This window comes from Streptosporangium sp. NPDC023615 (assembly GCF_040640155.1).
GTDB lineage: Bacteria > Actinomycetota > Actinomycetes > Streptosporangiales > Streptosporangiaceae > Streptosporangium.
The window spans coordinates 1-55111 of sequence record NZ_JBFABE010000028.1; the positions used below are offsets into that span (position 1 = coordinate 1).

Sequence of the window (55111 nt, forward strand, 5' to 3'; positions counted from 1 at the left end):
TCCCTCTCCGACGAACTGCTCGCGGGTCGTGAGCGGTGGAACGGCCCCGACGTGGCCCCCGGGGGTTCACCGCCGCCCCCGCCCGGATCAGGACATCGTCCACTTCTGGTTCGCGGCGCCGGTGCAGTCCCACAGCTGCAGGCGGGTGCCGTCGGCCGAGGTGTTGCCGGTGGCGTCCACGCACCTGTTCGCGACGGGGTTGACCAGGTCCCTGGTCGTCGCGTTGTAGGCCCACTGCTGGTTGGCGCCGCCGGAGCACGACCACAGTTGCAGGCGGCTGCCGTTGGCGGTGCCCCGGTCGGCCACGTCCAGGCACTTGCCGAGCGCGCGGACGGTGCCGTCGCCGGGACGGGTCCACCGCTGGGCGGCGGTGCCGTTGCAGGTGTGGAGCTGGACGGCGGTGCCGTCGGCGCCGCTCGCGCCCGCGACGTCCATGCACTTGCCGTCCAGGCCGGTGACGGTGCCGGCGGGGTCGCCCGGGTTGCCGGGGTTGCCGGGGTTGCCGCTCTGCGTGCCGGACCAGGTGAAGGTGGCGGTGGTACGGCCCGGCAGGGAGTAGACGAAGGACTGGCCGCCCCAGTCGACCCGGACCGACTGCGCCGAGGTGCCGCGGTTGTGCGCGATCAGCGCCTTGGAGCCGTCGGTGTTGCGCCAGGCGACGTTCTGGATCGTGCCGTTGGCGGTGGAGTCGATCCGCTGCGCCCCTGGCCTGACGAACTTCGTCAGGTGGCCGGTCGTGTAGTACTCGACGGTGTAGTCGACCTGTCCGGCCCGGGGGCCGCCCTCCTGCACGGTGATCAGGCCGGTGCAGGTGCCGCAGCCGCCGTTGTGCGGGCCCATGTTCTGGTTGAGCGCGAGGCTCCACTTGACCAGGCTGCCGCTCCAGTTGCGGGCGTAGGTGACGATGTCGGAGAGGTCCTCGTCGTGCTGGTTGCCGATCCAGGTGCCGCCGGAGTGCTCGGTGCTGAACTGGGGCACCGACGGGTACTGGTCGTGCACCTGCGTGCCGATCACGGGTTCGCCGCCGTAGCCGTGCCAGGCGATGCCGCCGAACAGCGGGTCGTTGCGCACGCCCGGGTCGTTCAGCACCCCGGCGCCCATGCCGGCGTAGTCACCGTAGTTCCAGTCGTGGACCAGGACCTTGGTGGTGATGTTCGCCGCCCGGAAGGCCGGGTAGACGTGGTTCTTGGTGAACTCGGCCAGGCCGGAGGAGTTCCAGCTCATGCCGGGGTAGTCCATCTCAGGCGGGTTGTGCGCCTTGCAGCAGTTGGGCTCGTTCTGCACGGAGATGTAGTTCACCGGGATCCCGGCGTTCTGGTAGCTCTGGATGTACTTGACCAGGTACTGGGCGTAGGTGGGGTAGTGCTCCCACTTGAGCCAGCCCATCTGGTCCATCCGGCCGTTGTCCTTCATCCAGCCGGGGGCGCTCCACGGCACGCCCTTGACGCGCAGGGCCGGGTTGAGCGCCTTGGCCTGCCCGGTGAGCAGGCGCACGTTGGTGTCGTACCCGTTCGCGCCGAAGTCGCCGAGATCGCAGCAGGTGTCGTCGAGGGAGACGTGGCCCGGCCGGGAGAGGTCGGAGGCGCCGATGGGGTTGCGCACGAACGACAGGCCGATGCCGTCGACGGGGTGGAAGAGCCTGCGCATCACGGTGTCGCGGGTGGCCGCGCTCACGGCGCCGCCGCGCAGCAGGTGGGCGGTGGTGTCGGTGATCGAGGCCCCACCGCCCTCGAACCGCTGGTAGGTGACGTTCTCGTTGACCGTGACGGTGTGGGCGGCGCTGCCGCCGGCCGGGCCGAACGCGATCGGGGACTGCTGCTGCAGGCCGCGCGTGACGTTCCGGCCGCCCGCGTCGGAGGTGGTGGTGAGCCAGATGTTCACCGGCTCGCCGGCGGCGAGGGCGGGCGTGGCGGCCAGGGGCCCGCTCGCCCACAGGGCGGCGGCACAGGCCAGGGCCAGGGTGAGGGCCCGGCGGGGGGATCGGGACACGGCGGGGTCCTTTCGGGGGGTGCGACTGGGCCCGCGACTTCCGGGCCGTCCGTGCCGGGGCACGCGCGTTCCCGGGAGCCGTCGCTGTAACTAATGTAACAAGTAAGAAACTTGCCCGTTACAGCTCAGAACAACACACCCTGAAATCACTTGTCAAGGCCCGAATGTACGAATTTCGACGTCGCATGAGAGGGTGATCCCTTATGAAACAAATGAAACAAACGTTCAGCGCGGAACCGGTCCCGTGGAGTCGCGCACGACCACGTCGGTCCCCAGGGAGACGTGCAGCGCCTCCAGCGTGTGCCGGTTCAGCAACCGCATCAGCAGCGTGACCGCCATCCGGCCCATCTCCTGCAGGGGCTGGCGCACCGTGGTCAGCATCGGCAGGGTCGCCCGGCTGAGGTCGATGTCGTCGAAACCGGCGACCGACAGGTCCCCGGGGACGCGCAGCCCGCGCTCGGCCGCCGCCCGCAGCACCCCGACCGCCATCTTGTCGTTGAACGCGACCAGCGCCGTGGGCCGCTCCGGCAGGTCCAGCAGCTCGCGGGCCGCGCGGTAACCGTGCTCGGTGGTCGGCTCGGGCACGTGGCGCTGGAGGTCGGACGAGGGCAGGACGCCGACGTCGGCCAGCGACGCGGTGTAGCCGGCCAGCCTGGCCTCGCTGGGCAGCCACCTCACCGGACCGCCGATGATGCCGACCCGGCGGTGCCCCAGCCCGACCACGTGCGCCATCAGCCCGCGGGCCCCCGCGAAGTGCGCGGCCGACACCGCCACGATGTCCCTGGGCAGCGGCGTCCTGGGATCGATCACCACGAAGGGGAACCCCCGGTCACGCAGCCGCATGAGCTCCTCGCCCGGTTCGGGGGGGAGGATCAGGATCGCCCCCGCGACGCCGGGACGGTCGGGCAGCGTGGCGAGCACGGGGGCGCGCTGGGCCGCCTCGCCGGTGCCCAGGATCACCTGCCCGCCGTGCAGGTCGACGGTCTCGCCGATGGAGGAGACGATGAGCCCGAAGTAGTCGGTCAGCAGGTAGGGGCAGCGCACGTAGATCGTGGCACCGGAGGACACCGTCTCCTGCGCGGCGCGCGGCCGGGGCGCCTGGCCCCCCAGGCGGGCGACGGCCTGCAACACCAGGTCCCGGGTGTGCGGGGCGACGTTGGAGTGCCCGTTCAGCACCCGCGAGACCGTGGCGATCGACAGGCCCGTCTCCGCCGCGACGTCGCGCACGGTCGCGCGCGCCCGGGGCCTGACCATGCGCTCCCCCCGGGTAGCCGTATCCGTGCGGCCAGCATAACCACCGGCGGCGGGCGGCGACTTGTGGGAAACCCGGACCGGCTGGTCTGATGTCTGAAGTGTGAGGTGAGAGCGGTGAGGGAGGGTCGGGCGCCGGTCGTGGAGGCATCTGTCGAGCAACTGGTGTACGTCCGCGAGGACGAGTACACGATCGCGCGGATGAGCGCCGAGGGGCTCCCCGGCTTCGTCGCCTCCGGCCGCGCCCTGGGCGGGGTCCAGCCGGGGGAGACGCTCAGGCTCGCCGGCGAGTGGGGCGAGCACCCGCGTCACGGCAGGCGCTTCGAGGTCGTCGCGTGCGAGCGGCTGGTGCCGGCCACGGTCAGGGCCATCCGGATCTACCTGGGCTCGGGCCTGATCCGGGGGATCGGGCCGCGCCTCGCGCACGCCATCGTCAGCCACTTCGGCGAGGACACGCTCACGGTCATCGACACCGACCCGGCCCGCCTCACCGAGGTCGTCAACATCGGCCCTGCCCGGCAGGCCCAGATCACCGACGCCTGGGAGGAGCAGAAGGCGATCGCCGCGCTGATGGTCGTCCTCCAGGGCTTCGGGATCAGCCCGCTGCTGGCGGCGAAGATCTACCAGGTCTTCGGCGCCGAGTCCGAGGAGGTCCTCACCTCCGACCCGTACCGCCTCATCGGCAAGGTCAGGGGCATCGCGTTCGCCACGGCCGACAGGATCGCGCTGCGCTCCGGGCTCGCCGAGGAGAGCCCGGAGCGGGTCAAGGCGGCGATCCTGGACCGGCTGGAGACGGCGGCCGTCCGCGACGGGCACTGCTACACGAGGCTGGTCGCGCTGGTCGCCCAGACCGTGGAGATGATCGGCCAGGACCACGACCTCGTCCGGCGGATGGTGGACGTCCTGGTCGCCGACCGCAGGGTGGTCGTCGAGGCCTCCCCCGACGGCCGGGGACCGGCCGTGGTGTACCCGAAGGAGCTGCACGGCCGCGAGCTGCGGCTGACCGCCAACCTGACCCGGCTCTGCCGGGCGCCCTCGACGCTGCCCATGCGCGCCTTCCAGGAGGACCCCGGGCTGGACGAGGACCAGCGGGTGGCCGTGAACATGGCGCTGACCAGCACCGTGTCGATCCTCACCGGCGGCCCGGGGTGCGGCAAGAGCCACACCGTCAGGGTCATCGCCGCGACGGTCAGGGCCATGGGCGGCACGGTGACGCTCACCGCGCCGACCGGCAAGGCGGCCAAGCGCCTGTCGGAGCTGACCGGCATGCCCGCGATGACCGTGCACCGCATGCTGGCCCACCAGCCGGAACCCGACAGCGGCACGCTGTTCGAGCAGACCCCCGTACGGGCCGACCTGATCGTGGTCGACGAGGCGTCCATGCTGGACCTGCACCTGGCCACCCGGCTCACCTCGGCGGTCCCCTCGGGCAGCCACCTGCTGATCGTGGGCGACAGCGACCAGCTCCCGAGCATCGGCCCCGGCAGCGTGCTGGCCGACCTGCTGCGCGTCGAGACGATCGCGCGGATCCGGCTGACGCGCGTCTTCCGCCAGGCCGAGGAGAGCGGGATCATCCGGGCCGCCCACCGGATCCTGGCCGGAGAGGTGCCCGGCGTCCCCGGAGGGGGAGGCTTCTGGTTCGAGGAGATCGACGACCCCGTGAAGGTCGCCGACCGTGTGATGCACCTGGCGACCGAGGCGATCCCGCGCAAGCAGGGGGTGGACCCCGAGCAGGTCCAGGTGCTCTGCCCGATGCGCAGGGGTCCCACCGGGACGGTCGAGCTCGGCCGGCTCATCCAGGAGCGGCTCAACCCGGCGCGCGACGGGGTGGCCGAGCACTGGTCGGGCGCCTCGGTCTTCCGGGTGGGTGACCGTGTCATGCCGATCCGCAACAACTACGACAAGGGCGTCTTCAACGGCGACACCGCCACGGTCACCTCGGTCGTGGCCGAGGAGCGGGCCGTCGAGGTGCGCACCGACGACGGCCGGACCGTGCGCTACGGCTTCGGCGAGCTCGACGAGCTGACGCACGCGTACGCCGTCAGCGTGCACCGCTCCCAGGGCAGCGAGTACCCCTTCGTGGTCGCGCCGCTCGTCGGCGAGGCCGGGGGCGTCATGCTGCGCCGCAAGCTGCTCTACACGCTGGTCACCAGGGCGCGGTCCTGGGTGGTCGTCGTCGGGCAGCGCGAGGCCCTGGAGACGGCGGTCCGCAGGCTCGACCACCGCCGCAACACCGGGCTGGCCCGGCGGCTCGCGCTGAGCCTCGGGGGCGAGCTCCGCTACGAGCCCCTCCCGGCCGCGGACCCGTACGATCACGAGCCCTTCCCGGCCGCGGACCCGTAGGACGCGGCACCGGCCGGACCGCGCGGCTCCGCGCCGCCGGGCCCGGACGGGTTCCCGTGGGCGCCGGGAGCGTGGTGGAGACCCGGGCCGGTGTGGCCGGCCCGGGTCTCGTCAGGCCGTCAGGCCGTGACGTGCCGTCCGGGGCTCCGGGTTCAGGAGGCGTACACCTCGAACTCGGAGAGCTGCGCGGCGGGCCAGCCGGTGTTGGCGGTGACGTTGACGCGCAGGTAGCGCTGGGTGGTGGCGGGGAAGGTGATCGTCACGGTGTTGCCGGTCGCGGGGTCGAAGACGCGGGGAGCGGACGCGGCCAGCGTGGTGAAGGCCGAACCGTTGACGCTTCCCTGGACGGAGAGGGTCTGGGTGCGGGTGGCCCAGGCCGCCGACGGCGGCAGCTTCAGGGTCACCCTGCGGACACCGGCGGCGCCGCCGAGGTCGACGGTGGCCCACTGCGGGAAGGCGTTGTTCGCGCTCTCCCAGTAGGTCCCGGCGTTGCCGTCGACGACGTTGCCCGAGCCGTAGACGTCGGCGTGGCCGCTCTCGGTGGTGGTCCTGCCCCGCGCCAGGTTGCCGGCCGGGGGCGTGACGGTCGGGGTCGGGGTCGGGGTGACGGTCGGGGTGGGGGTGGCGCCGGGCGTGCCGTACACCTCGACGGAGGACAGTTGCGCGGCCGGCCAGCCGGTGTTGGCGGTGACGGTCAGCCGCAGGTGGCGGACGTTCGCGGCGGCGAACGGGATGCTCACCCTGTTGCCGGTGGCGGGGTCGAACGTGCGGGGCGCCGCGGCCGACAGGGTGGTGAAGTCGGTGCCGTTGGCGGAGCCCTGCACGGCGACGGTCTGGACGCGGGTGTTCCAGGCCGCCGAGGGGGGCAGCCTCAGGTCGACGCGCTGGACCGGGACGACGCCGCACAGGTCGACGGTGATCGACTGCGGGAAGGTGGCGCCGGCGCTCTCCCAGTAGGTGTCGGCGTTGCCGTCGACCGCGTTCCCGGGGGCGAAGCCCTGGTTCTGACTGCTCGCGGCGACCCGCTTGCCGCGGGCGAGGTCACCGGTGCCGGGGTTGCACGGCGGGGTGACGGTCGGCGTCGGGGTGGGGGTGACGGTCGGGGTGGGAGTGGGGGTGGGGTTTCCGCCGCCGCCGGGGTAGATGTAGTTCGGCGCGGGCCAGGTACCGGTGCAGACCTTGTCGGACGGGCTCCAGCCGGTGTTCCCGGCCCCCGCGGCGATCGCGAAGCCGGTGCCGACGCAGTTGTGGATCGCGACGCCCGCGCCGAGGTGGGCGGCGCTGACGCCCGTGAACGTCGTGTTCGCCGGTGACTGCGCCTGGATCATGTACGTGCCGGTGCCGTCGACCTTCACGTTCCTGAAGTTGACGGTGCTCGTGCTGCCCTCGATGAAGTGGATGGCGGCGTACGAGCTGTCCAGGATGTCGGTGTCGGTGACGTTCACGGTGGCGTTGACCGGCTCGTTGAGCCCGCTGAACCAGAGGGCGCCGACGCCGAAGTTCCAGTTGTAGTCGGAGTTGCCGGCACGGATCAGGGTGTTGCGGGCGACGGTGTGGGTGCCGGAGACCGCGGTGCCCTGGCCGGAGTTGACGCCCGGGTAGCGGTTGGCGATGTGGATGCCGCCGCCGTTGCTGACGCTGTCGGCCACCACGTTGTCGGTGATCTGGATGTCCCTGCCGCCGTAGGTGACCAGGTGGTTGGCCAGCAGCGTGACGCCGATGGTGTTGAAGGTGAACCTGTTGTTGACGTTCGGCACCCGCTCGGCCCACATGGCCAGCGCGTCGTCACCGGTGTTGCGGACGAAGGTGTTCGTCACCGTGGAGTTGGTGACGCCGATGTGGAAGTTCACGCCGTCGGCGGTCTGGTCGAGGATGCGGCTGTTCTTGATGGTGAAGTTGTTCATCGGGCCGTCCATCCAGGCGCCGACCTTGGTGTGCTGCATCCACACGTTGTCGACCACGGAGTCGCTCATCGCGCCGCCGATGGCGTTGACCTGGTCGTCGTCGACGCGCTCGGTGATCTCGCCGATGACGGCGAAGTCCCGCAGGGTGACGTTGCGGCTCGGGCCGCCCTCGCCGACGTACTTGCCGTAGACGCCGACGGCCTTGTTGCGCTGCGTGGGGTGGCGCCCGCCGAGCACGCTGTACCAGGGGCCGGCCCCGCGCAGGGTCACGCCGTCGACGATCACGTGGTCGTGGAGGTTGTACGTGCCCTGGGGGATGTAGACCTCCTTGCCCTGCGCCCTGCCGGCGTCGACCGCGGCCTGGAAGGCGGCCGTGTTGTCGACGCCCGTGTTGTTCTTGACCGCGCCGAAGTCGTCGACCGACAGCGATCCCGAGGGGCGGGCGATCGGGGCGCCGACGAGCTCGAAGTCGGCCAGGTCCACCGTGATGGAGTCGGTGACGGCGGTCGTGGAGACCTGGATGCGGACCTTGGTGCCGGCGGCGAGGGTGGAGCCGAACATGGTCCGGGTCTCGTCGTAGAAGTGGTGCGGGTTGCTGCCGCCGGGGGTGTTGTTGAAGGGGTAGCCGCCGTAGTACCAGCCGTACTTGGAGGTGAAGGTCAGGTCCTTGAGGTGGGAGCCGTTGACGCGGAGGCTGACCGGGGTGCTGAGGCCGGTCCCCGCGGCGTTGTCCGGCACGCTGTAGCGGACGGTGACGGCGTTCGCGGGCTTGGTCAGCGTGAACTCGACGTACTCGCCGACGGCGTCCAGGGTCACGGCCCTGCGGCCCGACGCCTCGGCGGGGAGGCGGCCGTAGGTGCGGTCCGGCCCGATGACCTGGCCGTTCGTGGTGGCGTGCGCCGGGTCCTCGGCCTCGAGCTCGGTGAACGGGACGGTCGCTCCGCGCCCGGGGACGTCGAAGATCGAGTCGACCGCCACGGCGGCCGAGGCACCCGACGACGTGGCGCCGGGGATCACCAGCGCTCCCGCCGCGAGCGCCAGGGCGGTGGCCGTCGTCCAGCCGCGTGGTCTGCCGGTTTTCCTCATCGGATGACCCTTCATGGGGGGAGAGCCGGACATCGCCCCGGTCGGGGGCGCGCCGACCGCTGCCTGTCCGGCAGAACTGCCCACACCATAAGATGACGGACAAGTGACCGCAATGTTCCGACAAAAACATGCAAGGTAACGACTTTGCACGGGGGTGGATCAGTCCCCGGCCCGGCCGAACCGGGCGCCCCACTCGCGGACCCGTTCGAGCAGTTCGGGCGGGCCGAGGACGCGGAAGTCGGCGCCGAGCACGCCCAGCGCCATGGTCGGCCAGTCCAGGGAGTCGGAGGTCATGCGCACCCGGCAGTGCTCGTCGTCGACCTCCTCGACCGTGCACCACCTGCCGATCCGCTCACGCGCGACCGCCGCCGGGACGTCGGCCAGCACCTCCACCCGGTACGGGCGGGGCAGGCCGCCCAGGCCGCCGGCGCGGACGAACGCGGCGGCGTCGGCGGCGGGCAGGTCGCGGGGGAGGAACCGGGAGCCGTCGCCCCGCGGCGCGGCGAGCCGGTCGACCCGGAAGCTGCGCCAGTCGTGCCGGGTGAGGTCGTAGGCGACCAGATACCAGCGGCGGCCCAGGCAGACCAGCCGGTGCGGTTCGGTGTGCCGGTCGGTGCGCCGCCCGTCGGCGGCGGTGTAGGAGAAGCGGAGCCGTTCACCGTCCCGGCAGGCCAGCGCGATCGCGGTGAGCACGCCCGGGTCCACGCCCGCCCCGGTCCGGTCGTCCCAGCCGGCGGGCACGGTCATCGCGCGGAGCGCCTCGACCTGGCGCCGCAGCCGGGCCGGCATCACCCGTGCCACCTTGGCCAGCGCCCGCACCGAGGACTCGGCGATGCCCTCCACCGCGCTCTGCGTGGCGGCCTGCAACCCCACGACCAGGGCGACCGCCTCCTCGTCGTCGATCACCAGCGGCGGCAGCGACGCGCCCGCGGCGAGCTCGTAGCCGCCGTCCACGCCGCGCCGCGCCTCGACCGGGTAGCCCAGCTCGCGCAGCCGGTCGACGTCCCGGCGCAGGGTGCGGGGCGAGACCCCCAGCCGTCCGGCCAGTTCGGTGCCCGGCCAGTAGCGGTGGGTCTGCAGCAGGGACAGCAGTCGCAGCGTCCGGGTGCTGGTGTTGGCCATGTTCCGATTCTTCCGTGATTCAGGTCAGGAAGTGACCGCTATGCGGCCTAGCGTGGAACCTGACCGCGAAACAGGACAACGGAAGGCGGAGACAGACCATGAGCGAGGCCACGATCGCCGGCGAGACGGCCACCCGTGACACCATCGACGCGCCCGTCACCACCGACGTGCCCGCCACCACCGACGTGCCCGCCACCACCGGCGTGCCCGCCACCGACGCGTCCGGCGGCGCGTCCCCCGTCACCGGCGAGCGCGCCGACCTGCTGGCGATGCTGGCCAAGCACCGGCACTTCCTGCGGCTCACCACCCGTGACCTCACCGACGAGCAGGCCGGGCGGCGGAGCACCGTCAGCGAGCTGTGCCTGGGCGGGCTGATCAAGCACGTCGCGTCGGTCGAGCGCGGCTGGGCCGACTTCATCCTGAACGGCCCGTCGGCGATGGGCGACGCCTCCTCCATGACCGAGGCCGACTGGGCCCGGCGGGACGAGGAGTTCCGCCTGCTCCCCGGCGAGACGCTGGCCGGGGTGCTGGCCGCCTACGACGAGGTCGCCCGCCGGACCGACGAGCTGGTCGCCACGCTGCCCGATCTGGACGCCGCCTGGCCGCTGCCGGAGGCCCCGTGGTTCGAGCCCGGCGCGCGGTGGACGGCCCGCAGGACGCTGATGCACATCATGACCGAGACCGCCCAGCACGCCGGCCACGCCGACATCATCCGCGAGTCCCTCGACGGCGCCAAGAGCATGGGCTGACAGCCCCGAACCGCGGCGGGGCTGAGGCGCCGCGCACTCTCAGCTGCCAGGCGAGGGGGCAGGGGCGTGACGCGGATGCGGAACGGTGAAGGCGGGGGAACCGGCAGGTGCGAAGGTAGGCTGCCTTCTCGTGACGACGTTCCGGATCGGCGAGGCCGCCGCGCTGCTGGGGGTCAGCCCCGACACCGTCCGCCGCTGGGTGGACGCCGACCGGCTCCCCGCCCGGCGGGACGAGCACGGCCACCGGACGGTGGCCGGTGAGGACCTCGCCGCGTTCGCCCGCGCGCGGATCGAGGCCGAGAGCGGATCGGGCCGTTCGTCGGCGCGGAACCGCTTCCGCGGGATCGTGACCGAGGTCGTCAGGGACGCGGTCATGGCCCAGGTGGAGATCGCCGCGGGACCGTACCGGGTGGTGTCGCTGATGAGCCGCCAGGCCGCCGACGAACTGGGCCTGGAGGTGGGGGTGATGGCGGTCGCCGTGATCAAGTCCACCAACGTGGTCGTGGAGATCGCCGACGACGTCCGCACGACGGGATGACGGCGCCGTGAGCGGTCCGTCCGGCGGGGTGGCGGGGGAGCCGTCCGGTGGCGCGCCGGGGCGGCGGTCCGGTGGCGCGCCGGGCGGACCGCCCGAGGGTCCGCCCGGCGGGGTGGCGGTGACGGGGCGCCTGCCCTGGGTGCTGGTGCTGCCCGCCGTGGCGGGCATCGCCTTCCTGACGCTGCCGCTGGCCGGGCTGCTGGTACGCGCCCCCTGGTCCACGCTGGCCGGAAGGCTCGGCGAGCCGCAGGTGCTGGAGGCGCTGCGCCTGTCGCTGGTGACCGCGACCGCGGCCACGCTGGTGTGCCTGCTGCTCGGCGTACCGCTGGCGTGGTTGCTGGCCCGCGTCGCCTTTCCCGGCCGCCGCCTGGTGCGGGCGCTGGTCACGGTCCCCCTCGTGCTGCCCCCGGTGGTCGGCGGGGTCGCCCTGCTGCTCGTCCTGGGGCGGCGCGGCCTGGTCGGCCAGTGGCTCGACACCACCTTCGGCGTCACCCTGCCGTTCACCACGGCCGGAGTCGTCGTCGCCGAGACGTTCGTCGCCATGCCGTTCCTGGTCATCAGCGTCGAGGGCGCGCTGCGCGCCGCCGACCCGCGCTTCGAGGAGGCCGCCGCGACGCTGGGCGCCTCCCGCTGGACCGTCTTCCGCCGCGTCACCCTGCCGCTGATCGCCCCCGGCGTCGTGGCCGGCGCCGTGCTCTGCTGGGCTCGCGCGCTGGGCGAGTTCGGGGCCACCATCACCTTCGCCGGCAACTTCCCCGGCCGGACCCAGACCATGCCGCTGGCCGTGTACCTCGCCCTGGAGACCGAACCGGAGGCCGCGATCGTGCTCAGCCTCGTCCTGCTCGCCGTCTCGGTGATCATCCTGGCCGGCCTGCGCGACCGGTGGGTGAGCGGCCCATGACCCTGAACGCCCACCTCGTCGTCACCCGCCCCCGGTTCCGCCTGGACGTCGAGATCGAGGTGGCCGCCGGCCAGGTCGTGGCCCTGCTCGGTCCCAACGGCGCGGGCAAGACCACCGCGCTGCGCGCCCTGGCGGGGCTCACCGGCCTGTCGGGCGGGCGGATCGTCCTGGACGGCGAGCCGCTGCACCCCCTGGCGGCCGAACACCGCCCGATCGGCATGGTCTTCCAGGACTACCTGCTCTTCCCCCACCTGTCGGCCCTGGACAACGTCGCCTTCGGGCCCCGCTGCCACGGCCTCTCCAGGGCGGAGGCACGGCGCGTCGCCGCGGAATGGCTGGAGCGCGTCGGCCTGGCCGCGTACGCGGGGACGAGGCCGCGGCGGCTCTCGGGCGGGCAGGCCCAGCGCGTCGCCCTGGCCCGCGCCCTCGCCGTCAGGCCCCGCCTGCTGCTGATGGACGAGCCGCTGGCCGCCCTGGACGCCCACACCCGCCTGGAGATCCGCTCCCGGCTCCGCCGGCACCTGGCCGACTTCGACGGCGCGACCGTCCTGGTCACCCACGACCCGCTGGACGCCATGGTGCTCGCCGACCACCTGGTCGTCATCGAGAACGGCGCCGTCGTGCAGCACGGCACCCCGGCCGAGGTCGCCCGCCGCCCGCGTACCGACTACGTCGCCCGCCTGGTCGGTCTCAACCTCTACCGGGGCACGGCCACCGGGCGGCGGGTCACCGTCGGGGAGGTGGGCCTCAGCGTCGCCGAACACGTGGAAGGACCGGCGTTCGTCGCCTTCGCGCCCAGCGCGGTCGCGCTCTACAGGACCCGCCCCGACGGCAGCCCGCGCAACCTCTGGGAGGCGACGATCGAGGGCGTCGAGCGGCACGGCGACAACGTCCGCATCCACCTGGAGGGACCGATCGAGGTCTCGGCCGACGTCACCCCGGCGGCGGTCGCCGACCTCGACCTCACCCCGGGCCGGCGGATCTGGGCCTCGGTCAAGGCCACGGAGACCCACGCGTACCCGTTCTGACCCGCCGGCTCCCCGTCACGGAATCGGCGCGGGGGCGGTGCCAGGGGGGCGCGGAGGCGTGACGGGCACCGCGTGGCGCCGGGGCGTGCCGGTCACCTGCGGGCACAATGGCGGGAAGGGGGGATGATCTATGCGCGTCGCCGTGCTCGGCATGGGCGTGATGGGACGGGCGATGGCCCGCCGGTTGCTGGCGCTCGGTTTCCCGGTGACGGTGTGGAACCGCACGCCGGGCAGGGCGGCCGAGCCGGTCGGCCTCGGCGCCGTGGAGGCGGGCTCGCCCGCCGACGCCGCGCGGGACGCCGAGGCGGTGCTGCTGTCGCTCGCCGACGACAGGGCGGTCCGGGAGGTGATGGCCCACCTGCCCGCGACCGGTTCCGAGGGACCGGTCGTGGCGGACATGAGCACCGTGGCCCCCGCCACGACCCGCGCGTTGCGCGATCTGGCTCCCGGGCGCAGGTTCGTGGCCGCGCCCGTCCTCGGCGGGCCGCAGGCCGTCGCCGAGGGCCGGGCGACGGTCCTGGTGGGCGGGGAGCGCGACCTCGTCGACACGCTGAAACCGGTCTGGACGCGGGCGTTCGCCTCCTACTCCTACTGCGGCGCCGACCCCGGTGACGCGCTCGGGTTCAAGCTGCTGAACAACTACCTGCTCATGTCCGGGCTGGCCGTACTGGCCGAGGCGACGGTCGCGGCCAGGGAGGCCGGTCTCGACGAGACGTTGCTGCACGACTTCCTCCTCCGGTGGCCCACCGTCGCACCCGCCCTGCACAACCGGGTCGACGACGTGCTGGGAGGCGACCACCGTGGGTGGTTCACGACGAGCCTGGCCGCCAAGGACCTGCGACTCGCCGCGGAGCTGGCGGAACCGGGCGGCGTGGATCTCCCGATCGTCCGCCTGGTCGGGCGGCGCTACGAGGAGGCGGCCGAGGAGGGCTGGGGCGACGCCGACATCGGCGCGATCGTCGAGCCGCTGCGCGCGCGGCGATCTCACTGACCTCGGCGACCGCGGCGACCTCGCTGACCGCGGTCGCCCCGCCGCACGTGGCCTGCCCGTCCCGGCAGGCCACGGCCCCCGGAGGGGCTCGGTCCCGTCCGCTCAGACCGGCGGGCAGCTTCGCGGGACGCCGCCGGTCAGAGCGGTGAGCGGGCAGACCGAGATCTTCGGGTGGTACGGGCCCATGACGGCCGCCGCGGACCGCCGGGGCCGCCGGGGCCGCCGGGGCCGCCGGGGCCGCCGGGGTCGTCGAGCGGGCCGAAGCCGCCGGGGTCGCCGGCGGACTCCACCGGAGCGCTTCCGGCAGGTTCGCCTCGCCCGGGGCGGGGGTGGCGCCGCGCTCGCAGGCGGGCACCGGCCGGGAGACGCCGTCGCGTTCGAACACCACCGACGGCAGCGGCACCCGCGAGAAGTCACCGTCCGCGGGCAGGTACGCCCTCAGCACCACGTGGCCGCGGTCGCCCTCGGAGGCTTCCTGCGGGGCGAGGGGAAGGACATTGGCCTGCCCCGGGGCCGCATCGGGGCGGACGGTCACGGTGTAACGCCCGCCCGGGGCGGCCGGTTGCCGCCAGGGGTTGACGCTGCCCGGATCCGGGTCGACGAGGTGGTCGGGCAGCGACGAGCCGACACCGTCGTGGGTGAACGAGCCCCCGCCGTCCTTGTACACGTTGAACGAGGTGTACCGGCTGTCGGCGTACCGGCCCGAGAGCGTGATGCGCAGGCCGTCCTGAACGGTGAACGGCAACACCCAGTACGACGCGGCGGTGTCCGGGAAGAAGATGTTGTTCGTGTCCGCCGTCACCTGGAGGCCCCAGGCGCAGTCCGGGGTCACCGGCGGCGTGACGGCCGCCGCGTCGGCGGCCCGCGGGAGCGGCGAGACGACGAGCGCGGCGGCCGTGAGCGTGGCGAGCGGTCCTCCTCGGAGGCGGTGGTGGTGAAGGCGGGGGCGCCCGCCGGATCTCGTGCTGGTCATGCGATTACCTCCTGGTCGCGACAGGTCCATGCGGGAACGTGCGAGCCGGGTCCGCCCTCAGCGGGTCCTGGCCACCTCGGCGGCCACGGCGCGGAACGCGGCCAGCGCCTCGCGCCGGTCGTCGGCCGACGGGGCGGAGGTGGCCGACTTCACGACGACCACGCCGTGCTCGGGCGAGACGTAGACGTACTGGCCGCCGAACCCGGCGGCCATGAAGTCACCCTCGTCGCCGTCGCCCAGCCACCAGTGCAGCCCGTAGCCGGGGTTGAAGGAGGATGACGGCCTGGTCGAGGCGTCGACCCAGGAGCGCGGCACCACCTGGCGTCCCTTCGCCCTCCCGCCGTTGAGGTAGAGCAGGCCGAACCGGGCGAGGTCGCGGTCCGTGGCATGGAGGCAGCAGTAGCCGAGGTTGTCGCCGTTGCCGTCGTTGCCGACGCCCAGCGTGGACTCCATGCCCGCGGGCTTCCAGATCTTCTTCTCCACGTACCGGTGGAACGGGGTGCGGGTGGCGCGGCCGACGAGCCTGGCGAGCACGAAGGAGTTCATGCTCGTGTACTCGAACCTGCTGCCCGGCTCCCAGCCGCGCACCTGCCGCGCCGCGATCCTCGCCACCGGCTTGCCCTGATTGGCGGCCACCTGCACGCGCGGCACGTCGGAGCGCTCGTCCCAGTCGATCCCGGACGACATCCGCAGCAGGTCGCGTACGGACACCCCGTCGTACCCCGAGCCACGCAGTTCGGGCAGGTAGGCGGTCACCGGGTCGTCGATCGAGCGGATCCGGCGCTCGCGCACGGCGATACCGACGGCGGCCGAGGTGAAGGACTTCGCCACCGACCAGGACTGGAACCTGGTGTCGCGGTTCGCCGCGACGTAGCGCTCGTACACGATCTCCTGGCCGTCCAGGACGACGAAGCCGTTGGTCCCGGTGCGCTTGAGAAAGCCCGCCAGGGTGCTCTTCCGCCCGTCGTGGGTGTAGCGCACCGACAGCCGCCGGGGAGCGCTCCTCAGCGTGACAGGGGTGGCCGAGGGACGCACCAGGTCGAGCGAACCGGACTCGGCGGTCCCGGTCGCGGTCGCGGAACCGGCCGGGGACGTCGAACCGGCCGAGGCCGTGGAACCGGCCGGGGACGTCGAACCGGCCGAGGCCGTGGAACCGGTCCGGGCCGCCGCCGTCTGCGGGAGGGCGGCGGCGGGGACCGCCCAGGTGGCCACGGCCAGCGCGGCGGCCGTGACGACGACGGGTCTTCGCGGGTGACGGCTGGTGCGGGGTGCTCTCATGGTCTCTCCGTAGGTCCGGGCGGCGAGCCGGCCGCTCTGGTACGGCAGGGATCATGACGCACTTTCATGGCAGTTCTCTGGCAGGAGCGGGAAGGGTCCGAGACCCTTGGCGGTCCCCGGGAGGGGCCGGGACCCCCGGCGGCCGAGAGGCGGGCGCGGCCGCAGGGCCGTTCAGGGGCAGGCGCACCTCGACACGCGTCCCCGCGTCCGGCCCCGGATCGACCACCGCGACCGTGCCGCCGTGCAGCACGACCTGCTGCCGGACGAGGGTGAGGCCGAGGCCGGACCCGGGGCTGCCGGCCCGCCGGTGGAAGCGGGTGAAGACGGACTCCCGCTCGGCGAGCGGTATGCCGGGCCCGCCGTCCCGGACGGTGAGCACCGCTTCCCCGTCCGCCGAGGAGAGGGTCACGGCGATCACCGCACGGCCGGTGGCGTGGGTGCCGTGAGCCGCCTCGTGGGTGTCCCGAACCTGGTTCTCGCCCGGCGCCTGAAACGTGCCGTGAACCTGGTTCTCGCCCGGCGCATGAGCCGTGCCGTGAACCTGGTCCTCACCCGGTGGCTGAAACGTGCCGCCGACCGGCGCCCGAACGGGGTCGTGGATCGCGCCGTGGATCGCGGCGTTGTCGAGGAGGTTGTCGACGATCACCCGGAGCCCTTCCTCCCACCCTCTCATCGGCAGGTCCTCCGAGCAGGAGAGGGCGATCACGGCGCCCGGGTGACGGCGCCGGGCCTCCTCGACCGCGGTGGCGGTGAGCTCGGCCAGGTCGGTCCCGGTGAAGGCGTCGGGGCCGACCAGCTCGCCGCGGGCCAGCCGGCGGAGCATGGTGATCAACCGCTGTGTCCGGTCGTGTTCCGCCCGCAGGTCCGCGATGATCTCGGTCCGCTCCGCGGTGTCCAGGCCGGGGTGGTCGAGCAGGCCGAGGTTGGTGCCCATGCTGGTCAACGGGGTCCGCAGCTCGTGCGAGACGGTGGCGGCGAAGGCGCGGACGGTCTCCAGCGCCTCGGCGGTACGGGCCACCGCGGCCTCCCGCCGGTCCAGCAGCTCGTTGAGCATCCCGGCCAGCTCGTCGATCTCGACGACCCCGGAGGCGGTCGCCAGCCGGGCGTCCGGGACGGCGGGCACGCCGAGATCACGGGCCTGACGGCGGAGAACCGTCAGCGGGCGTACCGCGAGGTGGCCCAGCCGGAAACCGGCCCCCGCGCCCGCCACGGCGGCGACCAGGGTGACCAGGACCACGCGCTCGCGGAGCACGGTGAGGTCCCGGTCGAGGTGCTCCTCGGCCTCGAACACCCACAGGCGGCCCGTGTCCCCCCGGAGGCCCAGCCCGGAGGCCGTGAACCGCCACCGCCGCCCCCCGTCGGTGAAGGTGGCCGGTCCGTTCCGGTCCGCCGCGGGCATCGTGGCCGGTACGTCCCCGATGACGAGCGGCGCCGCGCCCGGCACGTCGACGCGCATCCCGCCCGGGTCGCCGGAGCCCAGCGCGGCCGAGGCCAGCCGCCGGGCGATGAACTCGGGATGTACCCGGGGCCACAGGCGCACCCGCCACACGTACGACGTCGCCATCGGTGCCAGGGCGCGGACCCGGAGCGCGAGCTGCCTGTCCCGCTCGGCGCCCAGGTCGTGGGAGACCAGGCTCAGTACGAGCAGGCCGCCCAGCAGCACCAGCAGCGGGACGAGCACGGCCAGGCAGACCGCGAACCGGGTGGAGAGCCTCACCGCGGGTCCCGCAGCACGAACCCGACGCCGCGCACCGTGTGCACCATGCGCGGCTCACCGGCCGACTCCAGCTTGCGCCGCAGATAACCGACGAAGGTGTCCACCGCGTTGTCGGTCACCTCGAAGTCGTATCCCCAGACCCGTTCCAGCAGCACCGGACGGGACAGCACGAGGCCCGCGTTGTGCGCCAGGACCTCCAGCAGGTCGAACTCCCGCCTGGTCAGCTCGACCTCCCGGCCGCCGACGGTGACCCGGCGGGCGGCCGGGTCGACGGTCAGCGGCCCGACCCGGACCGTCTCACCGGCCGCGCGTCCGGCCCGCCGCAGCAGCGCGCGCAGCCGCAGGACCAGCTCGTTCAGGTCGAACGGCTTGACGACGTAGTCGTCGGCGCCCGCGGCCAGCCCGGCCACCCGGTCGGCGACCTCGTCCATGGCCGAGAGCATCAGCACCGGCACCTCCGAGCCGCGCGCCCGCAACCGGCGGCACGTCTCGATCCCCGAGAGGCCTTGCATCGAGACGTCGAGGACGATCGCGTCCATCTCGATGTCGTCCATCAGGTCGAGCGCGCCCCGGCCGGAGTCGGTGGTCTGCACGTCGAAGCCCTCCAGCCGCAGCCCCCGCCGGAGCGAACGCCGGATCGCGGGATCGTCGTCGACGACGAGAACGCGGTGTCCGGTCATCGTGGGCCCCCTGTCCATCGGCGGCCGGCACCTCCGGCCCGGGCCGGCCTCGCGGGACGCGCCGGTCCGTCACCCCGGTGGAGCGGACTGGCGGCGGGCCGGCAGACAGGCATCCTGGCAGAAGCCCGGCCGGGAGCCCAGCGCGCCGGATGTCTCCGGCCCCCGTCGCCGGAGACATCCGGCACGGCTCATCCGGCACGGCACGTCCGGCACGGCTCGTCCGGCACGGCTCATCCGGCCGGTGGGACGACGCGCCCGTGCAGCACGAGGGCCCAGGCCAGGCAGGAGAAGGCGGCGACGCACGCCACCGTGCGCGCGATGTTCCAGCGGACCCACACGCCCTCGAACCGCTCGCGCACCGCCGCCAGGTCGGCGGCGCCGCCGGGGTCACCGGCGGCGTTCAGCGCGTTGTTGAGCGGCACGTTGACCCGGAACGTGATGACGAGCACCACCGCGTACAGCACGAGCGCGGCCACGATCCAGGGCAGCACGGGCCTGCCGTCCCGCCCGAGGTGAAGGCCCGCGGCCAGTGCGACCAGCGGCAGGGCGCCCGCGAAGCAGACGGCGAACCAGCCGTTGAGGATCGCCACGTTGATCCGCTGCATCGCGCCGACGAAGGTGCGGTCGTCGGTCCGCGCCAGGCCGGGCATGACGGAGCAGGCGTAGGCGTACAGGAGACCCGCCACGAGTCCCACGGTGATGGTCGCGGCGATCAGCGCGACGCTTCGGAACGGTGTCATCTTCGCGACCTCCATGGTCGTCGTCGGACATCAGGTGAACGGGACAGGGGACGCGACCCGCCGAGGACCGGCGTCATGCCGCGCCGTTCCCGCCGTTCCCGTCGCTCTCCCGGCCGTTGTCGCTCCTGTCGTGAACGTTCTGTGTCATGGGTCCCAGTGAACCGGGGAAACATGAGACGGGCCATGGCTGAAAAGCGCACTTCCATGTTCTGGCGTCTATGGTGAGGTGGTGGACGCACTCACCGACTTCCTGGACGGCCCGAGGGCCCGGGGAGCGTTCCTGCTCCGCTCGATCCTGAGCCCGCCCTGGTCCCTGCGGATCCAGGACCGGGCACCGCTGGCACTGGCGGCCGTCGTGCGGGGCGAGGCGTGGATGGTCCCCGACGGGGGGGACCCGGTGCGGCTGGGGCCGGGGGACGTCGCGGTCATCCGAGGTCCCGACCCCTACACGGTCGCCGACGATCCGGTCACGCCCCCGCAGGTGATGATCCATCCCGGGCAGCGCTGCACCACTCCCGACGGGCGGGACCTCAAGGAGGCGATGAGCCTGGGCGTCCGTACGTGGGGCAACGATCCGGACGGGTCGGCGGTGATCCTCACCGGCGCCTACCAGATGCGGGGGGAGATCAGCCGGCGCCTGCTGGAGGCGTTGCCCCCGCTGCTGGTCCTGCCGGAGGACGCCTGGGACTGCCCGATCATCCCCCTCCTCACCGACGAGATCGTCAAGGACGAGCCGGGGCAGGAGGCGGTCCTGGACCGGTTGCTCGACCTGCTGCTCATCGCGGTCCTGCGGGCCTGGTTCTCCCGCCCGGAGGCCGGTGCCCCGGCCTGGTACCGCGCCCACGGCGATCCGGTGGTGGGCAAGGCCCTGCGCCTGCTGCACAACAATCCGGCCCACCCCTGGACGGTGGCCGACCTGGCCGCCGAGACCGGCGTCTCCCGGGCGGCCCTGGCCCGTCGCTTCACCGATCTGGCCGGTGAGTCACCCATGGCGTTCCTCACCGGCTGGCGGCTGGCGATGGCCGCCGACCTGCTGCGCGAGACGAACGCCACCGTCGGCGCGGTGGCCCGGCAGGTCGGGTACGGCAGTTCGTTCGCGCTCAGCACCGCCTTCAAACGGGTGCACGGCGTCAGCCCGCAGGAGTACCGGACCGGGACGCACGCCTCCGGGACCGGCCACGACGCCGACGCGCCCCGGTCCCGCGTCCGGGTGGACTGAGCCGGGACCTCCCGCATCGTGCCCGGCCGGTCCGAGGCCCGCGTCCGGACGGAGGGCGGGCCGCGCCGGTCAGAGCAGCCAGTCCAGCAGGCCGCCCCTGCCGCGGTCGCCGTCGTCCTGCGCCGGCGGCGCCGACGTCGGTTCCTGACTCGGGGTGGGACTCTCGGCGGGCAACGACTCGGACGGCGAGGTCTCGGGCCCGGGATCGGAGGTGATCTCCGCCCGCGGAGGCGTGCTGCTCCGGGACTCCTCCGGCTCGGGCCGCCGGGTGGGCTCCGGGTCCGCCTCCCGCGCCGGGGTGGTCCGGGTGGAGGACGGGCGGGGCGACGCCTGGCCGCGGGCGGTCCGGCTCGGGGTGGGGGTCGGTTCGGCGGTCGCGGACGGATCCTCGCCGGGCCGCTCGGTCTCCTCGGGGGCGGGGTCCGCCGTGGACGACGGCTGCTCGGCGACCGAGCACCGCGTGCCGGGCGAGCACGTCTCCCCGGACGGGCCGCCCGCGAAGGTGGAGAACATCACGCCGCCCACGACCCCGGCGGCCACCATGCCGCCCACGACCGCCAGCAGGATCCTGCTCCTGCCCCGGCCGCGGCGCTCCCGCTCGGAGTCGGCCTCCTCCCGCCACCCCGCGCCCAGGAAACCGCGCGTCCGCGTGGTCTCGTCGTCCTCGCCGTACGCCGGAACGACCGTGCCGTCGACGTCCGTGGTCTCGCGCGGGTCGTCGGGATAGACCCTCTCCCTGGACCCGTCGCTTCGGATGATCTCCCTGGACCCGTCGACGTGAACGATCACCTGCGTCCCGTCGCCCCGCGCGGCGTCCTGCAGGCCGAGCTCGTTCCACCCGTCCGGAACCACCTCCAGCATCTCCGGCACGTCGCCCGCCGGGCGGCCGGGCTCCGCCTCCGGTACCGCTCCCATCGGGCCGGTCCGCGCGCGGGGATCGTCCTCGTACGGTTCCTGGATGTCGTCGCGCCCCACGGTGCCCCTCTCCGATGTGATCTGGTCGGGCATCCTATGGCAGATTCGACAGGCGATTGTCCGAAAAGCTCACTAACCATTTGGAGTGGTGGGACTTGTGAGGTTTGACACGTAGGGCTCGGCGGGCTCGGGGCCGGCCGCGCCGGACCCGGCGATCCGTCCGCCCTCGAACCCGGCACGACCTGCCGGGTTACGGACGTGCTCAATGGTGAAGTCGGGGTAGAAAGGGCGCATGACAGCCGATCCACAGGTGGGCGCACTCCCCGGCTCCTCCCCGTTCCCACCCATCGCGGACTACGCGTTCCTCTCCGACTGCGAGGTCACCGCCCTGGTCGCGCCGAGCGGGAACGTCGAGTGGCTCTGCCTGCCCCGGATGGACTCGCCCAGCGTCTTCGCCGCCCTCATGGACCGGGGGGCGGGGGGTTTCCGGCTCGGCCCGGCCGACCTGCGGGTCCCGGCCGCGCGCCGCTACCTGCCGGGCACCATGATCCTGGAGACGAGCTGGGGCACCCCCACCGGCTGGATCGTCGTGCGGGACCTGCTCCTGATGGGGCCCTGGCACCACGACGACGAGCTCTCGAACACGCACCGCAGGGCGCCCACCGACTACGACGCCTCCCACGTCCTGCTCCGCACGGTCCGCTGCGTCAGCGGGGAGGTGCAGATCACCCTCGACTGCGAGCCGATCTTCGACTACGGCCGCCGTCCCGCCGTCTGGTCCTACGGCGACCGGGGCTACCACCAGGGCATCGCGACCGCCGAGGGGGAGAGCCTGGAACTGCGGCTCACCACCGACATGCGGCTGGGGTTCGAGGGCGGGCGCGCCACGGCGCGCACCCTCCTCAAGGAGGGCGACACCCGCTTCTGCGCGCTCTCGTGGACCGCGCACGAACCCCCGTACACCTTCCAGGAGGCCTACGACGGGCTGGTGTGGACCGCCCACCACTGGCAGCACTGGCTGGCCAGGGGCGACTTCCCCGACCACCCCTGGCGCAGCTACCTGGAGCGCAGCGCCCTCACCCTCAAGGGGCTGACGTTCGCCCCCACGGGCGCGCTCATCGCGGCGGCGACCACCTCACTGCCCGAGACCCCGCACGGCGACCGCAACTGGGACTACCGCTACACCTGGATCAGGGACTCCACCTTCGCCCTGTGGGGGCTGTACACGCTGGGCTTCGACTGGGAGGCCGACGACTTCTTCTGGTTCATCGCCGACGTCGCGGAGCGGGACGAGGAGCTCCAGGTGATGTACGGGATCGACGGCGAGTGCGAGCTGGACGAGGAGATCCTCGACCACCTCTACGGGTACGAGGGCGCCAGACCCGTCCGGGTCGGCAACGCCGCCTACCTGCACCGCCAGAACGACGTCTGGGGCGCGGTCCTGGACTCCTTCTACATCCACACCCGCTCGCGGGACCGCCTGGACGATCGCATCTGGCCCATCCTGAAGCGGCAGGTCGAGTCCGCCATCCGGCACTGGCGGGAGGCCGACCGGGGCATCTGGGAGGTACGCGGCGAACCTCGGCACTTCACCTCCTCGAAGGTCATGTGCTGGGTGGCGGTGGATCGCGGGGCGCGGCTCGCCCGCCTGCGGGAGGACCCCGAGCTGGCCGCGCGCTGGCAGGTGGTCGCCGACGAGATCCACGCCGACGTGTGCGAGTACGGCGTCAGCGAGCGCGGGGTGTTCAGGCAGCACTACGACACCGACGCCCTGGACGCCTCGCTCCTGCTCATCCCGCTGGTGCGCTTCCTGCCGCCCGACGACCCCCGGGTCCGCGCCACCGTCCTGGCCATCGCCGACGAGCTGACCTGCGACGAGCTGGTCCTGCGGTACGAGACCAAGGAGACCGACGACGGCCTGACCGGTGAGGAGGGCACCTTCACCATCTGCTCGTTCTGGCTCGTCTCCGCGCTGACCGAGATCGGGGAGCACGTCCGCGCCCGCAGGCTCTGCGAGAGGGTGCTCTCCTTCGCCAGCGCCCTCGGCCTCTACGCCGAGGAGATCGACCCGGTGACCGGACGCCACCTGGGCAACTTCCCCCAGGCGTTCACCCATCTGGCGCTCATCAACGCCGTCATCCACATCATCCGCGCCGAGAGCGAACGACCCGCCCCGGTCAGGTGGCCCACGTCGGAGACGTCATGACCCCTTCATGACCCCTTCGTGACCCCTGTCGTGATCCACCATGGTCTCGTCATGCCGCCGCGCCCCGCCGGACTCCACCGAGCCCGGCCGTGGCCCGCTCATGACGAGGCCCCCTGCGACCCGCCCACCTGGCCGGTCGTGGTCCTCGCGGGCACCCTCGGGGCGGCCTTCGCGGGCGTCCCGAGCACCCGGGGCGCCTGGCTAGGCTTCCGGGTATGAATCGTCGGTTGATCGCCATCGTGGTGCTCGTCGGCCTGCTCGCCACCAGTGGCCTGTCGGTCGTCCTGGCCTGGGGCCTGAGCGGCTGACGGCGCGATCCGCCGGACGGGCGGGTCCACGCCTGCCGGACGGCGCGGGTCCGGCGAGCGGCGCCGTACGTACGGCCCGGCGGGGGCCGGAACGAGGGCTCGATCCGCCGCCGGGTCCCGGGGAGGCCGGGTCGTCGATGCCCCCGACGCCACGGACGCTCCCCCCGGAGATCGGCTAGACGATCACCATCGAGTTGTGCCCAGCGTTCTGCTGCTGGTGCGAGACGGGCACGTGCTGCTGCCGGTGGGACGCCTGCTCGATGTGCTGCTGCTGCCGGTGGGCGGCCTGCTCCGCGGGCGCCTCGGTCCCGGCCGGGCAGGTGCAGTAGCCGTTGGAGACGATCAGACGCCCCCGCTGCGCGGTGTACGTGCGGGAGTCGGTGGCGAGAAGAACACCCGTGCATTTCTGGCAGACGACGGACTGGTGATCCATGGGGCCGGCTTCCTTCCTTGAGGGTAGCCGTCGAACGTCTCTACGGTCCGGCCGGCTGGCTGCTCGTGCCCCGAGAGGGAGAGGTGAATCTCCCTATCGAGGTTTCTATCTTACTTCGTAGCACAGAGCGATCATTGAGCCACACGAAGTGACAGATGTAGGACTTGGTGTCGCTCCTTCACAACGGTCTCACGCGCAACGCCCGCGCGGGTGGGGAACCCCTCGTCCCGCGTCAGGTTCGCAGCACGCTCGTCTTCCGGTCGGAGGCCGCGGGACGCAGGAGCAGCGCGTTGGCGGCCACCGCGATGCAGACCAGTCCCAGCAGGTACCCCCAGCTCACGTCGCTGAGGTGGTGCATGCCGCGGTACATGCGCGAGTAGGCGATGCCCAGCGGGATGCCCAGGCCGATCAGCGCCCACAGCACGTTCAGGATCTTGAACCGGTGGGTGTGGAGGATCAGCACCAGGGCGATGCCGGCGTAGAAGGCGACCGCGGCGCTGGTGTGCCCGGAGGGGAAGCTGGAGGTGGGCGGCGCCGGGTCCAGGCGCTCGACCTCGGGACGCTTGCGCTGGGCGAAGACGGTCGCCAGCAGGAAGATCGCCGACTGGGAGAAGACCGCCAGGGCGAGGAAGATCGACTCGTTCCAGCGCTTGAAGACCAGCCGGAAGACCACGACCAGGATCGCCGTGCCGGCGATGATGACCGGCGTGTCGGAGAGACCCGACATCGTGTCGGTGATCGAACTCCAGTACGCGGTCCGGTCGCCGGCCAGCTGCTCGTTGACCCCCGCGTCGTTGGCGATGAGGGTCGTCGTCTGCAGGACCTTGGTGATGAGGAGGCCGACGGCGATCGTCAGGACCGCCATGGCGACCAGCGGCATCAAGATGAGGCGCAGCACGCCTTTGAAGTCCACCGACATTTTCGACATGGCGCGCCAGCTACCCCGAACCGTCCTCTCGGAACGCCTCCGGCTCGAAGCCTTCCATGTGGGGTTCGACCGGTCTGCGGCCCTCTCCCCGGCGCCAGGCCTCGTACCCCGCCGCCGACCCCACCACGACCGCCACGCCCAGCGCCACGCCGGCGATGACGTCGCTGGTCCAGTGGACCCCGAGCGCCACCCGGGTGTAGGCGACGAACACCATGACGACCGCCGCCGCGACCCACAGCAGGACCCGGGCGGTCAGCGTGCGCAGGAAGGGCAGCGCGATGAGCACCAGGATGCAGGCGCCCAGCGCCGCGCCCATCGCGTGACCGGAGGGGAAGGAGGCGCCGGGGGCCCAGGCCACGGGGTGGGGCAGGTCGGGCCGGGCGCGGTCGACGATCCCCTTGATCGCCAGGTTCAGCAGGCCGCCGAAGGTGATCGTGGCGACCGCCCAGGCCGCAAGCCGGGGCGCCCCCCGGTACCAGAGCCAGGCGGCGGTCAGCACCACCGCCACACGCCAGGGCCAGGGGCCGAGGACCTCGGTCCCCACCCGCAGGAAGGCCGTGTAGCCGGGGTTGTCCAGGGCGTGGGCGTGCAGCGCCAGCGCGACGCCCTCGTCGAGGTCCTTCAGCGGGGTGGACGAGGTCTGCACGAGCACGAGCAGGACGACGAACGGCGCCGTGAAGATCGCCACCGCGGCCAGCGCCATCGTCAGCCGTACACCCAGCCGCAGGTCAGCCGAGTGATCTTCGGTGTCTCCGGACGGTGAACGCCCACCCTTGGTGAATCCGACCATCGTCAATGGCTACCCGCTCATCGGTGAATATTCTCCTTACGGCAGGTGAAGGGACGTTCCGGTCGTTGTGACACCCGCCGTGACATCCGCCGGGGCGTCCGGCTCAGCGCCTCGCGGTGCCGCCACTCGGCCTCGGCGAGCGCGGGACGGCCCGCGTGGGCGTCGAGCACGACCCGCAGCCACGGCGACTGCGCCGCGACGTCGTCCCAGACCCGGCAGGGGTCGCCCGGGCCGAGTTCGACGAGCGCGTCCAGGTGCGCGGCGCAGGCCGTCCACCACTGGCGGCTCAGCTCGGCCAGCAGGCCGTCCAGCCCGCCGAACTCCCGCCGGATCTCCTCCTCCCAGCGGGCGGGGACGGTGACCTCACCGGTCTCGGCGAGGTCGCGCAGCACGATGCGCGCCAGGTCGCGCCGCCGGGCCAGTGCCGGGCGTGACGGGATGCTCATGCGCCCACCCTGCCGATCCTGGTTTGCCGAACGCTCAACGATGTGTTGACGGACGGATGCGAGCGGGTGCCGCCCTCGCTGTGATTCCCAGCGATAGTTGTCACTTCCCGGCGATAACTGTCACCAAGATCGTCTTGAGAGTGTTGCCTGAAGGCGTCGAAGACGATGTCGAGCGACGGCTCTGTCCTGGAGTCAGCCGGCGGAGGGGAGCTCACGGTGGTCCCGGCCTGCGTGGAGGACCTGATCGAGTCCGCGCCGGCGGACGGTGTCGACGACGCTGGATCGGGGTTGCGGGACGGAATGGTCGACGTAGAGCTGGTCGAGAACGGCGAGGGTGGCGGCGAGGTCCGGCTCCTTGAGGAGTTCGGTGTTGGACGAAACGCCGCGGCCGGATTCTCGTGCGGCGGTGCCGTATCTCAACTGCCCGGGTGACGTGCCGCAAGATAGGTAATTCTCACCGATGTGCGGAGATTGACCTTCTTGGCACGATCGTACCTGCCTGGTGTGGAGGTAACGGCTCGCTCATGCCCGGCGTTCCTGACCGTCACTGACCGTCACTGACCGAAGAGAGAACATCACGATGGAGAACGTTATGGACGCCGAGGAGGCCGGCATTGACGAGTCGGCCCCGGTGGTCAGCCGCCACAGCGTCACGGTGACCGCGTCGGCGGACACCGTCTGGCGCATTCTCACGGACATCGACGCGTGGACGACGTGGCTGCCGGAGATTCCGTACGCGCGTATCGAAACGCCCGGTCCGCTTGCGTCGGGCTCCGTGTTCCGTTGGTCCGCCGCAGGAATGGAGATCGAGTCGGCGGTTGTCCAGGTGCGGCCGCAGGAACGCCTTGTGTGGCGGGGATACGGTGGCGGGCCGGACGGCGTCCTCGGCGTTCACGTCTGGGCGCTCACCCCGGCCGGCGACGGCGTCGAGGTGTCCACCGAGGAGTCCTTCGCCGGGCCGCCCGTCGATGCCGACCCCGCGACGTTCCAGGCAGGTCTCGACACGACCCTCGCCATGTGGCTGCATCGGCTCAAGACCACGGCCGAGGCGGCGACCGCCTCATGAAGAGCCTCATGAAGAACCGTGTGGGCGCCGTCACGGCGATGGTCGTCGCCGGCGGTCTGATGGGCGTTACGGGCGCACCGGCTCGGGCCGAGACCACGCCCGTCGGCGGCTCCGACCGCACGGCGCTGCGATGCGCGGGAAAGACCGTCGACACCTCGGCGAAGATCCGCTACCGGACGGAGACGGTGATCGCCGCTCCGCTGCGTACCGTCTGGAGGATTCAGACCGACGTGGAACGCTGGCCGTCGTGGCAGAAGCCGGTCCTGTCCGGCAAGCGGCTCGATCGTGGCCCGTTGCGTCCCGGTTCATCGTTTCGATGGACGACGCCGGTACCCGAGACCGAGTTGAACCCCGCCACGACCCTCGTGGTCACCTCCACCGTCCGGCAGCTGCGGCACCAAAGGTGCCTTCGGTGGGAGGGGCCGGCGATCGGTGCCGGGCTGAGAATCGACAAGGGGGTCCACGTGTGGACCTTCACCGAGGTGGGCGGCCGGGTTGTCGTGCGCACCGAGGAGACGTGGCGCGGTGACCAGGTGGAACAAGACGTCGGGTTCTCCACCGCGGCCCTGGGCGGGGGTCTCGAGACATGGCTGAAGGAGCTGAAGACCGTGGCCGAACGGGAGGGTAAGCGCGCCCGTCATCCGGCACCGAGGTAACCCGGCGGCCCCGCCGGTCTCCTCCGGCGGGGCCTTTCGCGGCCCTGTCGGGGCGGTGCCGTCATCGGAAGAGCTCACGCAACTGGCGGCGTGAGGTGATGCCCAGCTTGCGGTAGAGGTTGCGCAGATGGGCGTCGATCGTTCGCGGGCTGACGAACAGCAGGGCCGCGACCTCCTTGGTGCCCGCGCCGGAGGCGACCTTGCGGGCGACGAGGAGTTCCCGGGCGGTCAGCCCGGCCGACGGATCCGGGTCGCCGGCCAGGGCCTGCTCGCCGATCGCATCCAGTTCGCGGGCGGCGCGGGCGGCGAATCCACGCGCGCCGACGGTGGACAGCAGATCGTGTGCGGCACGGAGTTCCACCCGCGCTTCGCTACGGCGGCCGACCCGTCGCAGCCATTCCCCATAGAGCAGGCGGGCGCGCGCGTAGTGGACCCGCATTCCACTTCCGGCCAACCGGCTGATCGCTTCACGGTAAAGGTCCTGTGCGCCCAGCCCCGAATCGAGCAGCGCACGGGCCAGCAGATGGGCGCCTGTCGTCCAGGCGTTCGGATTGACCCGTGCGAGACCCTCGATCCATTCGGCGGAGTCTTCGGCTTCTTCGACACGTCCGGTGGCCGCGGCGGCTTCGACGAGTTCGCCGTGGAAAGCGGTGACGACGTACGCGCCGCGCCGGTGCTGGTCCCGCGCGACCAGCAACGCCTCGAGCGCGGCCTCGTGGTCGCCGTTCCCGTTGTGCAGCACACCGCTCGCGTAATGCAGCGGGGTGAACTCCACTCCGGCCCGGTGGTGCAGCATCTCTCGTATCTCGCGGAACCGTTCGGCGTCGCCGCTCGACGCGGCGAGCATCAGGTCGGAGCCGACGAGATTGGACGTCCCCGCGGCCTCGTCGACCGCGCGCGCCTCGATGATGCAGACGTGCGCGTCGGTGAAGCGGCCCACGATCGTCCGGGCGACCGCCTGGAAGCGCAGTGCGTGCGGCAGGATCGCGTAGGCGCCCTGCGTCCGGGCCAGTTCGACCTGACGATCGGCGATCCGCTCCATGGCGGCGCGGTCACAGAGGTCGATGCTCAACACGCAGGCGCGTTCCATCCACCACGGATCCGCGTCGGGCATGCGGGCATGATTTCGAAAGGCGTCGACCGCGCGGCGCATCATGGGCACCGCCTCGTCCACCGCGCGGAGGTTCTGGTCGACCAACGCCTCCAGCAGCAGGTCGACCGGGCGTGGCGGTCTGCGCCGGGGTACCCGTTCGCGGATGTGCAGGGCGAGCCGCCGCAGTCTGCCGGGCTCGTCGATGCTGAACATCAGCGATGCGAACGCCTCCAGGTAGGCATCGCAGGCTTCATCGGGTTCCATGCCGTCGGCCGCGTCGATGAGCGCGATCGTCGCTGGAATACTCCGTTCGACGTGATAGTCGATCATGGCGCGCAGCAGACGTGCCGCGGAACGGCCGGCCGGATCCAGCTGATGACGCTCAGCTTGATCCGCCAGTTCCCGCGCGTCGGAGGGCGCTCCCGATTTCAACCGCGCCTGGGCCGCGGACAACAACCGGCGTGCCTGCCGCGAACCGCTCGGCGTCAGCCGTGCGGCGCGTTCGAGGAACGCGGCCGCGGCCGCGAACCCGCCGCGTCGCTGCGCCCGGTCCGCTGAACGCTCCAGTTCCGTCGCGGTCCTCTCGTCAGGACCGGCGATGGCGTTGGCCCGGTGCCATGCGCGGCGGTCGGGATCGATGTCGGCGTCGGTGCCGGCGGCCAGCGCCGCGTGCGCATGCCGTCGCGCCTTGGCATCGGTCGATCGGTATACCGCCGAACGCGCCAGCGGATGCCGGAAGTGCACCCGTGGATCTGTCAGCAGCAGGCCGCTGTTCTCGGCCGCGGCCAGGTCCGCGCCGCTCAGCCCTTGAGACGTCATGGCACGCCGCAGCAGAGCGAGGTCGCCCGTCGGCTCCGCCGCGGCAAGCGTCAGCACCGAGCGCGTCGAGGCGGGAAGCTGGAGGAATCGACGCGCGAACCGCTGTTCGACAGCAGCCTGCCTCGCCTCCCCCGGTAGGCCGAGAGGCCCGGCGTCGCGGGCGAACTCGACCAGCGCGAGGGGGTTGCCGGCCGCCTCGGCGAGGATCCGTTGCACGATCCAGGCGTCATGGCCGAACGGGGCCAGGTAGCGCAGCAGTGTGAGGGCTTCGGAGTCGGTGAGGCCGGCGAGAGTGCGTGTGGGCACGCGGACGAGCTCGGGGACCGAAGCGACGTCACGGGCGGCGAACACCATGGCGATCCGCTCCGACGCGATGCGCGCCGCGACGAAGGCCAGCACCTGCCTCGATCCGGCGTCGATCCACTGCACGTCGTCGATCGCGCAGAACACCGGCCGGTCTTGGCCCGCGGCGCCCAGGAGGCCCAGGACGGCCAGGCCGACCAGCATCGGGCTCGGCGTGACCCCGGCATGGAGGCCGAACACCGCCTCGATCGCGCGCCACTGCGGTGCGGGCAGGTCGGCGCGGTGTTCAAGGACCGGCATACACAGTTGGTGCAGGGCCGAATAAGGCAGTTCGCTCTCGAACTCGACGCCACCGGCGCGCAGCACCCGCCAGTCGTCGAGTAACGCGGCGGCCTCGTCGATGAGCGTCGACTTGCCGATCCCCGCTTCGCCGAGGACGAGCATCGCGCCGCCACGGCCTTCCGCCGCGGCTGCCGTCACCGCCGCGATCTCGCTCAGCTCCATCTTTCTGGCGACGAAACACCCCGACCTGATATCGGCCATCAGCTTCCGCGCGTGTCCGGACGAACGGTCGCCGGGGGCGGGGTGGTGCTTGCGCGCACCACGAGAGTGGTTTCGAGCTCGTGCCGGTCTTGTGCCGGTTGCCGGCCCGCGGCGAGTGCCGGCGCGAGCTGTGCGGCGGTCGTGCCCATCTCCGAGGAGTACTGTCGCACCGTGATCAGGGGTGGCGCGACCCGTGTGGCCCGGTCGACATCGGTGAATCCGACCACGCTCAGGCCGTCCGGAATCCGTGGACCGGCCCGGCGAGCGGCTTCATGGACCTCCGCGGCCTGGAGATCGTCGCTGCACGCTGTCGCCGTGGGACGGCCGGGCAGGCTCGACGGATCGGTTCCCGGTTTCGCGCCCTGCTCAAAGGTGAGAATGCCGCGGCGCTCCATACCGTCGTCGTACGGGATGCCGGCGTTGCCGATGGCAGCACGGAGGCCGTCGAGCCGGGCCCGCGCGGAGAGGTCGCGGAGCAGGGCTGCCACCCGCCGGCAGGTCCATGGGCTGCCGCCGGGGCCGTCGAGCACCTCGGACACCGTAGGGGGACGGCACGTCGGCGAACTCGGCGATCGTCGTGATCGGTACGTCACCACGGCACGCCTTCCCATGTGGCGGTGTTCGGACTGGTTCGCCCACAAACGGAGCTTAGGCTCAGCCCGCGACCGGTGATGCGATCGCGGGGGTATCGATCTACCGCCGGGTCCCGCGTCGGTCGGCGGCGCCGATGCGGGCCCAGAGGAGAAGGTGGTGCCGTCGGCGGTGGTCGCGTTGTCGACGCCGAGGCACAGCCCCGACTGCCGGCCGCTGATGGTGCCGGACGAAGAGGTCGATGAACGCGGTCTGCACCGCGTCGGGCTTGTCCCACATGACGAAGCAGTGGACGGTGGTCGCGCCCTTGTGGAAGAGCAGCAGCTCCCACAGGCCCCACTGTCTGCGCGGCGCGACGGCGAGTACCACCCAGATTCCCGCGAAGACGACATAGGCCGGCGTCCGTCAGGCCTCGGTGACGACACGGTCGTCGGCCGCGCTGTTCATGACGAGGATCCCGTTCACGAACGCGACGAGCGTCGCGACCGCGTTGACGGCCATCAGGGTGCGCCCGATCCGATCCGCCACGGCGGACGGGCGGCCGGCGACGGAGCCGGACATCGGTTTGGTGATCATGAGGGCTCCTGTCGTGAGAGGGGGCCTGCTCACGGCCGGTGCGGGCCGGCACCCGGCATCGGGCCCCAGCCGTCCTGCTCCACGTGGCCGCTGATGATCTCAGGGGTGCCGGCGATCAGGTCCGGGAGGCCGGCCGTCGCCGCTCTGAAGTGCTCGGAGTCCATATGTGCGCCGATCGCCTCGGAGTCGGTGTAGCCCTCGACCACCGTGTACTGCTGCGGGTCGGTCACGCTCTTGAACCACTCCACCAGCACGTTGCCCGGCTCGGCCCGGGTGGCCTGGGTGAGGTCCTCGATCAGCGACAGCCACGCCGCTCCCTGGCCGGGGCGGACGGTGAATTTGATGACGCTGAAAAGCACGGATCTTCTCCTTGGATGATGAGTCGTCTCGGCGCTCGGTCATGGGCCGCGACACAAGCCGGTGGCGGCCGGGACACGACGCTAACGACGTAGGCCCGGATTTGGCAGTGCCGCCGCAGGCCGCCGCCCTGTTCGTCAGCGCCTGGGGGCACCTGCACGGCCTCGTGGTCCTGGAGGTGTTCGGGCACACCGCCTTTGTCGGCCCGCTACAGGTGGAGACCTTCCGCGGCGCCATGTACACCCTGCTCGCCGACGTGCACCGCCGCGTACCCGCCCGGCCGGCCTCCTATCCGAACGCGTCGGTTTCCCACGTACGGTAGGTCCATATCGGTCGCCGTCAACTCATAGTGACTGAGGCGTTACAGGTGGGGATGTTTCAGTCGTGAGCGCTTCTTGATCGTTCTCACCGCCAACGGCTGTTCGCCGGTTCCTCACCGCCGTGGAACGCGCCGACCAGACCATGACCGTCGGCCTGCGCAACCTCCAGCTCCTGCACCAGCGTCGTGACCCCGATGCCGGCGGCGACCACAGCCTCCTACCGGCCGGACCTCCTGACGCCGAGGCGTCGGCCGATGGTCGACCCTCCCGTCGATCGGGGCGGAAGAGCCGGCGTTTCTAGCCGGGCAGCTCGAACAGTTCCAGCTGGATGCCGTCGGGGTCCCGTAGGTACAGAATCTTCGTTCCGGCCAGCGTTCCCGCCTCGACGCCATCGCCGTCCTGCAGCACGACCGGATCGGCGTTGACGTGTACGCCTCGCTCCACCAGGTCACGGTGCGCCGCGTCGAGGTCCTCGACCTCGAAACACAAGTGCATGACCCCGACGTCGCAGTTGCGCCCGGTGAAGGGTTTCGGTTGCGGGTTGTCGTACTGGATGAGCTCCAAAAGGACGTTGTCGCCGGCCAGTGCGAACGATGCCCGCATCGACGGGTTCTCCAGCTCGACGACCGCACCGATCGCCGGGTTCGTGGCCGATATCGTCACGCCGTTGGGCGCGATGCCGAGAACGTCCTCGTACCATTTCACCGACCGTGCGAGATCGCTGACCGGTACCCCGATGTGGTTCATTCTGGTCACTCTGCTCATGATCCCCATCATGAAAGACAGGGCCGCACGGTGGAAGGCACAGATCTGCCGTGTACAACCTGTACCACCCACCTTGGCTGACCAACAGAGGATCCTGTGGTAGTGAATGACTTCGGTGCCGCGCTGCGGGCCTGGCGGGACCGCGCAGACCCGGCCGCCGTCGGTTTGACGACCGCATCCTCCCGCCGTGTCACAGGGCTGCGACGCGGCGAGCTGGCGACACTGGCCGGTATCTCCCCTGAATACGTGGCGCGCCTTGAACAGGGCCGGGCCTCCACACCCTCGGCGCAGGTCTGCGCCTCCCTGGCTCGCGCGTTACGACTCTCCGACGACGAGCAAGCGCACCTGATGCGCCTGGCCGGCTTCGCCCCTGCCCCAGACCGGATCCCCTGCCTGGTCCCCGACAGCCTGCACCGCGTCATCGAAGAACTCGGCGACATCCCGGTGGCCGTCTACGACGCCGCCTGGCGGCTGCTGCACTGGAACCGGCTGTTCGCGGCCGTCTTCGGCGATCCCGCCGACGCGACCGCCGACGATCGCAACGCCCTGATCATCCAGTTCGAATCCCGAAACCCCCGGGTCCACCAGACCGACACCGAGCGTGCGTACTTTGAGCAGGCATTGGTCGCCGACCTGCGCAGCACCAGCGCCCGCTATCCGAAGGACCTCGACGTGGCGGCGCTGGTCTCCCGCCTGGCCGGGAACGATCGGTTCCGTCACCTGTGGGCGCTGCGCGCGGTGGCCGTCCACGAGAGTGCCCACAAGACGGCCGTACATCCGGTAGAGGGCGCCATCCCCCTGGACGCCAACGTCTTGACCACGCACAACGCCGATCTCCGCGTTGTGGTCATGACGCCTCGGCCCGGCACCGGCGCTCGTGAAAAGCTGGACCGCCTGGGTTGACGAGGCCGGGCTGGCACCGCCCTGGGCCGACACCCCCAAGAGCCGCTCCACCGACCAGGGGGTGCCGCGCAGCTCCAGGCCCGAGCCCACCGCCAGATCCAGCAGGGCCGAGGTCATCGCCCGCTCACCTCCGCGGGGTGGACGATCGAATCGTCAGTGAGCGGGCGGGCCAGATCCACACCCACCTGCCGCGACCACAACAGATGCAGCAGCTGCGTGCGGGCGACCGCCGACGCGACCGTGTCGGCCACCAGCGTTCCGAACGAGCACGGCCCGGATCGCGGCCTGTCCACGAGGAGCGGGCGCGGGCCCAACGGATCGGTCAACGGCCGGCGCTGCGAGGAAATGGTGTCCGGTGCCACCATGACCTGTCGCTGCCGGCCGACGACCACCGGATACCGCCACCCGCAGGCCAGCGCGGCCTCCACCGCGGCGGCGAACTTCACCCGATCCTCTGTATCAATCCGGTCTCGGGGGCGGACGTCGATCGGCCACGTCCCGCTGGTGGTGGAGACCAGAACATCCGGGGCGTGCGCCCAGAAAGTCCAGCACGAGCAAGAGCTTGGCTTCCTCCAAGCTCTCAAATCCCGGCTGTTGGCCCGTGCTGACCATGAACGCCAGTACGGGACGGTGTTTTTGCCCCTTTCGCCAGGTGAACCGGCGCACCGGCTCGCTCCGGTGAACATCGAACGAACCCATGTCACGTACCGGGCGGATAACCTCAGCCCCGTTGACCTGCCACAACGTCGTCCATCCCCGGGACCAGGCCGACGGCAACGTCCAGCCCAGATCATTCCAGGAGATTGCCCCTGGGTCGTTAGCGACCAGATCCAGCAGGTCACAGCGGTGCGAGAGAATCATGATGTCCGCACGTTCTCGTCTCAACTGCGCCATCGCACCACGGTAGAAATCACCGTGAGTATACATCTATATACTCAAAGTGACAATTGTGTTCCTGGTGGAGCGATCATGGTGACAACAACGCTGGGAAGCCCTCGTAGGTGACATTTATCTCTGGGAGCGAGTCTTCGAGTGCCGGCACAGGCCATACGGCCGGTGACAGTTACCTCTGGGGGCGCAGTCGGCGGGCCGCGCCCGGGCGGGCCGGGACCACCGTTGAAACCGCCACCGAAACCGCCACCGAAACCGTCACCGAAACCGCCGTCGAAACCGTCGTCGGGGCCGCCACCGGGGGCCGGACCGAGGCCGGGCGGGGAACCGCTTGGCCGGAATCGCCGGGCAGCACTAGGCTCTGACCCTTAGATCATTCCGCCCTGTGTCCGCGGAGCTCCCTCAGCATGCAGGAAGCCCGCCCATGACCCAGGTCCCCGGCCGCCCCCAGGCCGTCGAACGTACTCTCGGCACCCTCGCGGGCGTCCGAGCCGTCCCCGTCGTCCGAGCCGTCCCCGTCCCCGTCCCCGGCGTCGGCGTCGGTGTCGTTCCCGTCCGTGTCGTCGGCGCCGTCCCCGTCGTCCGGGGTGCCGGCGCCGGCGTCGTCGCGGGCACCGGCCGGTGAGCGCCGGTGACCCGTGGTGGCACCCCTCCAGGTCGTGGCCCATGAGAGTCCCATTCCTGGGAAGTCCTAGTGTGCATGTCAAATAGCAGGCCCGACGCTGAAAGGCGCCCCGCAGATGACTCATATTGATCCGGACGCGCTGGTCGCGAGCTTGAGGAGCCTCCAGACGACCTCGCCGGCCACGGGCATCGTCCACCAGTTGGAGCGGGCCGTGGACGTGGTGAACTCGCTGTTCGGGTACGCGGGTGCGGGGCTGATGTTCGCCGAGGAGGGGAAGGCCCTGCGCTACCTGGTGGCCACCGACGACCGGGGCCGCAGTCTCGAGGGCGCGCAGCTGCACCTGGGGCAGGGGCCGTGCGTGTCGGCGTACCAGGAGAACTGCGCGGTGACCTCCACCGACGTGCACACCGACCCGCGCTGGCCGAAGCTGGCCGACCGGCTGCACCCCGAGGTGCGGGCGGTGGCGGGGGTGCCGGTGCGGCTGGGGGGTGAGCCGGTGGGCACGCTCAACGTCTACCAGGCCACCTTCTACGAGTGGGACGACTCGGACGTCCAGGCCCTCTACGGCTACGCCGACGTGATCGAGCAGCTCCTCACCTCAGCGATGGCCGCCGAGGAGAAGAGCGCCCTGGCCGACCAGCTCCAGTACGCCCTCGACTACCGCGTGATCATCGAGCGGGCGATCGGCTACCTGATGGGCAAGCACGACCTGACCGCGACCCAGGCGTTCACCGGCCTGCGCAAGCAGGCCCGTGACAGCCGGCGCCGCGTCGCCGACCTCGCGGCCGAGGTACTGGGCGAGGGAGCGGGCGACCTGAGGTGATCCTGCTCACGTCGCCCGACGTTCCCGGAGGCAGTGTGGAGATCACGATCTACGGGGATCTCGACCGGCCGGCGGGCGCGGAGCTACGGCGCATGCTCGCCGGGCTCGCCGCGGCGACGGTCGAGCTCGATCTTGCACACGTGTCCTTCCTCGACTGCGCGGGCGCCAGGGCCCTGCTCGGTGCCGACGAGGACCTGCGCGGCCTGGACCGGGAGATGGTCCTCCTGCGCCCCTCCGGCCCGGTGCTGAGGCTGCTCGGGCTGCTCGGATTCGCGTCCCACCTGGTGATCGGGGACACCGACGGGGTGGCCGGCGCGAACCACGCCTCGCCGGGGCACTAACCTGATCGGTGATGTATCGATTCGTCTTCTCGCAGGTTCTCAGCCGCCTCGACCCGGAGGACGTGCACCGTCTGACGGTCCGCGCGCTCCGTCTCCTCTCCGTGACGCCCGTGGTCAGGCGGCTGGTCCACCGCCGCCTCGCGCCGCGCGACCCCGCGCTGCGCGTGCGGGCCTTCGGCGTGCACTTCCCCGGCCCGTTCGGCCTGGCGGCGGGCTTCGACAAGGACGCCGGTTGTGTCGAGGCCATGTCCGCGCTCGGGTTCGGCCACGTCGAGGTGGGCACGATCACCGCCCACGCCCAGCCCGGCAACGCCCGGCCCCGGCTGTTCCGCCTCGCCGGGAACCGGGCGATCATCAACCGGATGGGCTTCAACAACGCCGGCGCGGCCGCCGCTGCCCGGACGCTGCGCAGGTCCCGGGGCGTCCCGGCGATCGTCGGTGTCAACATCGGCAAGACCAAGGTCGTGCCCGAGTCCGGCGCCGTCGAGGACTACGTGGCCGGCGCCACGGCGCTCGCCCCGCTGGCCGACTACCTGGTCGTCAACGTCAGCTCGCCCAACACGCCCGGACTGCGCGACCTGCAGGCCGTGGAGCTGCTGGAGCCGCTCCTGCGGGCGGTGAAGAAGGTGGCCGACGCCACGCCCAAGCGCACCCCCCTGCTGGTCAAGATCGCGCCGGACCTGGCGGACGCCGACGTGGACGCGGTCGCCGACCTGGCGCTGGAGATCGGGCTCGACGGCATCATCGCCACCAACACCACGATCGACCGGCGGGGGCTGACCGCCCCCGAACGGTCCGCGGGCCGTGACGTCGGTCAGGAGAGCGGCGGCCTGTCCGGCCGTCCGCTCAAGGCGCGGTCCCTGGAGGTGCTGCGCAGGCTGCGCGCCAGGGTGGGCGACCGCCTGGTGCTCGTCTCCGTCGGCGGGGTCGAGGACGCCGACGACGTCTGGGAGCGCCTGCTCGCCGGGGCCACCCTGGTGCAGGGCTACAGCGCGCTGATCTACGAGGGGCCGCTCTGGGCGTACCGCGTCCACCGCGAGCTCTCCCGCCGCCTCCGCCGTCAGGGTGTGAAGGACCTGCGCGAGATCATCGGCCGCACCGCGGCCTGACGGCACCCGGTCTCCCGTACGCGGGGGCGCCGGGGGCGCCGGGGGCCTCGCGGCGGGGAGCGATCCACGACCCTTCCCCGCCGCTTCCTTCCCCGCGGTCGCCTTTCCCGCCGCTTTTCTCCACACGGCCCTTTTCCCGCGCCGCCTCCCTCCCGGAGGCCGACGCCGCGTCCTCGCCCCCGGCGCTCCCCGCGGCCCTGGAACCCCCCGCCCCTGAGGCGCCGCACACGGCCGGGCATATACCCTGGGTGGGTAATCTCGGGATATGGGAGGAACAATGAGCGTGACCACGTACACCGTCACCGGCATGACCTGCGGCCACTGCGTGAGCTCGGTCAAGGAGGAGGTCGGTGAGGTCTCCGGCGTCACCGGCGTGGAGGTCGACCTGGAGAGCGGCCGGGTCGAGGTCACCGGCGACTCACCGGACGAGGCGGCCGTCCGCGCCGCCATCGAGGAGGCCGGTTACCAGGTCTCCGCCTGATCCGCCCCCGGCGGGCACGCGAGGGGCACCCGCTCCGGACGCGCGGCGGGGGCGGCCGTTCCGCCCCGGGCGGGAGACGCGGCGGGACCGCCGGACGCCGGGACGGCCGTCAGATGCTGGGACGGGTGGAGTCGGCCTCGTGGGTCATCTCCTCCAGGTGCCGCATCGCCTCGTCCACCCGGACGACCCCCGGGCGGTGGCGCCGGAGCCCGGTCCCACCGGCCTGCCACGGATGCGGCCCGCCCGGCGGCCGGTACTCCACGCCGAGCGCGTCGAGGCGCCCCAGGTGGGTCCGGAGCCGTGAGGCGAAGTCGTCCCCCGCCCGCCCCGCCCAGGCCACCTCCGCCAGGGCGCACCCCCGGGGCCAGGCCCGGTAGTCCACCGCGCGCGCGTCGGGCAACCGCTCGCTCCAGAGCTGGAACTGCGCCCCGATCACGCGCTCGCGCTCGGCCGGGGTCCACTCCTCGGGGGCGGGCCGGTAGGCCGCGACGTCCGCCACGGTGATCGCGTCGCCGATGGCGATCGGCTCACGCTCGGAGGACTCCTCGGCGTAGTCGAAGTAGAGCGGGAACACCGGGGTCTGCACCACGTCGTGCCCGGCCGCGGCGGCGCGCCTGGCCACCCCCGGGCCGCGCCAGGGCATCACGATCGTGTCGGGCCTGAGCATGCCGCTGACGAACGCCTCGTCCCAGACCACCGCCCGGCTGCCACGCTCGGCCAGCACGTCCGCCAGGCGCCGCAGGAACCAGGCGTGCAGCTCGGCCGGGCTCCCCAGCCCGAGCTCCGCCTGGAAGGCGACGATCTCGGGGGAGGCGGCCCAGTCGTCGAGCACGCACTCGTCCCCGCCGACGTGGACGTACGGGGTCTCGCCCAGCGCCCCCAGGATCTCGTCGAACACCTCGGTCAGGAAGTCGACGGTCTCCGGCAGGGGGGACAGGATCGCGGGGGAGATGCCCCAGCGCTCCAGCACCCGGTGGGGCTCGGGACGGCGCCCGCCGGTGGCGCGGGCGTCGAGCTCCGGGTAGGCCGCGAGGATCGCCGAGGCGTGCCCCGGCACGTCGATCTCGGGAACCACCGTCACGGCCCGGGCCCGCGCGTAGGCGCCGATCTCGGCGAGGTCGTCCAGCGTGTAGTACCCGCCGTGCGGTACGTCGTCGAAGGCGGGCTCCTCCCGGTAGTGGCTCACGATCGTGCGCGGGCGGTGCGAGCCCACCTCGTGCAGCCGCGGGTGCGCCCGGCTCTCGACCCGCCAGCCCTGGTCGTCGGCGAGGTGCAGGTGGAGGCGGTTCAGCTTGTGCGCCGCCATGAGGTCGATCATCCTGAACACCTCGCGCCTGGGCAGGAAGTGCCGCGCCACGTCCAGGTGAACCCCGCGCCAGGAGAACCGGGGCGCGTCCCGGACCCGGCACAACGGCACGCTCCAGGCGACACCGCCGGACGTCCCCGCCCCCGTGCCACCGGACGTCCCCGCGGCCCCGTGTCCCGTTCCGGCTCCCGCCCCGTGTCCCGCTCCGGCCGCCGCGCGGAACGCCGCGTCGGGGAGGAGCTGCCGCAGTGTCTGACCCGCGTAGAAGGCCCCCGCCCGGTCCCCGGCCACCACCCGCACGCCGTCGGCCGCCACGTCCACCGTGTACGCCTCCGGACCGAGCGCCGGGTCCGTCTCCACCGTGATCGTGCCCGTCCCGCCGGAACCCGTTCCCCCGGGACGCCGGTCGCCGGGACGCGGGTCGAGCGCCGCCAGCGCGAGCCGCAGCGCGCCGACCGGCTCGGCGGGACCGGACACCGTGAGCCCGAAGGGAAGGGCGAGGCGGCCGTCGGCGGGCGTGAGGGCCGAGGGGAGCGGCAGGAGGTCGGTCATGCTCCGATCATGCCAAGCCGCTCCGCCGCCGTGGAACCGCCCCGCTACCTGAGATAGGCCTGCAGGCCGTTCGCCAGGGAGAGCGCGATCCTCTGCCGGAACGCGGCCCGCTGGAACTTGGCGGCCTCGGCGGGGTTCTTCATGTTGCCGCACTCGATGAAGATCTTGGGAACCGTGGAGAGGTTCAGGCCACCGAGGTCCTTGCGGTAGTCCAGTGCCTGCCGGCCGATGTAGGTCGAGTACGACAGGCCGGTGCCGCTCCGGAAGGCGTCCCGCACGTTCAGGCCGAGCTTCTTGGAGGCCCCGACCACCGGGTCCACCGGGCCGCCGATCTTCTCCGGCATGATCACGTGGAAGCCGTGGTCGGCGGCGCCCGACCCGTCGGCGTGAACCGAGATCGCCGCGTCCGCCTTGGCCCGGTTGCCGATCGCGGCCCGCTGGGTGATGCACGGGCCGACGCCGGAGTTGCCGTCGCGGGTCAGCTTGACCGTCGCGCCACGGCTCTTGAGGATCGCGGCCAGGCGCTGGGAGACGTCCCAGGTGAAGGCCGCCTCGCTGTAGCCGTTCGCGGTGGCGGTGCCCGTGGTGTCGCACGCCTTCCACTGGGTCAGCACGTTGACCTTCTTGTTGATCTCCGCGGGGTGGCGGTAGTTCTGCCCGTTGTGACCGGGGTCGACGACCACGACCTTGCCGGCGAGCGGCCTGGACCGGCCGGACCCGCTCACCGGGCTCGCGGAGCTCGCGGAGCTCGCGGAGCTCGCGGGATCGCTCGCCGTGCCGGCCGCGCCCCCGTCCGACGGGCTGCCCGCGTCCCCGGCGGGGGTCGCGCCGGAATCCGTGCCCGGGTCCGTGCCGGCCGCCGGGCCCGAGTTCGCGCCGGCGGCCGGCACGGGGCCGCGCCCGCCCGCGAGATCCGCGCTGGCGGTGCCGCCGCAGGCGGCCGCGCCCAGGCCGCACAGGACAAGGGTCGTCGCGAGTGCTCTGCCGGTCACGCTCATCGCCCCCAAGGTGTACGTCGTCGACCACCCAACTTACGTGGCTTGGCGGCGTGGCTCGGCCGTTGTCGCGATATCGACCCTTCCGCGCCCGCCGGCGGCGGGCCCTCACCCCGTCACCAGGCGTGCTCGCCGACCTCCTGCTTCTGCAGGAGCGAGGCCAGCTCCCTGGCGTCCTCGGCGTCCAGGCCGAGGACCACGCGGGGACGCCCCCATGGGTGGTCGATCGAATGGGCCACGTAGCTGGCCACGGACTCGACCCCCGCGTCCCCGCCGCGGCCTCGGGTGGCCCGCCAGTGGGCCCACGCCCGTTCGAGCTCGGCGGCCGCCCGCTGGGCGCATGACACCAGTTCCGGATCACGCATTGTTACCCCCCTCGTCTCGGTCGGAGTCAACACCGGCGACGCGCCGCCGTCCGGGATGTTGACCCGGATTTGAGGAGGGCATGGGGCCTGCCTGGGCGTGCTGTAACGCTCCAGGCAGGCCGCTTACCCCGGGATGGGGCTCGTGCTGCGCCGGACGACCAGCTCCGGCGCGACCTGCCGCAGGCGCGAGGCCTTGCCCGGGTCGCCGATCCGGTCGTGCAGCAGGGCGGCGGCGGAACGCCCCATGGCACGGCGCGGCTGGTCGACGGTGGTCAGCGAGATCGGCTGTGTCCCGGCGCTGCGGATGTTGTCGTACCCGACGACCGACAGGTCCTCGGGGACCTTGAGGCCCAGTTCCGCCGCGGCGGACAGGACGCCCATGGCCACCAGGTCGTTGGCGGCGAAGATCGCCGTGGGACGGGGGTCGCGGGTGAGCAGGCTGTGCGCGGCGCGCGCGCCACCCTCCTCGCTGGGCTCGCCCTCCTCGACCATGATGTACGGCGCCAGGGAGTGCCTGCGCATCGCGACCAGGTAGCCCTCGCAGCGGAAGCGCCCGCAGGAGATGCCGGTCGCCTCGATGTGGGCGATCCTGCGGTGGCCGAGCTCCACCAGGTGGTCGACGGCCAGGCGGGCACCGAGCTGGTCGTCGTCGACGACGATGTCCACGCCGCCGAGGTCGATGTCGCGTTCGCCCACCACGACCGTGGGGGTGTACCCGGTGGCCTCGACGAGCGTGCCGCTGGTGGGCGCGATGCCGAGCAGGACGAGCCCGTCGACGCGCAGTTCGAGGAAGGCCTCGACCGCCTCGTCCTCGAAGGCGGGGTCCCACTGGCTGTTGCCGATGAGGAGCCTCAGCCCGTCGCCGTGCAGGCTCTCCTGCAGGCCGTCCAGGAACTCGGCGTAGAACGGGTTGTGCAGGTCGGCGACGAGCGCCCCGACCAGGTGGGTACGGCCCTCGACCAGGCTGCGCGCGACCGCGTTGGGCCGGTAGCCGAGGTCTCTGGCGGCCTGGAGCACGGCCTGGCGGCGGTGCTCGCTGACGTGCGGCGAGCCGCGCAGTACGAGCGAGACCAGTGATTTGGAGACACCGGCTCGTTCGGCCACGTTGCGGATCGTTGGTCTCGGGCGTGGCCCCCCGCCCCCGTCGGACAAGACGGGCTCGGTGAACTCGCGGGCTCGGGTGACGGTGGTGTTGACCGGCGGTCCTGACATGGCTCTCCCCCGGGATGGTGGATGGGCACCTGTCACTCAAAACGATCGAGTTCCGAATGGGGTACGGCCTCGCGGTGAGGGAACTCCGATCTTGACCACACCGCCGCGCGTGTCGACTCCGCTAGTCTGCACGGTGTGGGTTCGACATCCGGAGCCGCCGAGCAGGCGAAACATGCGGCGGGCGACGCGCGGCCGGCGCGGCGCAGGCTCAGCGTGGACCGGCGTCGCGAGGAGCTCATGGCGGCGGCCCTGGAGCTGTTCAGCCGCCGTGACGCCGAGGACGTGTCGATCGACGACGTGGCCTCCGCGGCGGGCGCGTCCCGTGCCCTGGTCTACCACTACTTCGGCGGCAAGCAGGAGCTCTACGTCGCCGCCCTGAAGAGCGCCGCGGCCCAGTTGGAGGCGCTGTTGCGGCCGCAGCAGGACGGGCGCCCGCTGGAGAGGCTGGCGGGGGGCCTGACCCGCTACTTCGACTTCGTCGAGGAGCACGCCGCGGGCTTCGCCGCGCTGCTCAAGGGGGGCCCCGCCAACCGCAGCGGCGAGATCGGCGAGATCGTCGACTCCGTCAGGCAGCGGCTGTTCCGCCTGGTCATGAAGCAGATGCGGGTCGAGGAGCCGGGCCCGGTGCTCCGCATCACGTTGCGTTCCTGGATCGCCTCGGTCGAGACCGCCGGTCTTGACTGGCTGGAACACCGCGACGTCGAGCGGCCCGCGCTGGAGCACCTGCTGATCGATCACATGGTGGCCCTGCTCCGGGCGGCGGCCCGGCACGACGCGCAGGTCGCCGACCTCCTGGCCGGTCTGGAGCCGGACCGGTCGGACCTGCCCGGCTGATCTCCGGGCGGCACGCGGCTCTCCGGCACGGCGTGCCGCCGGGGCGGTGGCCGCGGTACGACGCCACGGTGCGACGACGACGCGGCGCACGGGGTGCCGCCCGGGGCGGCGACACGACGCGATGCCGGGTCGGTGGCACGGTGTGCTGCCGGGGCGGCGCCGGGCGGGCGGCGCCGCTCCCCACGAATCTGTGGCCTGCGCGCTCACGGGGTGAGCGCGACCGATCCCCCTAGGTCGGTAACGGCCCCCGTCTTACTCTGAGCGCTGTTGCGGAATCCCCGCCAGCAGCGCGCGGACCTCGGTCTCCCGGTAACGGCGGTGCCCACCCAGGGTGCGGATGGACGTCAACTTGCCCGCCTTCGCCCACCGGGTCACGGTCTTGGGATCGACCCGGAACATGGTTGCGACCTCCGCCGGGGTGAGCAGCGGCTCTGCCTCGGGTGTACGAGCTGACATTTGTGCGGCCTCTCCTCCATGTGGACCGGCGACAGCGATCCTGCGACTTGACGCTTGTCACGGATGTCCGCCTATGGCCCATGCGTGCGGCTGTTTGGGCCATATGCGGCATCACCCGATGTGACCATACAGCCACGTAGAGCGATTGGCGAGTCTTTGAGCGACTCATCTCTCTTGTGCACGTGTTGTTGTCACGCTCGGTGATTCTAGCGACACGTTTCGTGGTATCGCAGTGAAAACGGCAAACTACTCAGTTCGTAGGTGCATCCCCGGTCATCGACGGATCTACTTACGCAGGTCGAAGGGGGGATTTGCGACTCAGTTTGCTGATTCGAGAAGTTGTATTGATCTCCAGCGGAGGATCACGCGCTGATACATGGCGAAAGCCAGTTCTTCCTCGCCTTTTTCCAGACCCGTCAGTGCCGCCGCGAGCTCCGCCACCGACTCGTCGGCCTGGAGCGTCTCGTCGTCCATCAGGTTGACGATGCCCCCGTAGTCGAGCTCGACCAGCGAGTGGGGGTGGAACTCCTCCAGCCAGCGCGCCACGTCCTCCACCTCGCCGGTGACCGGGACCTCGCCCACCTGCCTCCTGATGATCTGCAGGGCGCGGGCGGTGCGGCGCCGGGCGTGGGCCATGGACGTGACGTAGATCAGGTTGCGCGTGGTGGTGGTGCCTTTCTGGTCGCCGGGCCCGTCGATGACCAGCCAGCGCTCGTTGCCGTCGAAGGGCACGAACCACGAGGTCGGAACGTGCCAGGTGGAGCCGCGGATGTGGGTGCGCAGCGCGGCCGAGTCGGTGCGGCGCTTGAACCGGTCGAAGTCGTCGGCCGTCCGGGCGGCCACCGCGGCCGGGACGAACCGCTCCATCAGCTTGGGCGGGGTCGAGCCCCGGAAGCGTGAGAAGGCCAGCCACGACCGCAGCCTGCTCTGCCAGGGGCAGACGTACAGGACGTCCTCGACGCGCCTCAGATAGGCGTTGGGGCTCTCCTGGGCCGGTGCGGGCGCCGGGGGGACCCCGAGGAGGCGGCGCACCGCCTCCCCGTGCTCGGCGTGCAGGGCGCCCGCCCGGCGCGGACGGTCGGTCGCCTCGGCGTAGGCGGCCCAGGAGGCGCGCTCCGCCGGGGCGAACGCGACGAGCGGTTCGTAGACGCGGAGGTAAGCGGCGTAGGGCAGCACGACGGCATCGTGTCACGAAGCACGGGCCGTTGTCCGTAACCGGCGGTCTCCGGCGGTCATCGGCGGGCGTCGTCTCGGTCACTGAGACGGGACCGTGCGGGAATCGTCGCACCGCAGCCGGGTGGTTACGCTGAGGGTGATCTCCGCCGCGACGGTGCGGTGGTAACGGACGACTGGGAGTCACCACAGTGACCGACGTCTTCGGGCTGTCCCACAAGGACGCGGGCCCGGTAACCGGCCAGACCAGACACGAGCAGGTCGTCTTCTGCTCCGATGAGCGCAGCGGCCTGCGCGCGATCATCGCCATCCACAACACCGCCCTGGGCCCCGCCCTGGGCGGGACCAGGTTCTACCCGTACGAGAGCGAGCAGGCCGCGCTGGCGGACGTGCTCAACCTGTCCCGGGCGATGGCCTACAAGAACGCCCTCGCCGGGCTCGACCTCGGCGGGGGCAAGGCCGTGATCATCGGTGATCCGGCCACGGACAAGAGCGAGGCGCTGCTGCGCGCCTACGGCCGCTTCGTCCAGTCGCTGGGGGGCCGCTACTTCACCGCGTGCGACGTCGGCACCTTCAGCGAGGACATGGACATCGTGGCCCGCGAGAGCTCCTACGTGACCGGCCGCACGCCGGCCCACGGCGGGGCAGGCGACTCGTCGATCCTGACCGCGTACGGCGTGTTCCAGGGCATGCGCGCCGCCGCCGGGCACTCCTGGGGCGCCCCGACGCTGCGCGGCAGGCGGGTCGGCGTGGAGGGGGTGGGCAAGGTGGGCAACCGCCTGGTCGACCACCTCGTCGAGGACGGGGCCGAGGTCGTGATCTGCGACGTGAGCGAGGCGGCCACGGAACGGCTCGTCCGGCGCCACCCGCACGTCCAGGTGGTCGCCGACCGGCTGGAGCTGACCTCCTCCGCCCTCGACGTCTACGCGCCGTGCGCCCTCGGCGGGGCGCTGGACGACGAGACCGTGGCCCGCCTGAGCGCCACGGTCGTCTGCGGCGGGGCCAACAACCAGCTCGCCCACCCGGGTGTGGAGAAGCAGCTCGCCGACCGCGGCGTCCTCTACGCGCCCGACTACGTGGTCAACGCCGGAGGGGTGATCCAGGTCGCCGACGAGATCGAGGGCTTCAACATGGACCGGGCGCGGGCAAAGGCCACCCAGATCTACGACACGACTCTCAAGATCTTCTCCAGCGCGGCGGAGGATGGCGTACCTCCGGCCGTCGCAGCCGATAGGCTAGCCGAGCGCAGAATGTCGGAAGTCGGGCGAATCAGGGGCATTTGGCTAGGCCACTAGCCCCTCACGCCCATACGGCGTACCGAGCCGGGCGTAAAACGGGTACGGTTGTAGGCGAACGAGAGCTGACGCTCAAGTCAGGTGCGTCAGCGCGTGGTGCGTTAGCGACGAGGGGTCGGGCACGACCCCACACGAGGGGGTCGAGCCAATGGGGCGCGGCCGAGCAAAGGCCAAGCAGGTCAAGGTTGCTCGCCAGCTGAAGTACAACAGCGGTGGCACTGATCTTGAGCGTCTTCGCGACGAGCTCGGAGTCAGAGACGACTCCAACCACGACGACGACTCCAACGACGCCTACGACGAGCTGGCGGAGCGGTACGCCGACTACGCCGACGACTTCGGCGGCGGCGACGACCGCGACGACGGGCCCTCCGGCCGCCGCTAGGCGGCCTCCAGATCGACGACGAGTGCGGACACCCGGTGGTGAACGGCCACCGGGTGTTCTTCTCGTCGGGCCCCGCCGGCGTCTCGCCGGGCGTCGGCGGCACAGGGCGCTCCGGGCATCCGGAGCGCCTTTCGTCGTACCCGGGCGCGCTCACCCCGGCGGACGTGCTCTCCCCGCCGGGCGTGCTCTCCGCGGGCGCGTCCTCGCGCCCGTCCCGCGCCGGCCGGTGCCGGACGGCCCGCCGGGGGCGGGCCGCACGTCAGCGGAAGCGCGCCTCGCCGGCGCCCGGGACGACCTCTCCCAGCACCCAGGCCGGCAGGTCCCGCCCGCCGAGCAGCGCCAGGGCCGCGTCCACGGCGTCCGCCGGGACGATCGCCGCCATGCCCACCCCCAGGTTGAACGTCCGGTCCATGTCGTCCCGGCTCACCCCGCCGTGCCCGGCGAGGACCTCGAAGACGGCCGGGGGCGTCCACGACGAGCGGTCCAGGACCGCGTCCAGCCCGGACGGCAGCGAGCGGGACAGGTTGCCCGCCAGGCCGCCGCCGGTGATGTGCGCGTACGCGTGGACCTCGACCGAGCGGGCCAGCTCCAGGCAGTCGAGCGAGTAGATCCTGGTCGGCTCCAGCAGCTCCTCGCCCAGCGTCCGGCCCAGCTCGGCCACCTCGGCCTCCAGCGAGAGGCCGGCGCTCGCGATGATGTGCCGGACCAGCGAGTAGCCGTTGGAGTGCACGCCCGAGGAGGCCAGCGCGAGGACCACGTCGCCCTCGCGGACCCGGTGCCCGCCGAGCATCGCGTCGGCCTCCACCACGCCGGTGGCGGCCCCCGCCAGGTCGTACTCGCCGGCGCCCATGGCCCCGGGGTGCTCGGCCGTCTCGCCGCCGATCAGCGCGCAGCCCGCCAGCCGGCAGCCCTCGGCGACGCCGCCCACGATCTCGGCGATCCGCTCGGGAACGACCTTGCCGCAGGCGATGTAGTCGGTCATGAAGAGCGGCTCGGCACCGCAGACGACCAGGTCGTCGACGACCATGCCGACCAGGTCGATCCCGATCGTGTCGTGCCGGTCCAGGCGCTGGGCCAGCATGACCTTGGTGCCGACGCCGTCGGTGGAGCTCGTGAGCAGCGGGCGCCGGTACGACAGCAGGGCCGAGGCGTCGAAGAGCCCGGCGAAGCCGCTGGGGTCGTCCACCACCTCGGGCCGGCGTGCCCGCGCGACCCTCGACTTCATCAGCTCGACGGCGCGCTCGCCCGCCTCGATGTCCACCCCGGCGGTCGCGTAGCTGGTCATCGGGTCTCTCCTCCGGGGCGGGCGGCGCTCACAGCTTGGCCTCCAGCACGTACTTGCCCACGTTGTCCTGGTCGATGGCGATCGGGTAGTTCCCGTCGAAGCAGGCCCGGCAGAGCCGGTCGGCCGGGATCGTGGTGGCCGCGGTCAGGCCCTCCAGCGAGATGTAGCCCAGGGAGTCGGCGCCCAGCGAGGCGCGGATCTCCTCCACGCTCAGCGAGCCGGCGATCAGCTCGGCCCGGGTCGCGAAGTCGATGCCGTAGAAGCAGGGCCAGCTCACCGGCGGGGAGGAGATGCGGACGTGGACCTCGACCGCGCCGGCCTCGCGGAGCATCTTGACGATCGCCCGCTGCGTGTTGCCCCGCACGATCGAGTCGTCCACGACCACCAGGCGCTTGCCCGCGACGACCTCCTTCAGCGGGTTGAGCTTCAGGCGGATGCCGAGCTGGCGGATCGTCTGGGACGGCTGGATGAAGGTCCGGCCCACGTAGGAGTTCTTGACGAGCCCCTGCCCGTACGGGATCCCGCTCTCCTCGGCGTAGCCGACGGCGGCGGGGGTGCCCGACTCGGGCGTGGGGATGACCAGGTCGGCCTCGACCGGGTGCTCGCGGGCCAGCACCCGGCCGACCTCGACGCGGGTGGTCTGCACGCCGCGCCCGGCGATCGTGGTGTCCGGGCGGGCCAGGTAGACGTACTCGAACAGGCAGCCCTTGGGCTCGGCGAGGGCGAACCTGCGCGAGCGCACGCCGCGCTCGTCGATGGTGATCAGCTCGCCGGGCTCGATCTCGCGGACGAACGTGGCGCCCACGATGTCCAGGGCCGCGGTCTCGGAGGCGACCGCCCAGCCACGCTCCAGGCGCCCCAGGACCAGCGGGCGCACGCCCTGCGGGTCGCGGGCCGCGTACAGCGTCTTCTCGTCCATGAAGACGAGCGAGTAGGCGCCCCTCACCTGCGGGAGGATCTCCGCGGCGGAGTCGTCGACGGAGCGGCCGCGATCCTGGGCCAGCAGCGACGCCAGCACCTCGGTGTCGGTGGTCGCCCGGGTCGAGCCCGGGGCCAGCCGCCGGGACAGCTCGGGGGTGTTGATCAGGTTGCCGTTGTGGGCGAGCGCGAGCCCGCCGTCCTCGGTCGAGCTCAGCGTGGGCTGAGCGTTCTCCCAGACACTGGAGCCGGTGGTCGAGTAGCGGCAGTGGCCGATCGCCAGGTGGCCGCGGAGGGTCCCGAGCACGGACTCGTCGAAGACCTGGGCCACCAGGCCCATGTCCTTGTAGACGAGGATCCTGCTGCCTTCGCTGACCGCGATGCCCGCGGACTCCTGGCCGCGGTGCTGCAACGCGTACAGCCCGTAGTAGGTGAGTTTGGAGACTTCTTCCCCGGGGGCCCAGACGCCGAAGACGCCACATGCGTCCTTCGGAGGCAGGTCGTGGGGATCAAGGTCATGGCTCAGATGGCCGTCGCCCTTCAGCACATGCTTCATTCTAGGTCGGCTTCTTCCCTGCTCGCACCCCAGGGTCCGTTCCGCGGCATGTCACACCATGACCGAAGGGTCATCGCCGTTTTGCCGTGTCAGCCTGTTTGGCGGGCGAGGAGCGGGGGATTCTGAGATATCCGCCTTGCCCGAGCGTCGGGAGAAGAGACGTGACAACACCTGTGGACCCGAACGAACCCGACCCGCGGCGCGACCCCCGCGACAGGCGTCCGGATCAGGAAGGGGCCGCCACGGAGCGGCCGGCCGGGGAGGTCGCGGACACCAGGCCGGGTTCCCCTCCCGGCGGCCCCGGTGGCTCCGGTGGCTCCGGTGAGCCTGGTGGGTCGACCCCCTTCGACCCCGACGACCCGCCCACCTCGCCGCTCCCCTCCCGGCCCGACCCGGACGAGACCCCCTCCTGGCCCTCGCCGTCGGTTCCCGAGGAACCGCGCCTGCCGCGCCATCCGGACGCGCCGGCCGCGCCGGAGGTGCCCGACCCGGACCAGGTGGCCGGTTCGCGAGCCACGGGCCCGGCGTCCTCCGGCCCGGCGTCCTCCGGTTCGGAGGGCTTCGGTTCGGGGATCTCCGGTTCGGAGGGTTCCGGCCCGGGTGTCTCCGGCTCGGGAGGCTTTGGTTCCGAGGTCGCTTCCGGGGCGGCTTCCGGGGCGGCGGGGGGTGGGACGCCCATGACCGGGGGCCGGGGAGAGCCCTCCCACCCGGTCCCGGGCGGCACGCCGGCCGCCTATCCCGGCTGGGAGAGCGCCTCGGGGACCTCGGGCGCACCGGACCGGCCCGGGGCGGAGCCCGTCGCCCCCACCACGCCCTCGCGGTACGACCCGCCGACGTCGTCCGGAGAGTCCTGGCAGCCCGACCGGTCCGGGCAGCCGGGCCGGTGGGAGACACCCGGGCAGGCGGATCAACCCGGCCGAGGCGGGCAGCCCGAGTACGGCGGCCGGTCCGGGCAGTCCGGATACGGCGAGCAGTCCAGCCATGGGGAGCAGCCGGGACATCAGGGGCAGGGGGGACAGCCCGGTTACGGGGGGCAGCCCGCTCAGGGCGGACAGCCGGGGTACGGCGGGCAACCCGTCCAGGGTGGACAGCCGGGATACGGGGGCCAGGCCGGGCAGCCCGGATACGGCGATCAAACCGGACAGACCGGGTCCGGGCAGCCCGGATACGGCGGCCAGCCAGGGCAGCCAGGGCAGCCCGGGTACGGCGACCAGCACGGGCAGTCCTACGGCGAGCCCGGCGCGCAGGTCCCGTCGGGGGCCGGTCCCTACCAGCCGGCCCAGGGCGGCACGGCGTACTCGGCTCCCGGCTATCCGGACCAGCCCTACCCGCGGCACCCGGGTGACGGGCGCAAGCCGGGCGGAGGGCTGGGCACCGCCACGCTCGTGCTCGGGATCGTGTCCCTGTTCCTGCTGGTCGTCTGCGGTCTCGGCGTACTGGTGGCGATCGTCGGCCTGGTCCTGGGCATCGTCGCGCTGGTCAAGCGGTCCAATCCGGGCCGGGCCTGGGTGGGCATCGTGCTGAGCGTCCTCACCCTGCTGCTCGCCGCGGTCCTGGTGAACTGGCTCTACAACAAGGTCGGCGACTGCGTGAACCTGCCCCAGGAGCTGCAGCAGCGCTGCATCGAGGAGAGGTTCGGCGTCCAGGTGCGCCCCGCGCCCTGACCGTCCCTGACCGTGCCCCGGCCAGGTCCGGGCGTGTCGTGACCACGCCTGGCCGTCCCGGCGTACGGGACGGTCAGCGCAGGGGCAGGTGGTCCGACAGGTCGGCCCGCGCTCCGCTCGCCGCCACCTTCCCGCCCGCCATCGCCTCCGCCCAGGTCAGGCGACCGGTGGCGAGCTCCAGCCAGGTACGCGCGTCGGTCTCCACCACGTTGGGCGGGGTACCGCGGGTGTGCCGGGGTCCCTCCACGCACTGCACCGCCGCGTAGGGAGGGACCCGCACCTCGACGGTCCGGCCCGGGGCGGCGGTCGCCAGCTCGTCCAGCAGGTGCCGTACGGCGAAGCGGGTGATCTCCCGCTCCGGCCGGACCTGTCGTTCGAAGGCCCGGGACACCACGCTCACGCAGGCTCCCAGCAGGGCCGCGAGCCCTCCGGGACCGTCGTAGGGAGGCTCGTCGAGAGCGCTGAGCTGCGTGTCGAGGGCGGCGCGGACCTTGGCGGCGTCGGGCTTGTGAGGTGGCACGTCCCCCATGATGCCCGCGCGGGCGGCCGAAGCGGGCACGGAGCGCCCGTCCTGCCGGCCCTGGCCGCTCGGCCGCATCTGCCGGCTCAGCCCTACCGACCCCGGCCCTGCCGGTCCCACCGCCCCTGCCCCGCCGGTCCGCCCCGGCTCGCCCCGGCCCGGAGCGAGTCGAGCCGCCCCGGATCGGACTCAAGATCCCTTCTGAGCAGCCCTTTTCCGGTGAACGGTTCATCTTCCGGGCAGGCGTCGTTCGCCTCCGGTTCGGCCGGCCCGCGTAGCGTCCCGGCCCGTACCACCTCGCCCTTTCTTGGAGGACCCTGTGGCGAACATGGCGCCGCGCAGACTGCTCCCCCTGCTCACGAGCCCGCACAAGGGTGGGCGCAGCGCGCTCACCTGCCGGTTCCGCTGCGGTGACCAGTGCGCCCACGACGTTGTGAACACCAGCGACAACGCCTACTTCGGCGACGTGGTCGCCGAGGCCGTGAGCCGCCGGGGCATGCTGCGCGCCGGCGCCCTGGGCGCGCTCGTCGCCGGAGTGGGCGTCGGCGTGGCAGGCCCCGCCGCCGCCGACCCGGACGTGGACGCCCGCCGGCCGGGTGGTGGTCACGGCCAGGGGCATGGACACGGTCACCAGGGCAGGGGCGGTCTCCGCTTCACCGCCATCGCGCCCAACACCGAGGACAGGGTGACGGTTCCCCAGGGATACCTGTCGGCGCCCGTGGTGCGCTGGGGGGACCCGGTGCTGCCGGGCGCCCCCGCGTTCGACGTCGACAACCAGACGGCCAAGGCCCAGGCCGCCCAGTTCGGCTACAACTGCGACTACGTGACGCTCTTCCCCATGGGGAACCGGCGCGGCCTGCTGTGGGTCAACCACGAGTACACCGACGAGAACCTGATGTTCCGCGGCTACACCGACGGCACCGCCGCGACCGAGGAGCAGATCAGGATCGGGATGGCCGCCCACGGCGGCTCGGTGGTCGAGATCGAGCGGGTGGGCTCCACCGGCCAGTGGAGGCTGGTCACCCGGGGTGCCCGCCGCTACAACCGCCGCATCACCGTGCACACCCCGATGAGGTTCACCGGCCCGGCGGCCGGGAGCGCCCTGCTCAGGACCGCCGCCGACCCGGCGGGTACCAGGCCGGTCGGCATGCTGAACAACTGCGCGGGCGGCACCACGCCGTGGGGCACGGTGCTCAGCGGCGAGGAGAACTTCAACCAGTACTTCGTCAACGGCACCGCCGTGCCCGAGGCCCAGAAGCCCTTCCTGGCCCGGTACGCGGTGAACACCACCAGCGCGATCCCGAGCGGCAACCGCCGGTTCGACCGGATCGAGGAGCGCTTCGACCTGGCCAAGCACCCCAACGAGATCAACCGCACCGGCTGGATCGTGGAGATCGACCCGTTCGACCCCGACTCCACCCCGATCAAGCGCACCGCCCTGGGCAGGATGTGTCACGAGGGCGCCACCACCTCCCTGGCCGCCGACGGCCGGGTGGTGGCCTACATGGGCGACGACTCGCGGTTCGAGTACGTGTACAAGTTCGTGTCCAGGAAGCGCTACGTCCCCGGCTTCGACCGGCACAACCGGACGCTGCTGGACGACGGCACGCTGTACGTGGCCCGCTTCACCGGCGACAGCCCGGCCGCGGAGATCGACGGCACCGGCAGGCTCCCGGCCGACGGGCGGTTCGACGGCTCCGGCACGTGGATCCCGCTGGTCACCGGCAACGTCTCGCACGTGCCCGGCATGACGGCCGCCGAGGTGCTCGTCCACACGCGGATCGCGGCCGACAAGGTCGGGGCGACCAAGATGGACCGTCCCGAGGACGTGGAGCGCAACCCCGTCACCGGCGGCGTGTACGTGGCGCTGACCAACAACTCCAACCGGACCCCGGCCCAGGTGGACGAGGCCAACCCGCGCCCGGCCAACAAGCACGGCCACGTCCTGGAGATCGTCGAGCGGCGCAACGACGCCGGTGCCACCACCTTCTCCTGGTGGCTGCCGCTGGTCTGCGGCGACCCGAACGACCCCGCGACCTACTTCTCCGGGTTCGACAAGTCCCAGGTCTCGCCGATCTCCTGCCCGGACAACGTCGCCTTCGACGCCGACGGCAACCTGTGGATCTCCACCGACGGCAGCCAGCTCGGCGCCCACGACGGCCTGTTCGCCATGCCGGTCCAGGGGCGCGAGCGCGGGCACCTGAAGCAGTTCATGAGCATGCCGGTCGGCGCGGAGACCTGCGGCCCGCTGGTCAGCGCGGACCAGCGCAGCGTCTTCGTCGCCGTGCAGCACCCCGGTGAGACCGACGGCGCCAGCGTCGAGAACCCGAGCAGCCACTGGCCCGACGGCGGGACCTCCCAGCCCCGCCCGTCCGTGGTGGTCGCCTGGCACGCCAGGGGCGGCAAGATCGGCTCCTGATCCCGGTCATCCCGAAAGGGACCGGCTCCCGAGCCCGATCGCCACTCGCGGGAACGGCCCCGCTCCTCGCCCCCTCCCGGGCGGCCAGGAGCGGGGTCCGGCCGTGCCGGGAGGCCTGCAGGATCGGAGATCACCGGCCGGGACGGATCCGGATCACCGGTCGAAGAACTGGCGGAGGCCGAATCTCCGCACGCGCAAGGGAGCGGAGTCCCGGCCGATCACCCGGATCCGCCGGACGCGGGTCCCGGGGTCCACCGTGACCTTCACGCACGTCAGGCAGGCCCCGTGGCGGCCCGGCAGGGCGGAGTAGGAGATGGACACGGCGCGGTGTCCCAGGCCCCTTTCCGACAGGCCGAGACCCACCTCCCGGTAGAGGCGCCTC

The 55111-nt window shown here is 72.2% G+C and carries 56 protein-coding genes (1 of these 56 cut by a window edge); 23 read left to right on the plus strand and 33 right to left on the minus strand.

From position 1 onward, the window contains the following. Window positions 1-87 precede the first annotated feature (87 nt). The gene (locus AB0G16_RS20420; protein ID WP_362806877.1) at window positions 88-1989 is read right to left on the minus strand and encodes a ricin-type beta-trefoil lectin domain protein; all 1902 of its coding nucleotides are present in this window, start codon (window positions 1987-1989) and stop codon (window positions 88-90) included. 225 nt (window positions 1990-2214) lie between these two features. After that, window positions 2215-3243 carry a LacI family DNA-binding transcriptional regulator gene (locus AB0G16_RS20425; protein WP_362806879.1) on the minus strand — a complete coding sequence of 343 codons (1029 nt, stop codon included), beginning with the start codon at window positions 3241-3243 and terminating at the stop codon, window positions 2215-2217. Window positions 3244-3357: 114 nt separating this feature from the next. Here AB0G16_RS20425 and AB0G16_RS20430 point away from each other — a divergent pair, with 114 nt between their 5' ends. Beyond that, the gene (locus tag AB0G16_RS20430; RefSeq protein WP_362806882.1) at window positions 3358-5583 is read left to right on the plus strand and encodes an ATP-dependent RecD-like DNA helicase; all 2226 of its coding nucleotides are present in this window, start codon (window positions 3358-3360) and stop codon (window positions 5581-5583) included. A gap of 152 nt (window positions 5584-5735) precedes the next feature. Here the strand turns inward: AB0G16_RS20430 and AB0G16_RS20435 are convergent, their stop codons facing one another. Together AB0G16_RS20435 and AB0G16_RS20440 are read right to left on the minus strand one after the other, a co-directional pair. Continuing rightward, window positions 5736-8573: a discoidin domain-containing protein gene (locus tag AB0G16_RS20435; protein ID WP_362806885.1), complete on the minus strand. Its 2838-nt coding sequence runs from the start codon at window positions 8571-8573 to the stop codon at window positions 5736-5738. Window positions 8574-8732: 159 nt separating this feature from the next. Beyond that, window positions 8733-9695 (minus strand): YafY family protein, encoded by a 963-nt coding sequence (locus AB0G16_RS20440; protein ID WP_362806888.1) that lies wholly within the window; start codon window positions 9693-9695, stop codon window positions 8733-8735. Between the two features lie 98 nt (window positions 9696-9793). Between AB0G16_RS20440 and AB0G16_RS20445 the strand changes: the two genes are divergently transcribed. The 6 genes from AB0G16_RS20445 to AB0G16_RS20470 all read left to right on the plus strand — a co-directional run bounded on the left by AB0G16_RS20445 (window position 9794) and on the right by AB0G16_RS20470 (window position 14840). After that, window positions 9794-10444 (plus strand): DinB family protein, encoded by a 651-nt coding sequence (locus AB0G16_RS20445; RefSeq protein ID WP_362806891.1) that lies wholly within the window; start codon window positions 9794-9796, stop codon window positions 10442-10444. A gap of 130 nt (window positions 10445-10574) precedes the next feature. Next, the gene (locus AB0G16_RS20450; RefSeq protein WP_362806894.1) at window positions 10575-10982 is read left to right on the plus strand and encodes a TOBE domain-containing protein; all 408 of its coding nucleotides are present in this window, start codon (window positions 10575-10577) and stop codon (window positions 10980-10982) included. Between the two features lie 112 nt (window positions 10983-11094). Further along, window positions 11095-11883 (plus strand): ABC transporter permease, encoded by a 789-nt coding sequence (locus tag AB0G16_RS20455; RefSeq protein WP_362807109.1) that lies wholly within the window; start codon window positions 11095-11097, stop codon window positions 11881-11883. Continuing rightward, entirely contained in the window at window positions 11880-12911 is a 1032-nt protein-coding gene (locus tag AB0G16_RS20460; protein WP_362806897.1) for an ABC transporter ATP-binding protein, read from the plus strand. Before AB0G16_RS20455 ends, AB0G16_RS20460 begins: the two co-directional genes overlap by 4 nt. Before the next feature lie 130 nt (window positions 12912-13041). Continuing rightward, entirely contained in the window at window positions 13042-13902 is an 861-nt protein-coding gene (locus AB0G16_RS20465; protein WP_362806900.1) for an NAD(P)-dependent oxidoreductase, read from the plus strand. A 734-nt stretch (window positions 13903-14636) separates the two neighbouring features. Further along, on the plus strand, window positions 14637-14840 hold the full coding sequence (locus tag AB0G16_RS20470; RefSeq protein WP_362806902.1) for a hypothetical protein: 204 nt from the start codon (window positions 14637-14639) through the stop codon (window positions 14838-14840). Window positions 14841-14932: 92 nt separating this feature from the next. Here the strand turns inward: AB0G16_RS20470 and AB0G16_RS20475 are convergent, their stop codons facing one another. The 4 genes from AB0G16_RS20475 to AB0G16_RS20490 all read right to left on the minus strand — a co-directional run bounded on the left by AB0G16_RS20475 (window position 14933) and on the right by AB0G16_RS20490 (window position 19290). Continuing rightward, the gene (locus tag AB0G16_RS20475) at window positions 14933-16153 is read right to left on the minus strand and encodes a serine hydrolase domain-containing protein (protein ID WP_362806905.1); all 1221 of its coding nucleotides are present in this window, start codon (window positions 16151-16153) and stop codon (window positions 14933-14935) included. Between the two features lie 64 nt (window positions 16154-16217). Further along, complete coding sequence (locus tag AB0G16_RS20480; protein ID WP_362806908.1) at window positions 16218-17870, minus strand: HAMP domain-containing sensor histidine kinase; 1653 nt, start codon at window positions 17868-17870, stop codon at window positions 16218-16220. Next, window positions 17867-18550, minus strand: a complete 684-nt coding sequence (locus AB0G16_RS20485; RefSeq protein ID WP_362806911.1) for a response regulator transcription factor — start codon at window positions 18548-18550, stop codon at window positions 17867-17869. The genes AB0G16_RS20480 and AB0G16_RS20485 overlap by 4 nt, the downstream gene beginning before the upstream one ends. 230 nt (window positions 18551-18780) lie before the next feature. Beyond that, complete coding sequence (locus AB0G16_RS20490; RefSeq protein WP_362806915.1) at window positions 18781-19290, minus strand: anthrone oxygenase family protein; 510 nt, start codon at window positions 19288-19290, stop codon at window positions 18781-18783. Between the two features lie 229 nt (window positions 19291-19519). Here AB0G16_RS20490 and AB0G16_RS20495 point away from each other — a divergent pair, with 229 nt between their 5' ends. Continuing rightward, window positions 19520-20509 (plus strand): AraC family transcriptional regulator, encoded by a 990-nt coding sequence (locus AB0G16_RS20495; RefSeq protein ID WP_362806918.1) that lies wholly within the window; start codon window positions 19520-19522, stop codon window positions 20507-20509. A gap of 69 nt (window positions 20510-20578) precedes the next feature. Here the strand turns inward: AB0G16_RS20495 and AB0G16_RS20500 are convergent, their stop codons facing one another. Beyond that, a complete protein-coding gene (locus AB0G16_RS20500; protein WP_362806921.1) occupies window positions 20579-21517 on the minus strand; it encodes a hypothetical protein in 939 nt (312 codons plus the stop codon). A 199-nt stretch (window positions 21518-21716) separates the two neighbouring features. Here AB0G16_RS20500 and AB0G16_RS20505 point away from each other — a divergent pair, with 199 nt between their 5' ends. After that, window positions 21717-23630: a glycoside hydrolase family 15 protein gene (locus AB0G16_RS20505; RefSeq protein ID WP_362806924.1), complete on the plus strand. Its 1914-nt coding sequence runs from the start codon at window positions 21717-21719 to the stop codon at window positions 23628-23630. A gap of 483 nt (window positions 23631-24113) precedes the next feature. Here AB0G16_RS20505 and AB0G16_RS20510 read toward each other — a convergent pair whose 3' ends face one another. From AB0G16_RS20510 to AB0G16_RS20525, 4 genes are all read right to left on the minus strand, one after another. Continuing rightward, on the minus strand, window positions 24114-24371 hold the full coding sequence (locus AB0G16_RS20510) for a hypothetical protein (protein WP_362806927.1): 258 nt from the start codon (window positions 24369-24371) through the stop codon (window positions 24114-24116). A gap of 232 nt (window positions 24372-24603) precedes the next feature. Beyond that, window positions 24604-25299 (minus strand): phosphatase PAP2 family protein, encoded by a 696-nt coding sequence (locus AB0G16_RS20515; protein ID WP_362806930.1) that lies wholly within the window; start codon window positions 25297-25299, stop codon window positions 24604-24606. Window positions 25300-25309: 10 nt separating this feature from the next. After that, complete coding sequence (locus AB0G16_RS20520; protein ID WP_362806933.1) at window positions 25310-26089, minus strand: phosphatase PAP2 family protein; 780 nt, start codon at window positions 26087-26089, stop codon at window positions 25310-25312. A 17-nt stretch (window positions 26090-26106) separates the two neighbouring features. After that, a complete protein-coding gene (locus AB0G16_RS20525; RefSeq protein WP_362806936.1) occupies window positions 26107-26535 on the minus strand; it encodes a hypothetical protein in 429 nt (142 codons plus the stop codon). Between the two features lie 165 nt (window positions 26536-26700). On the opposite strand from AB0G16_RS20525, the gene AB0G16_RS20530 reads away from it, so the two are divergent. The 3 genes from AB0G16_RS20530 to AB0G16_RS20540 all read left to right on the plus strand — a co-directional run bounded on the left by AB0G16_RS20530 (window position 26701) and on the right by AB0G16_RS20540 (window position 28257). Continuing rightward, window positions 26701-26967, plus strand: a complete 267-nt coding sequence (locus AB0G16_RS20530; protein ID WP_362806939.1) for a hypothetical protein — start codon at window positions 26701-26703, stop codon at window positions 26965-26967. Window positions 26968-27127: 160 nt separating this feature from the next. Then, window positions 27128-27601: an SRPBCC family protein gene (locus AB0G16_RS20535; RefSeq protein WP_362806941.1), complete on the plus strand. Its 474-nt coding sequence runs from the start codon at window positions 27128-27130 to the stop codon at window positions 27599-27601. An 8-nt stretch (window positions 27602-27609) separates the two neighbouring features. Further along, entirely contained in the window at window positions 27610-28257 is a 648-nt protein-coding gene (locus AB0G16_RS20540) for an SRPBCC family protein (protein ID WP_362806944.1), read from the plus strand. A 61-nt stretch (window positions 28258-28318) separates the two neighbouring features. Here AB0G16_RS20540 and AB0G16_RS20545 read toward each other — a convergent pair whose 3' ends face one another. The 5 genes from AB0G16_RS20545 to AB0G16_RS20565 all read right to left on the minus strand — a co-directional run bounded on the left by AB0G16_RS20545 (window position 28319) and on the right by AB0G16_RS20565 (window position 32541). Next, window positions 28319-31015: an AAA family ATPase gene (locus tag AB0G16_RS20545; RefSeq protein ID WP_362806947.1), complete on the minus strand. Its 2697-nt coding sequence runs from the start codon at window positions 31013-31015 to the stop codon at window positions 28319-28321. Continuing rightward, the gene (locus AB0G16_RS20550) at window positions 31015-31545 is read right to left on the minus strand and encodes a substrate-binding domain-containing protein (RefSeq protein ID WP_362806950.1); all 531 of its coding nucleotides are present in this window, start codon (window positions 31543-31545) and stop codon (window positions 31015-31017) included. The genes AB0G16_RS20545 and AB0G16_RS20550 overlap by 1 nt, the downstream gene beginning before the upstream one ends. A gap of 163 nt (window positions 31546-31708) precedes the next feature. Next, a complete protein-coding gene (locus tag AB0G16_RS20555; protein WP_362806953.1) occupies window positions 31709-31975 on the minus strand; it encodes a hypothetical protein in 267 nt (88 codons plus the stop codon). 36 nt (window positions 31976-32011) lie between these two features. Beyond that, on the minus strand, window positions 32012-32182 hold the full coding sequence (locus AB0G16_RS20560; protein ID WP_362806956.1) for a hypothetical protein: 171 nt from the start codon (window positions 32180-32182) through the stop codon (window positions 32012-32014). 29 nt (window positions 32183-32211) lie between these two features. Continuing rightward, window positions 32212-32541 carry a putative quinol monooxygenase gene (locus AB0G16_RS20565; protein WP_362806959.1) on the minus strand — a complete coding sequence of 110 codons (330 nt, stop codon included), beginning with the start codon at window positions 32539-32541 and terminating at the stop codon, window positions 32212-32214. Between the two features lie 101 nt (window positions 32542-32642). Between AB0G16_RS20565 and AB0G16_RS20570 the strand changes: the two genes are divergently transcribed. Then, a complete protein-coding gene (locus AB0G16_RS20570; RefSeq protein ID WP_362806962.1) occupies window positions 32643-32861 on the plus strand; it encodes a hypothetical protein in 219 nt (72 codons plus the stop codon). Window positions 32862-32944: 83 nt separating this feature from the next. On the opposite strand, the gene AB0G16_RS20575 is transcribed toward AB0G16_RS20570, so the two are convergent. Next, complete coding sequence (locus AB0G16_RS20575; protein WP_362806964.1) at window positions 32945-33070, minus strand: hypothetical protein; 126 nt, start codon at window positions 33068-33070, stop codon at window positions 32945-32947. 86 nt (window positions 33071-33156) lie between these two features. After that, window positions 33157-33624, minus strand: coding sequence for a VOC family protein (locus tag AB0G16_RS20580; RefSeq protein ID WP_362806967.1), 468 nt, complete (start codon window positions 33622-33624; stop codon window positions 33157-33159). A gap of 102 nt (window positions 33625-33726) precedes the next feature. Between AB0G16_RS20580 and AB0G16_RS20585 the strand changes: the two genes are divergently transcribed. After that, window positions 33727-34527, plus strand: coding sequence for a helix-turn-helix transcriptional regulator (locus AB0G16_RS20585; protein ID WP_362806971.1), 801 nt, complete (start codon window positions 33727-33729; stop codon window positions 34525-34527). Window positions 34528-34640: 113 nt separating this feature from the next. On the opposite strand, the gene AB0G16_RS20590 is transcribed toward AB0G16_RS20585, so the two are convergent. The 3 genes from AB0G16_RS20590 to AB0G16_RS20600 all read right to left on the minus strand — a co-directional run bounded on the left by AB0G16_RS20590 (window position 34641) and on the right by AB0G16_RS20600 (window position 36097). Further along, window positions 34641-34973: a hypothetical protein gene (locus AB0G16_RS20590; protein ID WP_362806973.1), complete on the minus strand. Its 333-nt coding sequence runs from the start codon at window positions 34971-34973 to the stop codon at window positions 34641-34643. A 13-nt stretch (window positions 34974-34986) separates the two neighbouring features. Next, window positions 34987-35421 (minus strand): hypothetical protein, encoded by a 435-nt coding sequence (locus AB0G16_RS20595; protein WP_362806976.1) that lies wholly within the window; start codon window positions 35419-35421, stop codon window positions 34987-34989. Between the two features lie 370 nt (window positions 35422-35791). Further along, entirely contained in the window at window positions 35792-36097 is a 306-nt protein-coding gene (locus AB0G16_RS20600) for a hypothetical protein (RefSeq protein WP_362806979.1), read from the minus strand. 61 nt (window positions 36098-36158) lie between these two features. Between AB0G16_RS20600 and AB0G16_RS20605 the strand changes: the two genes are divergently transcribed. From AB0G16_RS20605 to AB0G16_RS20620, 4 genes are all read left to right on the plus strand, one after another. Continuing rightward, a complete protein-coding gene (locus tag AB0G16_RS20605; RefSeq protein WP_362806982.1) occupies window positions 36159-36866 on the plus strand; it encodes a GAF and ANTAR domain-containing protein in 708 nt (235 codons plus the stop codon). Beyond that, the gene (locus AB0G16_RS20610) at window positions 36863-37207 is read left to right on the plus strand and encodes an STAS domain-containing protein (protein WP_362806984.1); all 345 of its coding nucleotides are present in this window, start codon (window positions 36863-36865) and stop codon (window positions 37205-37207) included. Before AB0G16_RS20605 ends, AB0G16_RS20610 begins: the two co-directional genes overlap by 4 nt. An 11-nt stretch (window positions 37208-37218) precedes the next feature. Beyond that, window positions 37219-38316 carry a quinone-dependent dihydroorotate dehydrogenase gene (locus AB0G16_RS20615; RefSeq protein ID WP_362806986.1) on the plus strand — a complete coding sequence of 366 codons (1098 nt, stop codon included), beginning with the start codon at window positions 37219-37221 and terminating at the stop codon, window positions 38314-38316. Window positions 38317-38593: 277 nt separating this feature from the next. Next, entirely contained in the window at window positions 38594-38797 is a 204-nt protein-coding gene (locus AB0G16_RS20620) for a copper ion binding protein (RefSeq protein ID WP_362806989.1), read from the plus strand. Window positions 38798-38906: 109 nt separating this feature from the next. On the opposite strand, the gene AB0G16_RS20625 is transcribed toward AB0G16_RS20620, so the two are convergent. From AB0G16_RS20625 to AB0G16_RS20640, 4 genes are all read right to left on the minus strand, one after another. Beyond that, a complete protein-coding gene (locus AB0G16_RS20625; protein WP_362806992.1) occupies window positions 38907-40655 on the minus strand; it encodes a beta-N-acetylhexosaminidase in 1749 nt (582 codons plus the stop codon). A 44-nt stretch (window positions 40656-40699) separates the two neighbouring features. Further along, complete coding sequence (locus AB0G16_RS20630) at window positions 40700-41653, minus strand: N-acetylmuramoyl-L-alanine amidase (protein ID WP_362806995.1); 954 nt, start codon at window positions 41651-41653, stop codon at window positions 40700-40702. 113 nt (window positions 41654-41766) lie between these two features. Beyond that, complete coding sequence (locus AB0G16_RS20635) at window positions 41767-42015, minus strand: hypothetical protein (protein WP_344899812.1); 249 nt, start codon at window positions 42013-42015, stop codon at window positions 41767-41769. A 123-nt stretch (window positions 42016-42138) separates the two neighbouring features. Next, window positions 42139-43119, minus strand: a complete 981-nt coding sequence (locus AB0G16_RS20640; protein WP_362806999.1) for a LacI family DNA-binding transcriptional regulator — start codon at window positions 43117-43119, stop codon at window positions 42139-42141. Between the two features lie 243 nt (window positions 43120-43362). Between AB0G16_RS20640 and AB0G16_RS20645 the strand changes: the two genes are divergently transcribed. Then, window positions 43363-44061: a TetR/AcrR family transcriptional regulator gene (locus tag AB0G16_RS20645; protein ID WP_362807002.1), complete on the plus strand. Its 699-nt coding sequence runs from the start codon at window positions 43363-43365 to the stop codon at window positions 44059-44061. A gap of 252 nt (window positions 44062-44313) precedes the next feature. Here AB0G16_RS20645 and bldC read toward each other — a convergent pair whose 3' ends face one another. Continuing rightward, window positions 44314-44517, minus strand: a complete 204-nt coding sequence (gene bldC, locus AB0G16_RS20650) for a developmental transcriptional regulator BldC (RefSeq protein ID WP_013133571.1) — start codon at window positions 44515-44517, stop codon at window positions 44314-44316. Between the two features lie 318 nt (window positions 44518-44835). Beyond that, entirely contained in the window at window positions 44836-45693 is an 858-nt protein-coding gene (locus AB0G16_RS20655) for a hypothetical protein (RefSeq protein WP_362807005.1), read from the minus strand. Window positions 45694-45881: 188 nt separating this feature from the next. Here AB0G16_RS20655 and AB0G16_RS20660 point away from each other — a divergent pair, with 188 nt between their 5' ends. Continuing rightward, the gene (locus tag AB0G16_RS20660) at window positions 45882-46985 is read left to right on the plus strand and encodes a Glu/Leu/Phe/Val dehydrogenase dimerization domain-containing protein (protein WP_362807008.1); all 1104 of its coding nucleotides are present in this window, start codon (window positions 45882-45884) and stop codon (window positions 46983-46985) included. Between the two features lie 148 nt (window positions 46986-47133). Further along, window positions 47134-47367: a DUF3073 domain-containing protein gene (locus AB0G16_RS20665; RefSeq protein ID WP_362807011.1), complete on the plus strand. Its 234-nt coding sequence runs from the start codon at window positions 47134-47136 to the stop codon at window positions 47365-47367. Window positions 47368-47626: 259 nt separating this feature from the next. On the opposite strand, the gene purM is transcribed toward AB0G16_RS20665, so the two are convergent. Together purM and purF are read right to left on the minus strand one after the other, a co-directional pair. Further along, window positions 47627-48652 carry a phosphoribosylformylglycinamidine cyclo-ligase gene (gene purM / locus AB0G16_RS20670; protein ID WP_362807014.1) on the minus strand — a complete coding sequence of 342 codons (1026 nt, stop codon included), beginning with the start codon at window positions 48650-48652 and terminating at the stop codon, window positions 47627-47629. A gap of 28 nt (window positions 48653-48680) precedes the next feature. After that, window positions 48681-50126 carry an amidophosphoribosyltransferase gene (purF, locus tag AB0G16_RS20675; protein ID WP_362807017.1) on the minus strand — a complete coding sequence of 482 codons (1446 nt, stop codon included), beginning with the start codon at window positions 50124-50126 and terminating at the stop codon, window positions 48681-48683. A gap of 677 nt (window positions 50127-50803) precedes the next feature. On the opposite strand from purF, the gene AB0G16_RS20680 reads away from it, so the two are divergent. Beyond that, window positions 50804-51790: a hypothetical protein gene (locus tag AB0G16_RS20680; protein WP_362807020.1), complete on the plus strand. Its 987-nt coding sequence runs from the start codon at window positions 50804-50806 to the stop codon at window positions 51788-51790. A 73-nt stretch (window positions 51791-51863) separates the two neighbouring features. Here AB0G16_RS20680 and AB0G16_RS20685 read toward each other — a convergent pair whose 3' ends face one another. After that, entirely contained in the window at window positions 51864-52319 is a 456-nt protein-coding gene (locus AB0G16_RS20685; protein WP_362807111.1) for a sterol carrier family protein, read from the minus strand. 319 nt (window positions 52320-52638) lie between these two features. Here AB0G16_RS20685 and AB0G16_RS20690 point away from each other — a divergent pair, with 319 nt between their 5' ends. Then, window positions 52639-54729 carry a PhoX family phosphatase gene (locus tag AB0G16_RS20690; RefSeq protein ID WP_362807113.1) on the plus strand — a complete coding sequence of 697 codons (2091 nt, stop codon included), beginning with the start codon at window positions 52639-52641 and terminating at the stop codon, window positions 54727-54729. Between the two features lie 153 nt (window positions 54730-54882). On the opposite strand, the gene AB0G16_RS20695 is transcribed toward AB0G16_RS20690, so the two are convergent. Then, window positions 54883-55111, minus strand: the end of a protein-coding gene (locus tag AB0G16_RS20695) for a hypothetical protein (RefSeq protein ID WP_362807023.1). Its footprint extends 359 nt past the window's final position; only the last 229 of its 588 coding nucleotides appear in the window; its start codon lies off the right edge, out of view; the stop codon is at window positions 54883-54885.

Excerpts from the sequence above, each read along its gene's own strand:
- AB0G16_RS20635 (WP_344899812.1), bottom strand. The coding sequence starts at position 42,015 with ATGCGTGATCCGGAACTGGTGTCATGCGCCCAGCGGGCGGCCGCCGAG.
- AB0G16_RS20595 (WP_362806976.1), bottom strand. The coding sequence starts at position 35,421 with ATGGCGCAGTTGAGACGAGAACGTGCGGACATCATGATTCTCTCGCAC.
- AB0G16_RS20580 (WP_362806967.1), bottom strand. The coding sequence starts at position 33,624 with ATGAGCAGAGTGACCAGAATGAACCACATCGGGGTACCGGTCAGCGAT.
- AB0G16_RS20615 (WP_362806986.1), top strand. The coding sequence starts at position 37,219 with ATGTATCGATTCGTCTTCTCGCAGGTTCTCAGCCGCCTCGACCCGGAG.
- bldC (WP_013133571.1), bottom strand. The coding sequence starts at position 44,517 with ATGTCAGCTCGTACACCCGAGGCAGAGCCGCTGCTCACCCCGGCGGAG.
- AB0G16_RS20540 (WP_362806944.1), top strand. The coding sequence starts at position 27,610 with ATGAAGAACCGTGTGGGCGCCGTCACGGCGATGGTCGTCGCCGGCGGT.
- AB0G16_RS20530 (WP_362806939.1), top strand. The coding sequence starts at position 26,701 with ATGTCGAGCGACGGCTCTGTCCTGGAGTCAGCCGGCGGAGGGGAGCTC.
- AB0G16_RS20500 (WP_362806921.1), bottom strand. The coding sequence starts at position 21,517 with ATGCCCGACCAGATCACATCGGAGAGGGGCACCGTGGGGCGCGACGAC.
- AB0G16_RS20545 (WP_362806947.1), bottom strand. The coding sequence starts at position 31,015 with ATGGCCGATATCAGGTCGGGGTGTTTCGTCGCCAGAAAGATGGAGCTG.
- AB0G16_RS20505 (WP_362806924.1), top strand. The coding sequence starts at position 21,717 with ATGACAGCCGATCCACAGGTGGGCGCACTCCCCGGCTCCTCCCCGTTC.
- AB0G16_RS20490 (WP_362806915.1), bottom strand. The coding sequence starts at position 19,290 with ATGACACCGTTCCGAAGCGTCGCGCTGATCGCCGCGACCATCACCGTG.
- AB0G16_RS20460 (WP_362806897.1), top strand. The coding sequence starts at position 11,880 with ATGACCCTGAACGCCCACCTCGTCGTCACCCGCCCCCGGTTCCGCCTG.
- AB0G16_RS20690 (WP_362807113.1), top strand. The coding sequence starts at position 52,639 with ATGGCGCCGCGCAGACTGCTCCCCCTGCTCACGAGCCCGCACAAGGGT.
- AB0G16_RS20525 (WP_362806936.1), bottom strand. The coding sequence starts at position 26,535 with ATGAGCATCCCGTCACGCCCGGCACTGGCCCGGCGGCGCGACCTGGCG.
- AB0G16_RS20630 (WP_362806995.1), bottom strand. The coding sequence starts at position 41,653 with ATGAGCGTGACCGGCAGAGCACTCGCGACGACCCTTGTCCTGTGCGGC.
- AB0G16_RS20515 (WP_362806930.1), bottom strand. The coding sequence starts at position 25,299 with ATGTCGAAAATGTCGGTGGACTTCAAAGGCGTGCTGCGCCTCATCTTG.
- AB0G16_RS20475 (WP_362806905.1), bottom strand. The coding sequence starts at position 16,153 with ATGAGAGCACCCCGCACCAGCCGTCACCCGCGAAGACCCGTCGTCGTC.
- AB0G16_RS20605 (WP_362806982.1), top strand. The coding sequence starts at position 36,159 with ATGACTCATATTGATCCGGACGCGCTGGTCGCGAGCTTGAGGAGCCTC.
- AB0G16_RS20680 (WP_362807020.1), top strand. The coding sequence starts at position 50,804 with ATGACCGGGGGCCGGGGAGAGCCCTCCCACCCGGTCCCGGGCGGCACG.
- AB0G16_RS20445 (WP_362806891.1), top strand. The coding sequence starts at position 9,794 with ATGAGCGAGGCCACGATCGCCGGCGAGACGGCCACCCGTGACACCATC.
- AB0G16_RS20465 (WP_362806900.1), top strand. The coding sequence starts at position 13,042 with ATGCGCGTCGCCGTGCTCGGCATGGGCGTGATGGGACGGGCGATGGCC.
- AB0G16_RS20560 (WP_362806956.1), bottom strand. The coding sequence starts at position 32,182 with ATGATCACCAAACCGATGTCCGGCTCCGTCGCCGGCCGCCCGTCCGCC.
- purM (WP_362807014.1), bottom strand. The coding sequence starts at position 48,652 with ATGACCAGCTACGCGACCGCCGGGGTGGACATCGAGGCGGGCGAGCGC.
- purF (WP_362807017.1), bottom strand. The coding sequence starts at position 50,126 with ATGAAGCATGTGCTGAAGGGCGACGGCCATCTGAGCCATGACCTTGAT.
- AB0G16_RS20520 (WP_362806933.1), bottom strand. The coding sequence starts at position 26,089 with ATGGTCGGATTCACCAAGGGTGGGCGTTCACCGTCCGGAGACACCGAA.
- AB0G16_RS20510 (WP_362806927.1), bottom strand. The coding sequence starts at position 24,371 with ATGGATCACCAGTCCGTCGTCTGCCAGAAATGCACGGGTGTTCTTCTC.
- AB0G16_RS20620 (WP_362806989.1), top strand. The coding sequence starts at position 38,594 with ATGAGCGTGACCACGTACACCGTCACCGGCATGACCTGCGGCCACTGC.
- AB0G16_RS20435 (WP_362806885.1), bottom strand. The coding sequence starts at position 8,573 with ATGAGGAAAACCGGCAGACCACGCGGCTGGACGACGGCCACCGCCCTG.
- AB0G16_RS20625 (WP_362806992.1), bottom strand. The coding sequence starts at position 40,655 with ATGACCGACCTCCTGCCGCTCCCCTCGGCCCTCACGCCCGCCGACGGC.
- AB0G16_RS20425 (WP_362806879.1), bottom strand. The coding sequence starts at position 3,243 with ATGGTCAGGCCCCGGGCGCGCGCGACCGTGCGCGACGTCGCGGCGGAG.
- AB0G16_RS20600 (WP_362806979.1), bottom strand. The coding sequence starts at position 36,097 with ATGGGACTCTCATGGGCCACGACCTGGAGGGGTGCCACCACGGGTCAC.
- AB0G16_RS20665 (WP_362807011.1), top strand. The coding sequence starts at position 47,134 with ATGGGGCGCGGCCGAGCAAAGGCCAAGCAGGTCAAGGTTGCTCGCCAG.
- AB0G16_RS20440 (WP_362806888.1), bottom strand. The coding sequence starts at position 9,695 with ATGGCCAACACCAGCACCCGGACGCTGCGACTGCTGTCCCTGCTGCAG.
- AB0G16_RS20685 (WP_362807111.1), bottom strand. The coding sequence starts at position 52,319 with ATGGGGGACGTGCCACCTCACAAGCCCGACGCCGCCAAGGTCCGCGCC.
- AB0G16_RS20535 (WP_362806941.1), top strand. The coding sequence starts at position 27,128 with ATGGACGCCGAGGAGGCCGGCATTGACGAGTCGGCCCCGGTGGTCAGC.
- AB0G16_RS20485 (WP_362806911.1), bottom strand. The coding sequence starts at position 18,550 with ATGACCGGACACCGCGTTCTCGTCGTCGACGACGATCCCGCGATCCGG.